This is a genomic window from Niallia sp. FSL W8-0951, from assembly GCF_038006525.1.
GTDB lineage: Bacteria > Bacillota > Bacilli > Bacillales > Cytobacillaceae > Niallia > Niallia circulans.
In genome coordinates, this window is sequence record NZ_JBBOVK010000002.1 from 403,479 (window position 1) to 461,149 (window position 57,671).

Consider the following 57,671-nt stretch of genomic DNA (forward strand, 5'->3'; position numbering starts at 1 on the left):
GATCTAGATAGCCTTCCCTGATAAAACGGGCTAATACTAATTGTTCCAGAGAGGAAGTATGTCTGTCTGAAAACCACTTAAGCTGTTCAAAATCACTTATTAATTCCTCTGGTAAAATTACATATCCTATCCGTAAGCCTGGTGAAAGAATTTTGCTAAAAGTTCCTACATATATAACGTGGTTAGGTGCTATTCCTTGGATAGACGGTACAGGAGCCCCCTCATAGGTAAATTCACTGTCATAATCATCTTCTACAATATAGCAATCCATCTTTTTCGCATACTCGATTAATTGCAGCCTTCTTTGAATAGAAAGAATACCCCCTAAAGGAAATTGATGGGAAGGAATAACAAAGACAAAACTGGGGGATTGTTTTGGTAATCCACTTGGATCAATCCCATTTTCATCTACAGGAACAGGAATGATTTGTCCATTGCTAAAAGTAAAAATATTTCTCATTTCATCTGTCACAGGATCCTCAACTGCTATCGTTTTATTTCCTCTCCCAAGCATTTCTGTGATTAGCTTCAATCCTTGAGTAGCACCCGATGTAATAAAAATTTGCTCTGCCCTGCATTGCACCCCTCTAACTCTTTTTAAATAGTCAACAAGGGCATTCTTTAATTCTTTCATTCCAGAGGCCTCTCCATATCCAAAGACTGCTTCCGAAGAATGCAAACAAATTTCCTTTGTTAATTGTGCCCATTTCTTCCTTGGAAAATAATCGATTGCTGGATTCCCTGCTTTAAAATCAATATACCTCTTTTTATTCGCATCGCTTTTTTTAGGAGTTTCTTTTCTTCTTGTATTTTCTGTAAACGAAAGAGAAGTCCCTCTTGCTACAAAAGTCCCTGACTTTGGTCTTACTTCTAAATAGCCTTCTGCAATTAAACGTTCGTACGCCTCCAGCACAATATTTCGCGAAACTCCAATAGAGCTTGCTAATTCTCTTGAGGAAGCTAGTCTATCTCCCTCTTTTAATTGCTTTTCCAATATTCCATTACGAACTTGATCATAAATTTGCTGTGTTAAAGAAATAGAACTGGATCGGTCAATCGTAATAAAGATCATGCAGAATCCTCCTAAAAAACAAACTGGTACTATAAAAGTATATAATTACTGGCTCTATTCTATACCAGTATACCATGTTATGATGTGAAAAAATGGACATAAAGGAGTATCTAATGAAAACAATTGGACTAATTGGCGGGTTAAGCTGGGAATCAACAGCTGATTATTATCGCTATATAAATACATTCGTAAAAGAACAAATGGGTGGATTACATTCTGCTAAATTGCTTCTATATTCCTTTGACTTTGAAGAAATTGTTGCTCTGCAAAAAGCTGGACATTGGGATGAAGCCACTGTATTAATGATAAATGCCGCTAAAACACTGGAAGCGGGCGGTGCTGATATCGTAATTATCTGTACCAATACTATGCATAAAATGGCAAAAGAAGTACAAGCAGCTATCACTATTCCATTACTTCATATCGCAGATGTCACTGGATATGAAATAAAAAAAGCTACCTTAAAAAAAGTCGGCTTATTAGGAACGATGTTTACAATGGAGCAGTCCTTTTATAAAGAAGCACTTTTACAACAAGAGATTGAAACAATTATTCCTGACAAAGAGGATAGAGAAGCAGTTCATCAAATTATATTCGATGAATTATGCAAAGGGATAATCCTTCCAGAATCAAAGGCTATCTATTTGCGTATTATAGACAAACTTCAAGCACAAGGCGCTGAAGGGATAATTTTAGGATGTACAGAGATTCCCTTACTTATAAAACAAGAAGACAGTTCTATTCCGCTATTTGATACAACATTTTTACATGCTCAAGCAGCCGTTTCCTATGCACTCGATAAAAATTTTGCATTAAAGTAAAAAACTCTTTTTCCTTTTCCATAGGCAAACGACCTCTATCATTACTATCGAACTAGGGTACATTTATCCTAGTTTTTTTTACTTTTTCTCTAAACTACTGTAAAACAAGCTTAACTTTTTTCCATGATAATAAAGCGAGCCTAAATAATGGAGGGGAAAAATTTGAACTTAAAATCATGGAAAAAAAAGGTGCTGCCAATCGCTGTAATCTCTTCTCTAACAGTTGCTGGATTAGCAACTGTATTAACAGGAACAGATGCAGCAGCAAAAAAAAATGGAAACAATAACGGAAAACCGAAAAATGTTATCTTTCTGATAGGAGATGGAATGGGTGTTTCTTACACTTCCGCATATCGCTATTTAAAAGATAATCCGAAAACCAAAACGGCAGAAAGCACATATTTTGATCCTTATTTAGTAGGACAGCAAATGACATATCCAGAAGATCCCGAACAAAATGTCACAGACTCTGCATCAGCCGCAACCGCAATGTCTGCTGGTATTAAAACATACAATAATGCTATTGCTGTAGACAATGATCATTCGGAAGTGAAAACCGTCTTAGAAGCTGCAAAAGAAAAAGGCAAATCCACAGGTCTTGTTGCCACTTCTGAAATTACCCATGCAACCCCAGCATCTTTTGGATCACATGATATTAATCGTAAAAACATGAATGCCATTGCAGATGATTATTTTGATGAGATGATAAATGGTAAGCATAAAGTGGATATTCTCCTAGGTGGTGGGACAGACCTTTTCGTTCGCCAGGATAGAGACTTAACGAAGGAATTTAAGAAGGCTGGCTACAATTATGTAACGAATCGTAAAGATTTACTGAAGAATAAAGATACACAATTGCTTGGTCTATTTGCGGAAGCAGGAATGCCGAAAATGATAGATAGAGATAAAGATACACCTTCGTTAGAGGAAATGACAAAAACTGCTATCAATAGTTTAAACAAAAATAAGAAAGGATTTTTTCTTATGGTGGAAGGTAGTCAAATTGACTGGGCGGGCCATGATAACGACATTGTCGCTGCAATGAGTGAGATGGAGGATTTTGAAAAGGCATATAAAGCAGCAATTGACTTTGCTAAAAAGGATAAAAATACTTTAGTTGTTGCTACAGCAGACCATTCAACTGGCGGATTCTCTATTGCAGCTAATGGGGATTATAATTGGTATGGCGAGCCAATCAAAGCAGCAAAGAAAACACCTGATTTTATGGCAGAATTAATTGTAAATGGTGCGAATGTAAAATCTACCTTAAAAGATCATATTCAGTTATCCTTAACTTCAGAGGAAATTCAGACCGTTCAAAAGGCTGCTGATACAAAGGACCTCACTACTATAGACAATGCTATTGAAGATATCTTCAATAAACGAACCAATACAGGCTGGACAACTGGAGGACACACAGGTGAAGACGTTCCTGTCTATGCCTACGGACCTTCTAGCAACCTTTTTGCAGGACAAAAGGACAATACAGATCATGCAAAAATTATCTTCAATCTACTAAACGCAAAAATAAAAATAACGGATAAATAGAATGGCGGCGGGTACCTGTTTAGGAGCGTCGGGGCTGGCTGGTGCGACATTTCCTGAGATATAGGAAACACGGGGACTGCTTCCATCTATTAACCTGTACTTTCTTTACTTTAATAAAAGAAGTGCTTCCCTCTATTTTCGCGAGGGGAGCTTTTCCATCAGGAGGAACGCCATTGAGACAAAATATTATCTATTTATTAACCTTCCTTTTACTAGCCGGCTGTAGCAGCAAAGAAACTAATACTAATACAAAGAATAACGATTTAAAGAAAAGAGAAACGAGCACGCTAGCTGCAGATAGAAAAACTGTTTCAACGGATATTTATACTCCCAATCCGCAAGTAATTGATGATGCCGCTTTACTAGCTGCTGGTGACTTTTATCGCGATAGAAAAGGAGAAGCAACATTAAAAGCCATTTCTAAAGAAGCCAAGGAAGTTCAGGTTGATTCCGTAAGACTAGCAGTCAAAGACATCAAACTTATCGCTTATCGACCAGCATATAGCTTAATAGACTTTTATCATACTTATACACATGAAGAACAATTCACTTTCATCAAGTTTTCTGTGGAACTTGAAAACCTATCGGACGAAATTAGGAAGTTCTCACCAATTGCTTTCATCCAAACAGATAAGGATGAAATGATTACATGGGAAAAGGATATCTACTTAGAAGAGCTTAATGGAGTATTAAATCCAGGAGAACGAAAAAAAGGAAATATAGGCTTTATCTTAGAAAATTCTGCCGTTAATAAAGTCCAGTTAAGTACAAGCGATGCCTATACAGAACAAGATAACCTGTTAGGAAAAGCAAAAATGATTGACATTAACTTAGAATAATATATACATTCTCTACTAATTCTAAATCGCTGAAAGAGATCAAGTACGTCAGGTAAACCCTTTTACGACGAGCTGGTATTTAATGTGAGCCAGCAAGGTAATCCTGGCGTAAAAATTCTTCTACCAATAAACAAGCCGATAATAATAAGACACATGTTGCTTGTCTCTCTATATGATAACCTGCATACAAGTGGACAAATTTTGGACAACAGAAGTTGGCGGCTCCTTATATACGGTACTCGTCCCTTTCACTGATTCATAATTTACTTACTTTTCAAAGTTGCCATCTTGCTCAATTGCTTTAGAAAGCGTGGAAGCGATTGAAATATCCGCGAAGGGTAATCCTAACTGTATTGCGGTTGTTGCTATTTCTGGGCGAATACCTGATAATGTCGTATTCACTCCAATTAAGCTTAAACCATGAATCAATTGGAATATCTGATGGGCAACCATTGTATCAATAATAATTACACCAGATAAATCAATAAATAATCTGGATACTTTCTTCTCTTCACATTGCTTAATCGTATTTTCTAATATAGAAGCAGCACGCGCTGTATCAATATCTCCAACAAGAGGCAAGAGTGCACTTGATTTACTCAAAGAAATGACTGGTGAACTTAATTCATTAATCATATCCTGTTGTGCTATAAGCTGCCTATTGGAATAATTATGATGTTCCTCAGTATATTTCAAGATAATTTTATCGAGAACCTTTACAACAGAATGGCTCCATTCAATGACGCGTGACTGCTCGACATGATGTTTGGCCGCGTATTCTTCGATCAACTGAAAATATTGCTCCCTCGTTCGAATAAATTCACGAATAATAAAATGAATTGGTGTATCTAAATGCCCCTGATCGGTTGCAATTTTAAAAATCCATTCCTTAATGTCTTCAAGGAACTCTTCCCTATCTTTAATAAAGAGACCTGCAAGACGAAGATGAAAATCATTGTTTTGCTTTTTCATTGTCTCAATCGCATATGAATCAGTTGCTGCGTACACACCTTTTGGATCATTTTTTGTCAAATCATTATACCATTCTTCTGTTAATCTTTCTGAATTGTCGATGAAATATTGATATACACCTTGATTATAGTACAACTAATGCATCACTCCTAATAAATGTTGATTATAGTCCAACTTGGAAATGATGTACTCTAATTTAAAGTTTAATAAGAAAATAGAAATTAAGCAGTGCTTTATATATTCAAAAAACTGTTAAATGAATCATATTTCCAGAGGGATCCCATGTATACCATTTACCCTCTTTTTCGATAATTAATGCCCCTATCTGTACAATTCTATGCTTAATTTCTTCTAGTTTTTCGTGATCAGGTATACTCAAATCAAAATAAGCTAAACCAACATGATTCTTTTCTGGAGCAGGTGCCCCCATTCCATTCCAAATATTTAAGCCGATATGATGGTGATATTGTGCTGTTGAAAGAAAGAACGCTTGTGAACCATATTTTTGAACGACATCAAAGCCTAATCCTTTTACATAAAAATCAACCGTATCTGTTAAATCCGCAACATGTAAATGAATATGACCAAGGATAGTTTGCTCGGGAAGACCTTTCCATTGGCGATTTCCTGCAGATGCAAGCACTCCTTTTGTATCCATATAGGCTGTATCCATTTTCACAAATCCATCTTCCCACTCCCACTCTGTCGCCTTTCTATCTCGATAGATTTCAATCCCATTTCCATCTGGATCTGCTAGATAGATTGCTTCACTAACATAATGATCAGAAGCTCCTTGTAATGGATAACCTGTTTCTAGCAAATGGTTCAATATAATTCCTAGCTCCTCTCTTGATGGCACCAAGATAGCAAAATGATAGAGTCCTGTTGTTCGTACCGTTTTAGGCTCGATTTCTTTTAATTCTTCTATAAATAAAAAAGGTTCCCCTGTTCCTGCACGTAAAGATGCAGTCCTTTTATCTTGACTCGCAACTGAAAAACCAATTATTTTCGTATAGAACAAAAGAGACTTTTCTAGATTAGATACTTTTAAAGTTATTGATTTTGCATAAATAGTTGAATCGTTATGAAATGTCATTCTTTTTCCTCCATTTTTAGTTACTTTATGTAAGTAATTTTATTTTAATAAACAACAGTTGTAAAGTAATCAAGTTATGATTCATAATATTTTTACTTAAAATAATAATTATTGTATAATTATTACGAGGGGGGATGTAAGATGAACCATTCAACAATTTGTCCACGGTTTGAAAAAGCAATGAGTATCTTAAGCCAACGCTGGACTGGTTTAATTATTTATCAGCTGTTAAACGGTCCTCAACGTTTCTGTTCTATAGAATCCTCCATTGGAATAAGCGGAAGACTTTTATCGGAGAGATTAAAGGATTTAGAGCAAGCTGATATTGTGGTACGAGAGGTATACCCTGAAACGCCGGTTAGAATTGAATATTCTCTAACAGAAAAAGGGCGTTCATTAGAACCAATTATGAAAGAAATCGAAAATTGGTCTCATTCATGGCTAGAAGTATAACCATATAAAGTTTTCCGGTCGATGATAACCCGAATAATTATACGGAGATACCATTGATATGCTCCCCTATAGGTAGACAGATTAAAAAATAAAAATCTGGTTACTTATAGGGGAGTATTTTTATGCCTAGAAAATCTTATTCTGTAGAAGAGAAATATCAAATAGTGAAAGCTTTAGGGGAAGTAAATTCGTCACTCCAAGTTTCATCGATTTATAAGGTGCACTTTTCTACCGTTTTGGAATGGAAATATAAATTTGATACATTCGGTTTAGAAGGACTAAAAGAGACTTCTTCCTGGAAAAAGTATTCTAAAGAACTAAAGTTATCCGCTATTCAAGATTATGCCTCTGGAAATTACTCGATTCGTGAAATTACGAGAATGTATGAAATATCAGATCCATCTGTCCTTAGAAGGTGGATTAAGAAGTATAATAGTCATAGTGAAATAAAAGATACGTCACAAGGAAGGACGAGCTCTATGACTAAGGGAAGAAAAACGACTTGGGAAGAACGAATACAAATTGTGCTAGATTGTTTAGGGAACAAAAAAGACTATCAAGAAGCAGCTAATACTCATCAGGTTTCTTATCAACAAATCTATCAATGGGTTAAGAAGTATGAAGATGGCGGAGTAGATGCATTGAAAGATAGGCGTGGTTCTACGAAAGAGGAATCCGAGCTAACTCCAGAGGAGAAAATGACTCTTCAAATGAAGAAGTTAGAAAGAGAAAATGAGCGATTACGTGCAGAAAACTTATTTTTAAAAAAGTTAGAGGAGATCGAAAGGAGGCAAAAATAAGTCAAATCCAATCGGAGGATAAGTATATCGCTATTCAAGAGATCCATCAGGAAGAGAATATAAGCATTCGTTTACTGAGTGAAATAGCGGGAATTGCACGATCCGCCTATTATAAGTGGCTTCATCGCGTTCCTTCTTCTCAAGAGATATTGAATGAGAAAATCATGAAAGAGATGAAAATTCTCCATGAAAAAGTGGAGGGCATCTTCGGTTATCGCCAAATGACCCTTCACATGAATAGACAGTTTAAAGAAAGATTGAATCATAAAAGAATTTATCGACTAATGAAAGTGGTTGGCTTACGCTCGATCATTCGTATCAAGAAAAAACGTTATAAACGCTCCGTTCCCCAACAAGTGGCAGAGAATATCTTAAATCGGGAATTTACCGCAATAAAACCAAATGAAAAGTGGGTGACGGATGTGACAGAATTTAAGTATGGTTCATCAAAGAAGGCATATTTAAGTGCCATTCGGGATCTTTATGATGGATCCATTGTTAGCTATGTTTTAGGACATTCGAATAATAATGAACTTGTATTCCAAACGCTTGATCAAGCAACCGTACTTTTATTGGAGGAAGAACATCCAATTATCCATAGTGATCGAGGGTATCAGTATACTTCAAAAGGTTTTAAGCTTAAAGTAGACAAGGCAGAGATAACACACAGTATGTCACGAGTTGGAAAGTGTATTGATAATGGTCCAATGGAGTCTTTTTGGGGGACACTGAAATGCGAAAAGTATTATTTACACAAATATAAGACCTTTGAGGAACTTTCTCTTGCGATAGATGACTATATCCAATTTTATAATAACAATAGATATCAAAAACGATTAAACGGCCTTAGCCCTATGGAATATAGAGTTAAAGCCGCTTAGATCTTTTTTATTATTTCCACTGTCTACTTGACAGGGGGCAGTTCACATATGATTGTTTGGGTTTTTATTCACTTTAAAAAGATAGTTTTTAGTTATCATCTACAAACTGATTCACTCCGTTTTCCCTGGGCTATAATTATTTTCGAAAAAATTGAAGTGGAGCGGAGATAAGGACACTCCACTCCTACAATAAGAATAGACGCTCTTAAACCTCGACGGCAAGCTCTTACGAATAGATGTCAGCAAGGCATTTATTTAAATTTATTGATTCGTCTTTACCTTCTTATTTAGTTGTTTGTCAGCCTTATTATTAACAAACTAAAAAACACTAATCCTCATCTTTAATGTCTAAATCCTCAGGAATTGGCTCACTTAATACTTCTTCTACAAACGTTTTATATTTTTCCACTTGCTTAAAATGCGTATTAAATTGCTCCTTGTTAATAAGATAATCCGTCCCATCATAAATGGCCCTAATCTGATTTTGTAAAATAAGGTTTTTCACTTTCATTTCTGAAATCGACAGCAATTCTGCGGTTTCTTGCACGGATAAATACATAAAAACACCTCTTTCATCTATTTGCTATTCATCTTTACACTGACTCCATTTAAACTTAACTCTGTCTTTATACTGCCTTCATCAATAAACGGTATAGTTACCATATCAGCACCATCAAAAGGAGGATGAATAAATGAATTTCGTTCTAAACAGCTTATTTTTAGTTATGATCTTTTGTTGTTTCTCTTTCATATTTTATCAGTCTTTCTTTGCTAAAACTAGAAAGGAAAATGCCCCCATTTTACCAACTATTAAATTAGAAAATGATTCTTGTAAATCAAAAAATACAGGAGCCTTCTCTAAAGATATTAAATTATCTGCAGAATAGTCACGCAAATCAACCACCCTATTTCACTTATCATTTCTATTTATCTCAAAGATCCCACGAAAAGAAAAGGATCTTTCTTTTAACTTAAAAGCGGATGATCTTATTTTTCAAACTTCTATCCTGTTTTTTCTTCTTCAAACATATAAAGCCACTCTTCCAAAGCAAGATTATTCATCGGTTTAGCATAATAATATCCTTGGATAATCGGCCATTTATTTATGGTAGATAAATATTCAATTTGCTCTTCTCTTTCTACCCCTTCTATCACAATGCATAAATGCAAAGAACTTGCCAAGGCAATAATAGCTTTAATAATTTCTCCATCTTTTTGCGATTCTGGAACTTCATCAATAAAGGATTTATCTATTTTCAATGTATTGACTGGAATTCTTTTTAAATAGGACAAAGATGATACCCCAGTACCAAAATCGTCAAGAGCAACAGAAAAACCTGCATTTCTATAAGCTTGCACGGATTGAATTGCTCCTTCCATATTACCGACGGCGCTTGTTTCAGTAATCTCTAACTCGATTAATGATGGACTTAGCTTATATTTCTCTACATACGCTTTTAAGTTTCTCATTAGTCGTCGAGAAGTAACATAAGGACCAGGAATATTAAATGCCACAGATAGGCTTCTATCTTGATTTTGCCATCTGGCCATTTGCTTGCAGATCTCTTCCATAATCCAGTCAGTAACTTCCCAAATTTTGTCAGACGCTTCTAAAATAGGAATAAAAACTCCTGGAGAAATCTCCCCATATCTAGGATGCTTCCATCTTAATAAAGCTTCCACTCCTGCTACTTCCTTTGAGTTTAAATTTACTTTAGGCTGATACACTAAGTATAATTGTTTTTTTATGAGGGCATCTTCTATCTCACTCACAAGATGATTAGCAAATGTTCGCTTATGTTTACCTGAATCATACTTTATTATTTCATTTTCATAGCGAAGCGAATAATGAGTTAAAACTGCTACAGCATTTAAATATATTTGTTTGGCAGAAACCTTTTTCTCATTAACAGACAATGCAATAGCTGTCTCTATCTTGATCATTTGATCATCAATTATTACAGGACTAGATATTATGGCTGTTAGACGATTAAGTTCTAAAATTAAATTCTCTAGATCCTCATTTGTCCTACTTAAGAACGCAAAACGATTTCCTTCTATTCGAAACAATTCTATATTATGGCCTACTAGCTTCCTACACACTTCTTCTATATAAATAATGATTTTATCACCAAAATAGTAGCCATACTTACTATTCCATTTATTTATATTATGAATATGAAGAATTGCTATCCCACTTAAATAAGTAGCAGAGCCTATCACTTTTTCAAACTGCCTGCGATTGGGGCGCTTCGTTAATGCATCAAAATGATTTAACCGATAGTCGACATAGCGATCCAGCAAGCTAGATAAAAAAGAAAATAAAAAAAGAATAGCCATACCAATTGATATACCGAGAATGATTGATTTTATACTAAGATGATTTGCGTGGGAATGAATAAGTTCTCTTTCTGAATCCACATAATACCTGACAGCATGCATTCCAGTATAATGCATACTTGATATCGTAATTCCCATCAAAAGAGAGGTAATACATTTCACAATAAAGTTATTCATATATGGCTGTAACTTTAGAAAAATAAATAAGGAAGCAAAAGAAGCAAGCACGGCAATAACAACAGATAAAGTAAAATAGCCAAAATGATAGGCATAATTAGCCTCTATAACCATTGCTCTCATTCCAATATAGTGCATAGCACTAATACCAATCCCCATAAATATCCCCGCGAATACAATTAATCTACTAGAATTTCTAGCTTTGCTTGATAGGCTGAAAGCCAAAAAAGCAGCTAGAATAGCTGGTACTATTGAAAGTATCGTTAATGGAATATTATATTTCATATTTACTGGGAGCATAGAGGCGCTCATCCCAATAAAATGCATAGACCAAATTCCGAACCCCATGGTAATAGATGCTAATCCTAACCAAATATATCGATGAAAAAAACTATTATAAACAATCCGCTCATTCATGGAAAGCGCCGTATAAGATGCTAAACATGCGATTAAGATCGATAATAGAATAATAGGAATAGAATATTCCACTTGTAAATAAGTTACTGAATCAGCATTAGGCAATGTAAAAATAGTAATTTCCCCTCTAAAAATATTCTAATAAGCGATTTCTCTTGATTATCTCTTTTTCGCTTTCGATTAACGCATGTTATTCAAAACTTTTTACCTAAGACTTTCTACTTGTATAAATTGAATATAAAGGAAAAATTCACTTTAGACAATCCTTTCATTAATGGTATTATCTCCCAAAAAAATTAAAATAAATTAAATCCCGTTAAATCTTTAAAGATTTAACGGGCAAGAAACAATGCCTAATAAAGAGATTGATAAATGATAAACGTATCCTTTTCTGTCCTATTCCCGACTTTCACCTCTCCTTTCTTTTTGAATAATGCATGGTTATCCATAAAAAATCGATATTCATCTGAAGGAAAATAGAGAATAATGTTGACCTTGCGACTATTTTGTTCCAGTGAGTACACGATATTACTAATAATTTTTTGAAAGATAGGCAAGGAAAAAGGATTAAAAAAATAGAAATAATTATCTTCTGGCTGTACCAAAAAATCCTCTGCTCTTCCTAAATAAAAATGTATCTTTTCTTTCTTTTTCTTTCTGCTTTTTGCGTATTGTTCTAAATTAAGAAGCGCTTGATAATAAAAGTCTTCATTGATTTCAACTCCCTTTACAGTCGACTGAAATACATAATGAATATAAAAGTTTAAACGCCCTTTTCCACATCCAAAATCAACTACATAATCTGTCTCACGAAGCGGAAATTCGCGAAATAATTGCTCCAAATGCTCATATGGAGTTGGTTCATATCGATGATAATGATAGGACTTATGGAATCCTACTTGTATTTCTTCTGTTTCAATATGTAATAATTTATCGTAGTTCAAAGCATTCACCTTTCATCTAGTTTCTTAATACCGAAAAAATCCCAAATATACATTTTCACTCTATCTTATTTCCATCTCACGGTATTCATTAGGTGAAACACCTATGATTTTTTTAAATACTTTGCGAAAATATTTATCATCTTGGTATCCAATCATATTAGCAATATCATAAACTTTCAAATTACTGCTTTTCAATAATTCTTGAGCTTTTTTCATTCGGATGGTAACTAAATACTCTGAAATATTGACATGATACTCTTGTTTGAATTTTCTTGAAATATATTCTCTACTGATGTAAAAGTGCTCCGATATTTCTTGAAGCTTAATCTCCCGATGAAAATTTGCTTTTATGTACTTTTCAATTTCGTGAATAACATTTTGCGATCTTCGGGCATTTTGTCTTTTTACTCGTCGAAGAAACGATGCTATTTCTTTTTTCTTCCTTGCTTTATATGCTTCCAACTGAAAAATACCCTCTTTGTCCATAAATGAATAAATACGCTCCTCAATATTGGAGGGAATTCTTATCGGGAGATTGAACTCCTTAAACCATCTTGTACTTATCATTAAATATTCATGCTCCAAATGCAAAAGCTGGCTTAATGATAATGGTGGATTATTCATCATATCTTTTTGGATCTGCCCAATAAGTGATTGAAAAGCATGTAATTCTCCCGTTTGAATCGCCATTTTTATCGAGCTTGAATAACCCATTAAGCTTTTTATCTCATATTCCTTTTTCTCTGTCATTATTTTTCCTTGTTGATTCCCCAAAACATCTCGATTCATCATAATAGACTTAGCATACTGATAAGAAAGATTCAACTGGTTAACGGAAGTAACTTCTAATCCCATTGATAAAGTACAAGAGATTCCTAATAACTTTAGGATAGTAGTATGTACTTCTCTCATGATGACAACCGCTTCCTCTTTCCTTCTTAAGAGAAGAAGGACAATTTCTCCTCTTCCGGTTACATAATGAAAGGCAATTCCCTTATTATTGCTGCTAAGCTCCTCATTTATTACATTCAAGAGTGTAAAAAGAGTGAGATCTTTATCCCATTTAAATTCTTCCACGATTCCATTACTTACTTGTAAGAGTCCGATTGTATAGGCCTGTGCTTTGGTTAAAAGAAATTCCTCCAAGACATGTTTATCGAATGGATCATTATTTAACATCTGTGTTAATTGGTGATCACGATACGCTGGCTTCATTTTATTAATAAGTTGTGTTCTATTAAGCTTCCTTTTCCTTTCCTCTTCCTCTTGTTTCCACTCGTTCACTACCCTCCTTAATGTATCATTCAGCATTTCAGGGTTAATAGGCTTCAATAAATAGTCTGAGCTTCCGTAATGCATTGCCTTCCTCATGTAATGATAATCATCATAACCTGTAACTACTATCGTCTTCCCATGAGCGTAATGCTCATCCATCCATTTTAAAAGCTGAGTACCGTCGACCTTTGGCATTTTCATATCAGAAAAAATAATTTCGGGATTTGCCGCTTCTATTATTTGAATAGCATCTTCTCCATTACTTGCTTCGTAAATGTCTGTAATTTCATTTCCTGACCAATCAGCAAGAAGCTTAATTCCTTCACGAACATGCCTTTCATCATCAACGATTAGTGCCTTCATCTTCATTCACTCCTTCATGTGAAATTATTGGGATACGAATCATTACGGTAAACTCTTTCTTTTCGATACTGTCGATTACAAAGCTTGCTTGTCCCTCATAGTAAAGTTGCAAACGATCGTAAATATTATTTAATCCGATTGATTCTCTTTCTTTATCCTCCTTTCTTCGTTCCTCATAATATAATTTTTTATGAATCGTCTGTAGTCTTTCGCTGCTTACTCCTATCCCATTATCCTCGACAATAATTACTAAATCATCATCCTCTGTATAAGCACGGATTGTAATTCTTGCGCCCTCCATTTTATTACTAAAACCATGTTTAAAGCAGTTTTCAATAATTGGCTGTAGCAGCATTTTCGGAACAACAATTTCATGTGTGCTCGGTTCGATTATTAATATTATATTTAGCTCATCCTCAAACCTCTGTTTTTGAAGAGACAGATAGGATTGTGTATGTTTTAATTCTTTCGATAGCGGCACCATAGCTTCTCTCATATCCATACTGTATCGCATCATATCCGAGAGAGAAGTCAATAATGTATAAACAGGAACTGCATTCATTTTTAGAGCAAGTGTGCCTATGGACTGAAAACTATTGTATAGAAAATGGGGATTTATTTGTGATTGCAATACCTTTAATTGAGCTGACTTATTCTCAATTTGCAGTTTATATTCTTTGTCTATTAATCTATTGATTTGTAATACCATCGATTTGAAACGCCTACCAAGCATTCCGATTTCATCATTTCCTCCCGCCTCAAAGTTTGCCACAAAAATCCCCTTCTCTACCTTTTTCATATTTTCCATTAAAACTTTAATTGGAGCAGTAATCTTAAAGGAAATAATCATTGTTATGACTAATACCATAATTAAAGCCACTAAGGCAATCATCGTATTCATAAATGCCGTTGCCCTCGCACCTTGATAAAGACTAGAGTAAGGGATACTTTTTACCATATACCAATTATTATCCTGAACAGCAATATTTTCATAAAAAATAACCCCTGAAAAATCTTTACTTTCCCACTTTATGTTATTTTGTTGGGGATTTGTTTGAACTTTATAAAACCATTTATCCTTTGTTTTTTTGCCGATTACAGCTTTATTGGAAGAGTAAATTACAGTTCCATTTTCATTTATAATGGAAATACCTTCCTTATCTTTATATAGCCTATTCACAATCCCATCTATTTTTGAAAGATTTATATCAATAGACATAAATCCCAAAATATCATTAGATGGCACATTTCTAATCTTATTATGAAGGGATAGAACAGTTGATTTCTCAGAGTTAGGAATAATCGATAAGCCATTATAACTGTATATCGTATGTGGTGGTTCGATAAGCGAATAGTTTGTTTCACTTTCCTCTAATCTCCGATAATATGGATGAAAATAGATATTTTTATTTTCACCTCTCCCACTTATGCGCGAGTGATAATTTGTAACAGAATCTCTCCCTTTATTAATATATAAATGCATTTGCTCTATTTCTGAACGAGAATTGTACACATATGCCAGCACTCGACGTACCTCTTCCATATTCTCCTTGTTATTCTCTCCCACTCCCTGTGTTAGTACATTCATGAAAGGAGTATAACGATATAATACGGTAGACATTAAAGCAATATCCTCTAAGTACGTACCTAACTCTTCCTTTCCCTTCTTCATTAACTCTGTATTGTATGCAACTGATTCCTTGTTAACATGATGAATGGTTTGAAAATAGGTAAGGACGATACTGCTTCCAAAAGGAAGAATAGTAGCAAGAAGCAAGAAAATCATTAATTTTTTTCGAATACCCCATTTCATTTTCGGTCGAGAAGCCTTAAATAAACTCCGTTTTTTTGATATACGCCTAAAGTGGACATTATTCTAATCTCTCTCTCCTCCTCTCCAAACCATTCCTTATAAAAATAATACATAAGGAGTGGTCAATATATTACACCTTCCTTGTCAATGTAAGCGGTTACCCAAAAGGTATAACCATTATATTATAAAAATAGGAGGTGCAGAAAGTGAATAATCCAAATAATATAGAAAAAATAGAAACTCCCCCTGTACACCAGTCAAGTGTAACGAGAAAAAAATCACTCTCTACAAAAAAGAAGAAGAACTGGAAGGAAGCAGGTTTATTTTCTCTATTTGTAGGTCCTGTTTTTATTGCATTTACAATTGTGGTGCTTGTTCCATTTTTTTCTGGCATCTATTATTCCTTTACCGATTGGAATGGCATAACTGGAGAGATTAAGTGGGTTGGATTGGATAATTTTAAGTATATCTTCACAGACGATAAACAGTTTCTCCAATCTTTTAAGCTGACTGCTGTTTACACTGTTGTAGCGATTATTTTGACAAACGCCATTGGTTTTAGCCTAGCACTGCTTGTTACTCAAAAACTAAAATCTAGCAATCTATTACGTACTGTATTTTTTATGCCTAATCTACTCGGCGGCCTCTTACTCGGCTTTATCTGGCAATTTATCTTTATTAGAGGATTCGCTTCTATTGGAGAACTTACAGGGATACCACTATTTGAGTTAGCATGGTTAGGAGATAAAAATACCGCCTTTTGGGGAATTGTAATTGTCAGCGTATGGCAAGGAGCAGGATATATTATGCTCATTTATATAGCTGCATTGCAAAACATTCCAAAAGAACTAATTGAAGCAGCAAAAATGGATGGAGCAAACCGCTTTCAAGTGCTGCGAAATATTAAAGTTCCACTTGTTGCTCCTGCTGTGACAATATGCTTATTCTTAACAACTGCATCTTCCTTTAAAATATTCGACGCCAACCTTTCGTTAACAAATGGAGGTCCTTTTAAATCAACGGAAATGCTGGCTCTTAATATTTATACCGAAGCCTTTGTTAACAATCGCTACGGAATTGGGGAAGCCAAAGCACTTATCTTCTTTATTGTTGTAGCAGCCATCTCCATTTTACAGGTTACAATTACTAAGAGAAAAGAGGTGGAATCTTGATGGAAAACAGGTATACTAGCAAAACTTTCTTAATGGAACTGCTTGGTATTATACTAGGCTTATTATTCTTGATTCCCTTTTATTATGTGATTTCTAATTCACTCAAGCCTTTTTCAGAAATACTAACAAATACCTCTTCCTTACCAAGTACGTTTGAATTTGGAAACTATCTAAATGCTTTTGAAAAGTTAAATTTCCTAAAGGTTTTTAGCAACTCTCTTCTTATAACGATAGCTAGCAATATTGTATTAGTCGTATTCTGTTCGATGGCTGCTTATATGCTGGTCCGGACGAAAAAGAAAATTAGCACGATTATTTTCATGGCCTTTGTTGCTGCCATGATTATCCCTTTCCAATCTATTATGATTCCACTTATTAAAACAGCCTCAAGTTTACACTTACTTAATAGTATTTGGGGTCTAGTATTTATGTATTTAGGCTTTGGGTCTGGGATGACTATCTTTTTATATCATGGTTTTATTAAAGGAATTCCAGTTGAATTAGAAGAAGCTGCTATTATGGATGGCTGCTCTCGTTTTGGGGTGTTCTGGAGAATTGTTTTTCCATTATTAAAACCAATTACCGTAACAATCATCATCTTAAATAGTCTTTGGATATGGAATGACTACTTATTACCATCACTTGTCTTACAAAATCCAGAACTGAGGACAATACCACTTGCTACTTTCTTCTTCTTTGGCCAATACACAAAGCAATGGGATCTCGCTCTAGCAGCACTAATGATAGGAATTGTCCCACTGTTAATCTTCTTCTTTTCGATGCAAAAGCATATTATACAAGGGATTACTAGTGGATCTATTAAATAGGGAGCTAAGAGGCTGTGTTCACAAAGCCACCTCTTCCATATAAATAAGCTATTTCTATAAACAGGAGGAAATCAAATGAAATTTAACAAAATGAAAAGGTATTCCTTATTAACTGGTATCTTATCTGCTTCTCTGCTCTTTGCAAGTGCTTGTTCAAATGAGGGTGCCTCAAGTAACACCTCTTCAAGCAAAGGAGAAAAAGTAGTGGTGGACTTGTTTAACGGAAAAGTAGAAATTGCGGATCAATTAAAAGCATTGACAGATCAATACTCAAAAGAACATCCAGATGTAACCTTTAATATTGAAACAGTCGGTGGAGGAGCAGATGGAACGGCTGCTTTAAAAGCAAAATTCGCCTCCAATACAGCTCCTGATATTTTTGGAAATGGTGGATATCAAGAGGCCTTAACTTGGCTGGATAAATTAGAGGATTTGTCAGATCAACCATGGGTAAAGGACGCATATGAAAGTGCCTTAGTTCCCATGACAGTAGATGGAAAAATTTATGGCCAGCCAGTTAACCTGGAGGGATATGGATTTGCCTATAATAAAGCATTATTTAAAAAGGCAGGTATTACGGAAATACCAACAACATTTTCTGAACTAGAAGCAGCTGCTAAAAAGTTAAAAGCTGCTGGAATTACACCTTTTTCGATTGGTTATGGTGAATGGTGGGTTTTAGCTAACCATGGACTAAATGTTCCTTTCGCTTATCAAGAAGATGCCGACGCCTTTATTAAAGGATTAAATGACGGATCGGCAAAAATCGAAGGGAATGAGCATTTTGACAAATACTTTGATTTACTGGATTTAACCATTGATTATGGTAATAAGAATCCATTAACAACAGACTATAATACCCAAGTAACTCTTTTTGCAACAGGTGAAGCTGCGATGATCCAGCAAGGAAACTGGATTCAGCCGATGATTGATAAAATTTCTCCTAACTTGGAGGTAGGCTTTATCCCAATGCCATTAAGTGATGAGAAGGAAAAATCGGATAAGCTAATGGTGGATGTGCCTACAAACTGGGTTGTTCATAAGGATGCTCCTGAAAAAGATAAAGAAGCAGCATTAGATTTCTTAAACTGGATGGTTACTTCCGATTTCGCAAAAGAATCTATTGTAAAGGACTTCAAATATGTTCCAGCATTTGAAACAATCACTGCCACAGCTGAAGATATCGGTCCCTTAGGCGCAGAGATTCAAAAATACTCACAGGAAGGCAGAACATATACATGGCAATTTACGAAATATCCTGATGGTGCTGGACAGGAGTTTGGTGCTAGTCTTCAAGCATATGTAGGAAGTCAAAAATCACGCGAGGAAACAATGAAAGCATTGGACGATACTTGGGCTAAACTAAAAAAATAGTAGATGCACAATATGAGATACTAGCTAATATTCATACATTTATCTTATCTTAACAATTTATTTAAGATTTATTGATAGTTTTGTCATATATTATTCATAATATATGGGTATGATATAGCTATAGTCATTAAATTTCTTTTTCAAGTCCCCCCTTGAAAATAGATAGTATGAAGGAGTGCCAAATAAAAGGCATTCCTCTTTTTTTCGCAAAAAAAAAAGACTCTTCACACCTGAGAGTCTATATAATAAGAAGAATAGTATTAAATTAATTCAAGATTTTTATTTTGACTGTTTTCCGTCCCCAAGCCTTTGCTTTGCTAGTTGATGGCATTAACACGTCTATTTTATGTCCTTTAATTGCTCCGCCTGTGTCTCCTGCCACAGCTTCTCCATAACCTTCTACCCAAACTTTAGAACCTAATGGAATGACTGCTGGATCTACTGCAATTAATTTCATATTCTTATTCTTTTTAATATTATATCCAAGTGCCGTAAAATCAGATTTTGTATCTTGATGACTATAAGCAGTTGAGGTTACATAAATAACATCTTTACTGCTTGAAGACTTACTAGAAGGTGATTTGCTCGTAGTAGGTTTTGAGTTAGTCGATGCCCTAGCAGCTTTTTTAGCTGGACTATTTACCTTTACGACATTCTTCTTCGCTTCTTCTTGCTCTTTCTTCAATGCGGACTCTGCTGCATTTATTTGATCAAGTACTGCTTTTTTCTGGTTCTCAGCTAATTCTACTTCTTTAGAAACAGAAGCATATTTTTTCTGTACAGCCGTTACTGCCTCTTGTCTTTGAGCAACATTTTGCTGCAGTTCATTTTGAGTAGCCGCTAATTCATCATATTGTCCTGTTAATTCCTCTTCTTGCTGATCAATTGCTGCCTTTTCTTCTTCAATTTTCTGAAGATCAGCTTGCTGCTGCTCTAATATATCTTTATCACCATCAAAAATCATCGAAATAGCTGTTGCTCTACTAATAAAGTCAGCGAAGTCCTTTGAATTAAACAGCACTTCTAAAACAACATTTGTTTGGTCTGTATTCTGCAAGGAAACGAGACGATCTTTCATCACGTCTTTACGTGCCAATACTTTATCTTCTAGAACAACAATTTCTTCTTTCTTTTTCTCTATTTGTTGTTGCGTTTCTTCAATTTTCGCCTGCAGATTTGCTATTTTATCTTTATTTTGCTGCATTACTGTTTCAATAGATTTTAAATCCTCTTGAACAGCTTCCAACTCTTTTAAAGTTTTTTGCTTTTCTGCTTCTTTTTCATTAATCAATTGCTGATTTTGATCCAACTGATTTTTCGCCTTGTTCAGTGTTTCTTGACTCGTTTCTGCTTGTACCATAATCGCTGATGTCAAAAAGATGACACTACTTAACGAAATGGCCATTAGTTTTTTTAAGGAACGCATCTAAAAACCCCTTTCTCTATTGTTATAACACATGAAAGAGGCTTCTAAATTACAATTCTATTAAAATAATAAGTCAATCCTTTTAAAATTAGTTTACAAGCCAGCTATTAAATATCGCATATTTTCTAGCATTCTGTAAGTCTAGAAGGGAAAATGACCCTTTGTTACCTTTGTAATAATTCTGTTAATTATTAATATTTACCCTTTTCGAAATTGAATTATATATCCTGTTTGAGCTTTATCATATCCATACACTGAATTCCATTTTCATAGATTTCCTCTTCATAGTGCTGGAGAAAAAAATCTTTCTCAATTCGATCGATTCGAAACCCGCATTTTTGATAGAGAGCAAGTTGTGAAATACTGCTATTCCCAGTCCCTACTTCTATTTTGTTATATCCTAATTTTCTCGCCTCTTCAATCGCGTGCATAACTAACCTTTTCCCTAAGCCTATTCCTTGATAGCTTTCGCCCACAGCAAGATTGATTAATTCTATTGTTTCTTCTTCCATTGGTAATAAAACATAGACACCGATAGTTTGATCCCTATCTTCCGCAATATAGCAAATGCCCTTTTTAAGATATTCTCTGATTAAATGTTCAGATGGGTCTGCTAATAATAATAAATCAAAAGGGGGAGTTTCTCCTTCTCTAAGCTTGCGAATCTTCATCAATCGTTCATCCTTTCTATAGACAATGCATCATTTTTTCCGCTTCTTGCCAAGGAACCGTATATCCTGCGCCTTTCGCACAGAAAATAGACGAGGATGTATATGCTGGATCAGCATTTTTATCATAGTCTAGTCCAGCAATCACTTCTTGTTCATTATGACAAGGGTAATAACCCGCAAAGGTAAAGGAAAGCTGACCTTTTCCTTGTGTAAAAGAGGCTAAGATTGTGCTGTATTCCATAAATGTGGCAACGGGAGCCTTGCCGGTAATAATTGCTTTATTATCTATTGTTTCGGGCGTATCAAATGCTCCATGGGCCATTTGAATATCAGCCAGCACTCTGCCCATTTGTTCGATAGCTACTTTTATTTTGAAAGCATAATAAGGCTCTAATAACCGGTTCTGTACTTTTTCTAGTCCTTGGCGCAATGCTCGAAAAGTAGCTTCCCGAAAATCACCGCCGTGTGTATGTTTATTATGGGCTCTCCCTGTTAATAATGTCACTTTTATATCTGTTAAGGGGGAACCAGTCAAAATCCCATGATGATCTCGCTCAAAAAGATGCTGGCAGATGAGATGTTGATTTGCTATAGATAAGTCATCTGTATGGCATCTACTCTCAAATGTAATACCTGTATTTCTTTTTCCTGGCTCTATACGGAGATGTACCTCTGCATAATGACGTAATGGTTCAAAGTGTCCATATCCGACAGTAGCTGTTTCGATTGTTTCTTTATACAAAATTTCCGGTTGACCAAAGTGCACATTTAAAGAAAATCTTTCTAATACTAGCTCCTGAAGAACCTCTAATTGTATTTTCCCCATCACATGCAAGTGAATATCTTGCTGTTTCTCCTCCCATGTTATCTGAAGAGATGGATCCTCTGCTTCTAATATCCGAAAAAGCTTTAGTACCTCTTTTTTATTTACTCCGTCTTCAACTACCACTTTTGAACGAAGCGTTGGTACCAATTCATATACTGCTTTTTCAAGCATTGCTCCGACTCCATCTCCCACAATTGCCTCTGTAAGACCTGTTACAGCAAAAATTTCTCCGGCACCGACTTCATTTACTTGTTGAAATTGTTTTCCATTATATTTACGAATTTGCGTAATTTTCTCTACCATTCCATCTCCATATGGAAGTTCATCTCTGACATGCAGAGTACCACTTATTGCTTTTAGAAAAGTAATTCTTGTTCCACCTTGCTCGTAACGAATTTTAAATACTCTTCCTGCAAAAGGTTGATCCTTCCTATATATTGTTTTTGTTAATTGATGAAACTGATCGAAAAATTCCTTTATCCCAATATCCTGAAGTGCTGAACCATATCCACAAGGAAAGAGCCGCGACGAAATAATCATTTCTTGGATTTTTTCCATCCACAATATTGGTTGATAGCCATTATCCATATAGTAATCCAAGAGCTCTTCATCCCGCTCTGCAATAAATTCTATTTGCGCTTCCGACATACTGCTATTATCTAAAGAGGAAATATCATATACATCTGTCGTAAATTGGGAACGAATTTCTTCCAGAACACGCGCTGCATCCGCTCCTGTCCGATCTGTTTTATTAATAAAGAAAAATGTAGGAATCTGATGCTTGCTTAATAGATTCCACACCGTTTCGGTATGCCCTTCAATCCCTTCTACCGCACTAATAATCACAATAGCAAAGTCCATTACTTGAATCGCTCTTTCCATTTCTGGAGAAAAATCAATATGTCCAGGAGTATCAATTAAATAATAAGTAGAATCTCCATGTTCAATGATTCCTTGGTCTGCAAAAACCGTAATCCCTCGTTGCTTTTCAATTATATGACTATCTAAAAAGGAATTTTTATGATCTACACGGCCTCGTTTAGTTATACTATTTGTATGATATAGAAGCTGCTCTGAAAAAGTAGTTTTTCCCGCATCAACATGTGCTAATATTCCAATTGTCTTGTTCATTTTGAAAGCGACTCCTGCTTTTTTAGTTTATACCTATCATTATAGCTGAAATGGCCATAAGGATGGTATAACTACCAGAAAAATCAATTGTAGATCAGCCTCTTTTACTTCTCCAAACAAAGAATGTATCTACTATACAAGCCAGTAAAATTCCTGCTGAATAGCGTATTAAATCCATTAATAGGAAGCCCTTTCCTAGAATTAACGCTCCAATTGTTGTATCCCGAAGCTGATTAAGCCAATCCGCTTGATATAATTGACTGCCTTCGATTCCAAAACTGAATAGTATGCTCAGTATTCCTGCAACTAGGAGGCTATTTCTGATAAAAAGAAACCGAAACCCAAAGTAAACCATCATCGCCCAAATCATATCTCCTGCATGAACGCTTATAAAATCAGGAAGATGATTACTAAACTTTCTAGAAGATAGTCCTAATAACAGCATAAGTATGGCTGAAACAAAATAGAATAATCGATACATTTTTTTCACTCACAATTATATTTTATTTAATATAGCTTGATAATCTCTCCCCCTCCTTTCCTATCTGCCCCTAAAATAAAGAGACCCGATTTACTGATATGGTCTCTAGAATTCAACTAATTTTCTATTTGTTTAACATTTTGTGCCACTTATCCTAAAAATAAATCTAAAATATTAGAACCTTTCGATGCTTGTTTATTATAAAACTCTGAGTACCCGCATTTCTTGCAAAAGACAACCGTAAATGTATTATGCTGGATATCCATTAACTTGGATAAACCCGTTCCTGTCATGGCCACATCTTTTGTTCCTATATCTGTTCCTCCGCATTTTACACAGCCTTTGCTTTCCATGTTATTACGCTCCTTTTTTGTTATATCTTTGCTTCTGTTTTAACATCTCCTTTATTATTACGAAGTAATACGATATTTAGTTTCATTTCTCTCAATACAAATAATGATGAATTATTTGTAAAAGTTTATCTAAATTTTCTTCCGAGACATTTTCACTTAATCGTGCCGCTGCCACAATTGGAATCCATTGAAGGATGTCTTCTTTCGTTAAGCCTGTCTTGCTGCAATATATATGCAAGTATAAATCTGCTAGATCCTGATGATTTTCCGCATAGAGAAGATAAGTTCTGCATACATCTGCCCGAGAATCTCCTGCTCCTGCATCCACCCAATCGATTATCCAAACACTGCCCTCAGCTTTTACAAGATTGAATAAATGCAAATCCCCATGACAAAGCCTTGTTTCCTGCGGCATTGTTTTCAGTTTGTTTAAAAGAAGGGATTTACTTTCTTCGTCTAGAATCTGAGAGTCCGCTATTTGTCTTCCCCATTTGTAAGATATCGGCTCAAGTGCTATTCCATCATGCTGGTGAATCTGTTGTTGGATATCAATAGACAAGCTCATATAATATTCAGCTTTCTTTTCGTTTTTAAAGAGAAGCTCCCCCAATGTATTTCCTTTTATATATTCCATTATCAAAACTTGTTTGTTCTCTACCATTGTCACATCTAATACTTTTGGAACAGGTAACCCACAAGCGTGAGCAAACCTTTGTTTCCTTGCTTCCATTTCCGCTTCGGCAGGTGGAAGATAATCTTTATACACTTTCATAATCGTTTTATCATTTACATAAATAGTTGCCGTATTTCCGGTCGCAATGGCTTTCCCAAACTTCAACTTACCCACTCCTTTTTAAGATTCTTCCTCTCGCAAAGATATTATTTTGTTGTCATTTCAAGAGGCTTTTCACACAAAAAACGAACGTTATTTTATTACAAAGTAGGAGTATTAGGAAATAACAGATATTTATCTTAATCCCCAGTGATTTCGGTTCCATAGATAGGAGCTTCCTTTTGAAAAAAACACCTAAAATATTCCATGCATTTGAGCTAGTTCAAACTTCCGGATGAAATTCATACTAATTTATAAAATATTTGCTTCCTATAAAATCGCAAGAAATTATTAATAAAATTCACTAAATTTGTTGCAGAATAATACGCTTAGAAAAAATAAGGAAAATAAATAGCTACTGTTAAAATAAGGGATAGAATAATGAAAATAATCTGTCCTAGAATCACAGAATTCACTTTTAAGGTGAATATCTTAACACTTCCTGTTTCCATTCCCGTCCATCCTTTATTGCCTGCGTTTAATAGATTATTTGTTTGATTTATATTTAGACCAAATAACCAGTACACACCAAAGATAAGTACACTCCCTACTAACACTAAATCTGAAAACCTCCATCCTATTAACTTGGACACAACATAAATAAGTGTTGCCTCTATTAATATGGTTATGATGATAACTATTAGCTTTTTCATACAATTCCCCCCTATTTTTTATCTATTCAACTCTCTTAAAGACTTGAGTTATCATAAACAGCTGGAAAATAAATATATGTATACTATTCAAAATTATCACATTAAATATTCATTTTCAATTTTTTTGAAAATTAACCTATTTTTACATAATGAAAACCCACTCTCGTGCTAGAAATGCAAAAAATTGGCTGGCAAGAGTTCGGTTATTACCGATTTATGCCAACCAATTCACTATTTAAAATATATATTGTTTAAGTTATATTAGCCTACTATCCCTGTCTCATCAGCATTCTTCGATTCGAAATCATCAAGCATAGCACGGACATCATCAGACGATTGCGTACTCATCAATTGATTTCTCAATTCACTTGCCCCTCTAAATCCTTTCACATAAATCTTGAAAAAACGGTGAAGGGCTTTAAAAGATCGTGTTTCTAATTCCTGTGAATATTTGTCATGAAGATCCAGATGTAATCGTAATAGATCAAGCAGTTCTTTACTGCTATGCTCTTTCGGTTCTTTTTCAAAGGCAAATGGATTTTTAAAAATACCGCGCCCTATCATAACACCATCCACTCCATATTTCTCAGCCAGCTCCAACCCAGTTTGACGATCAGGAATATCACCGTTAATCGTTAAGAGTGTATTTGGTGCCACACGATCACGAAGTTTTTTGATTTCTGGAATCAATTCCCAATGTGCATCCACTTGACTCATTTCTTTTCTTGTACGCAGATGTATCGAAAGATTCGCGATATCTTGTTCCAAGATATGTGTTAACCAGTCCTGCCATTCCTCTATCTCCGTATAACCAAGTCTTGTCTTAATACTGACAGGCAGCCCGCCTGCTTTTGCTGCTTGCACAATTTCCGCAGCAACCTCTGGACGGAGGATAAGTCCGCTTCCCTTCCCTTTTGCTGCGACATTAGGAACAGGACAGCCCATATTGATATCGATTCCCTTGAAACCAAGCTTGGCCATGCCTATACTCATTTGTCGAAAATATTCAGGCTTGTCTCCCCAAATATGTGCAACCATTGGCTGTTCATCTTCTGTAAAAGTCAAACGTCCACGTACACTCTGTGTTCCCTCGGGATGACAATAACTCTCCGTGTTAGTGAACTCCGTAAAAAACACATCAGGTCTAGCCGCCTCACTGACTACATGACGAAAAACAACATCCGTCACATCTTCCATCGGGGCTAATACAAAAAATGGCCGTGGTAATTCACGCCAAAAATTATCTATCATATAAAACTCAGTTCCTTTCATATAGATCCAAGATTAAACTTCTCGTCTCATAATTAAAACGAAAAATATCCCTTCCTACTTGATCCTTTCGTTTCAACAAGTTATATCATCCGATCACTTAAATCGAAAATTTATCATTTATTAGTAAAATCTTTTAAAATTATACCGTCTTCTATATTAAAAGGCTTTAATTCCTCTGTCAAATCAGTATATCTCTTGCCTGTTATAAGTCCCCTCAGTACTGGAAAAAGACTAAAAATATCTTCTTATAAAGGTCTAAAATTTACATCCTTTTCATATTTAAAATAAGAAGGGTTTTTCCAATGCAGTAATTTTTTGAAGCATACATCCATTTCCAAGAAATTCTTTTACCCCTTTCTTAAGATTCTTGATTGGCCCCTCCAGCTAATCTGGTTCATCCGCTTGTAAACAATCATCCTCCCATTTACAAACAACACATATTTCCCAATCATTACGTTCACCTAACATTTTATACTCACAACAAGGACAAACAACTATTCTTTTTCTTTTGTTTATCAATATATCCATTTCTTACTCCCATAATAATCTACGGTGGATAAGTTTTATTCTTGATAATCAAAACATTTTCTTCTATTCGCTTTCTTTATATAATAAAATATATCAATACGCCTCTGTAGCTATAGAAGGGAAGAGCGCCGGAAAACATTGTTGGTACCGGGTCGCAAGGCAAGGGTTTCAGAAGCACCGAAAAGCAAAAAAGCTGAGGCAGGTGAAATTCCTAGCCGGTGAAAGTCCGTAGGGAAGCGTGTTCCCCCTAGCCTATGCTTACGAAAGGAGTGCGGGTTCGAATCCCGTCAGAGGCATCTTATTTTCTTCCAATGAAACTTTCTACCATCAACCGTGTTACTGGTAAATAATCCAAAGGATGAGGATGTCTGTGAAGCTGAATTAACTAACTTAATTACCAATCTAGTATGCTTTCCCTTTTGCACTCCACAACTCTAGGTACTTGGTTTAAGGTGGTCACCATACTCGGATTTTCCCTTAGAGCAGCGTATGACATCACTAAGTACCGTAAAAATAAATCTCATGATTCTTAACGGCATTCTTGATGAAAAATCCACTAAAATATACCTATTACCACAATTAATTAAGGCATTAATACCTGATTTTCCACCACTTCTTTTTCCCTGTTTTTAACAATTTCTCCATTATTGATTTACTTTATGAAGACTTAATTTTAAACTTAATAAAAAGTCTGATTGAGGTGGTTTCCTTGAAGTTTAAATCTATAATCTGTTTCCTTAGACGAAATCATAAATTTAGTTATTACTCAAATAGCTGTATTAGGTGCGGGAAAAAAAAATCTCATTAGGGATTCTTCTGTCCTCACTCTCCCAACTGATAGAAGGAGAGTGAAAATCTAATCTATGATGATACTATCATGTAACCCCCACCCCTATTTCTACGTTCATCAGGATCCAAAACATTCTAAATAAAATGCTATTTGTTGAGTTTTAATCTCCATAAAGCACCTTTTTTTGAAATGAATAATAATAAAATGTGGCTAAATAAGCTTTATTAATCTTTTTCCCTCCATAACAGCTGTACTTTATAAACCGTAAATTGAAAATAGACAATTTCATTACTCAGTTAGATGAAAGTAATTTTTTGTGGAAAACTTCTAATCATTTTTATTGTTTATTAATGGTTTATCCACAAATTAATCAAGTCAAAGTGGTAGAAAATACTAAATATGAATGAGCAATAGAACTTAAAAGATCGAGGAAATTAACATAAACGGGATGAAAAGCATAGCAAAACAAAATGAAAAATAGTCCTTCGTTCAGCTACGAGGACCCAAGAATTTAATAAAGTAATAATAATGTTGGCAAAATTCATTTTTATAATCCTAAGTATCCCCAACTCTGCAAGCTAGTGCGACCTGGAAAGTACCATCAAGAGTGTTTCATAGGATATGAAGCTTCTCACTTCAACCACTTGGGAAATTCACAATGTTGAAAGTGAAAAATATTACCTAAAATTATGAAAAAAAACAATATAAATAAGAAAGAGAAGCTGAGACTTTGGTCAGCTTCTTTTTCTTATTTATAGTTAAAAGTATAAAAATATAGAATAGCGTTAAAAGCATTTACAAATATTAACTATATTAAATAGATGTTATAAGAAAGAGGTATCAGCATGGTTAATAATAAAGTTTTAACTTCTGTTGAATATGGAGCTTTATGGACGACTTATCAAAAGAAAACCATGATTTTGTGTTTTCTACAATATTTTATTGAAAAGTCAGAAGAACCAGAAGCGAAGGATTTAATGAAAGGGCTTCATGATAAATTGAATACTAAAGTTAACGAAATTAGAAATATATTAGAGGGTGCTGGTGCTATAATACCAAATGGTTTACCAATGAAGATGTATATTTAGATGCTCCGGTATTGTTTGAGCAGGGTTTTGATATTATGTTTTCTAGAATCCTAAAAGAAATTAGCATGGGAATGTATGTTTTACACACAACCATCTCTTATCGACCTGACATTATTAATTTATATAGATCTTTAACAGAGTTAACACAGAAATATTATTATTATTTTACGGAATATTTATTAGATCATAAATTAATGTTGAATCCACCTGTAATAAATATGCCACATTCAAAAAGTTATATTGAAGATCCAAGCTATATGAAAGGAACAAATATTTTTGGGAATAAAAGAAACTTCAATGTCGTCGAGTATGGATTACTTTATCATTCACTAGAATCAAACGTATTGGGGATGCAATTAATGAAAGGATTTGCTCAAACTTCTGCCAATTCAGATGTAAAAGAGTATTTTCAAAAGGGATATGAACTAGCAAAGAAAATTTATTTGGAAACAGAGGAAATGTTGCTAAACAGTGATATTCTAACACCATCTATTGTGAGTAGAAAAGTAACATCTTCTACTACTGCTCCATTTTCAGATAAGTTAATGATGTTCTGCACATATTTGTTGAATGGATTTAGTATAGGTGGACAAGGATTTGGAGCAGTGTTTTGTCTGAGGAACGATGCTATACTTCAGTCAGGAGTTTTTGCGAAAGATGTTCTCTCATTTGGTTTAAAGGGAGCGCGAATAATGATGGAAAGAGGTTGGTTAGAAGAACCTCCTAGTATGAATAACTAAATAAGAAAGAAAAGGAACATCAAATGACTTGGTGTTCCTGTTTGTATTTTATATACCTTCATACTATAACCCTATTTCAGCATAATGTAATACAAGGAGGGTGGGGTTGCGGGCAAATGATTATTTTTATAGTAAATTTTCTACGGCAAATAATAGGAATACAATAAATCATAATATGAGGAAAATATTTGGTGATTGGCTGACTCCTTGAAATGGAGAGCGTATTTATTTATTATTTCGGATTATTTATTTTATCACAAATCGTACAACAGTTACGAGGCCCTTAACTTGATTTTTGCTACACAAACAGGAAAACCCATTTATCCTAGATCGTTAACAACTGAATTTAATAAAGCAATAAAAATTGCTAATGTTCCCAAAATTCGCTTTCATGACGTGATACTAGACATACTCACGCAACTATTTGTCTGGTAGCTGGTATGACATTAAAAGAAGTACAGGAACGCTTAGGACAACATGTCACTGAATTAATGAAAGAAAAAACAGTTGATTTACTTGAGAAATTCATCTCAAAATAAGTTTTTTTGCAAGGTATGTGGTCAAAATGTGGTCAATGTGTACATACCTTGCATAAAAAACCTTGTTATTCTAACGTTAACCTCGCCACTGCCTCCACATGCATCGTTTGAGGAAACATATCCACAGGCTGCACTTCTTCTGTCTTGTAGCCACCATCCTCTAATATGCGCAGATCACGAGCTAAAGTCGCTGGATTACATGACACATAGACAACTTTCTTTGGCTTCATATCAAGAATTGTTTGCAGCAATGCTTCGTCACAGCCTTTTCTTGGTGGATCTACTACTAAAACATCTGCTTTATTTCCTTCTTTATACCAGTTGGGGATAACTACTTCTGCTTTCCCTACTGCAAAATCGACATTGTGGATATCATTTAAAACAGCGTTATTTCTTGCATCTTCAATTGCTTGTGGCACAATTTCGACTCCAAATACTTTACTTGCTTTTTTTGCCAAAAATAAAGAAATGGTGCCAATTCCACAATAGGCATCAATTACTTTCTCTTCTCCACTTAAAGCAGCATACTCCAATGCTTTCTCATAAAGCACCTTTGTTTGTTCCGGGTTTACTTGATAAAAAGAACGAGCTGAAATAGCAAATTTTACATCGCCAATATAATCCGTAATCGTCTCTTCTCCCCAAAGTACGCGAGTAGCATCTCCCATTATCACATTTGTTTTTTTGTTATTCACATTGTGGATAATCGATTTAATATTTGGTACTTTTTGAACAATTTCATCAACAATTGCTTTGCGATTGGGGATATCCTGTGTACGGCTAATTAAGACAATCATGATTTCCTTCGTAACCAGCCCTCTTCTTACCATAATATGGCGTAAATCTCCCTTATGATGAGCTTCGTCATATGCGCGGACTCCATATTTTGAACAAATATCTTTTACTGTATTTACGACATAATCATTTTCTTCTTGTTGGATGAGGCATTGTTCCATGTTAATAATTTGATGAGAGCGTTGTTGATAAAATCCACCAATGAGGCCACCTTCTTGTTCTCCAATTGGCACTTGGGATTTATTACGGTAACGCCAAGGGTTTTCCATCCCCAATGTTGGATGTACAATCGTTTTGATTTTTCCAATTCGTTCTAACACATCCTTCACATGTTTATGCTTTGTTTTCAATTGTCCTTCATAGCTTAAATGCTGTAATTGACAACCGCCGCATTCCTTGTAAATAAGGCATGGGGCTTCCACACGATAGGGACTTCTTTCTTTAATCTCTAGGAGGCGGCCAAAACCGTAATTCTTATTTGTTTTAATTACTTTAACAGTTGCTTTTTCACCTGGAAGTCCATTGGGGATAAAGAGGGGATAACCATCTATCTTTGCCACACCTGAACCTTCATGGGTTAAATCTTCAAAAACTATATCTATTATATCGTTCTTTTGAACGGGTAATGTTTTACTCATTATCGTCTTCCTTTACGTCAAAATTTCCGAAAAAAACAAGCGTGGTAATTGTATCATATTATGAGGATAGCGTCATTGGTCTATGCATAATCTTTAATTATTATCCAAAACAAAAAGTGAGAGGATTCTTCCTCTCACTCCTTGTTATTGTCTGTTTGTAACTTCTCTTTATAATCCTTGATATCTGGTCGGTCTTCATCACGAATCGCTTCAAGCGGCACAAATAACTCAAAGTGACGATATAAATTAATAAATTCAGCTGGCAGTAATCCGCCAAATTCTCCATCAAGATTTACTTGTACTTTCTCATCTGAGCTGACCTTTATATGGTTCGCATTCGTATAAATGACATTAGGATCATTTATATGTTCACCTCGTAAAGCAAGGGACGCAATTCGAATAAATTCTGCAAGGTTTGCCTTTTTTAAGATCAATAGAGAGAATAACCCATCATTAATGGATGCGCCAGGGGCTAACTTTTCAAAACCGCCAACAGAATTAGTCAGGCCTACAAGAAACAACATCGCTTCTCCATCAAATAACTTGCCGTCATACTCGATTCTGACATGCGAAGCTTTAATGAAAGGCAGCATTTCGATTCCTTTTAAATAGTATGCTAACTGTCCAAGCATGGTTTTCAATTTACTAGGAACTTCATAAGAAATTTCTGTTAAATGCCCGCCGCCGCTAATATTAATGAAGTATTTGTCATTCATTCTTCCAATATCAATCGGAATGGTATCGCCTTTTGCGATAACATCTACTGCACCTATGACATCTCTGGGAATATGCAATGCTCTTGCGAAGTCATTTGTCGTTCCTACTGGAATAATTCCAAGCTTTGGACGATATTCCTGTTCTGCCATTCCGTTAACAACTTCATTAATCGTTCCATCACCGCCTGCAGCAATGACGAGATCAAATCGTCTTTCTACGGCTACTCTCGCTGCATATGTTGCGTCCTCTGGTCCAGTCGTTGCATGACAGGAAGTTTCATACCCTGCCTCTTCTAATCTTTTTAGCACCTCTGGTAAATGTCTTTTAAAAGCTTCCCGACCTGAAGTAGGATTATATATTATTCTTGCCCTTTTCATGTTCATCATCCTATAATCAAGATTCATTTTTTTCCATAACCAATAACATCATCATATACGATACTACTTGCTTAGGCAATGTTTAACTCTAGTTATTACCATGATATGTAACTTTTTCATGCTAAGTGTCCATGTTTCAAGCATCTTCCCACATTATAACCCAATCTATTAGTTCATCATACTTTTCTCATTCTTATTCCTGTTTTTTTCTATTAATCAAACGTTTGATTAACTTTTTTTCGCCCTTCCTTGCAGCTATTCATCCTTTCTAGAGGAATTCTGACAAAATAGAAAGACAGAAATCGCTAGACAATGCCTTATTCAAAAAGAAAGATCTTCCTCAAATTAATCATCTGATTCCAATCTTTCCTCCTTATATTAATGATTTGTTATATCTAACGTACCACTATCAAAAATGTAAATGGATGAGCCACCCTTCCCTTTTTGCAAAAATGCAGTAGTTATTTCTTCTACATGCTTCTCTTCTTTATTTGGAAATTCCCAATCCTCCTGTTCCCGATTGTTAATGAGTGTATCATCTACGGAGACTTTCACATTTTTTGTTTCATCTAATATTAAATCAATTTGCGGAACATTATTAATTGTCCAATTGTTTTTTAAATCACGCGGATTTACTGTAATGTCATTTTGCAAATCAACAATATCTAACTTTTTACTCGTTGGAACAAGAATAGTAGTATTCATAGAAGCATAGTCCTTGTAAAATTCAGAAACACGATATGGCAATTGCTTTAAACGGATAAACAACGTATCACCCTTTTGCGAAACGAGCAGATAATCTTCCGGCTTTAAAACATCCTTCTTCTTCGATTGAACAGCTCGATAGGTTCCAAATAGAGAAAGGACATCATCGTTTGTTCCTTCAATCGTAATTGGATTTTGCTGATTGTCAGATTCAATGACAATTCTTTTAATATCATCCTTCATTGCATAATTAAATTCAGGTAAATCACTTGTTACTTCCTCTCTTTTTAACCCTTGTTCCACTATATCCATAACCCCTGATGATTGGAGAAATACCATTGCAATCCCAGCTGACCCAATTATTCCAACTATAATTATACTGAAAAGATCAAAGCTTAAATATGGTTTCTCTTGTTTAGAAGAAAACAAGTACAATAAAATTTCTATTCCAAGAATAACCAAAATAATTGGCCACCAAACTTTTAAAACAGTCACTATTTTCCAATCAAAAAACTGCGTAAATAATAGAAATACACCAAGAAATACTAATGATAAGCCCATCGAAAAAGTGCCCACTCGCCATGTTCGCATTCTCTTCTCTCCTTATGTAAGGCCTTAGCTATTTGAAACAGCTTCAAAAAAACCGAGGCCGTAATCTCTCTTTCCATAAACCACTTAGACTTTTTTCTTCTTCGTTCCTTTTAATAGATGAATACCACCGATAATAAGAACTAGACATACGATTCCTGTCTGGAAATATTGATAAAAGAAAAAGCGTAAATCCACATTGATTACATTTTGGATAATAGGTGAAAAGATCGGTAAAATAATATTAATCATTAAATAATATAAACCAATTACTAATAGACCAATTCCAAACCATTTTTGGTAGTTAATCAAATAAGCAATTACAGGGATATCCTCTAACTCCTCTTCTCCAACTCTCGATGCCTTTTGTAATCCATCAAAAAAGCTGTAGAACCAAATAATCGGAATAACGAATAAAAATAGTCCTAACCTTAATTCATTAAGAATAAAAATAGAGAACAAGAATGCAGCCATTAGCTGAATCCCTCTTTGCTGTAATCCTAAATATAAATGCCCTGCTCCAGGAAACACAGATAAGAAGGTCGCAATAAATTTGCTTTTCTTTCCTTCTTCTCTGTTCTTTTCAAAGTCTTGGAAAATCGTAATATCTTCTAACTTTTCTCCATTCAGTTTTTTATTAAACTGCTGGGAAACGTCATAAAAACCGTAAATCCAAATAACTGGCAATATAGCTAAAAACAGAAGGAACTCGTTTGTATAGGTCAGAAACGCGATAAATATAATCATAATTCCTAAGCCTAAAAATGTCGTTAAAAGGGTTATTCCTCGGTAAACTAATCCTAGCTGGATATGCCCCAATCCAGGGACAAACGATAAAACAATCGTATAAAACCGCTCAGACTCCGTTGTTTTTGCTAGTATAGGCGCAGTCTCCCCAGTTTCAGAATCCGCAGCAAAACTGACTCGTTTCTTTAAATAGCTGCTGGTCGTAATTAATGTGTCGATAAAACTAATGCAGTAGATAATAAAACCAATAAAAACTACTATAAATGTTAACTCATTGAAGTATCCTGAACTAAATATCACAATAGACATAAACGCTAGTCCAAATACTGCTAGCCCGTAAAAAAAGCCTCGCAGTTTTTTTCCAATATAGAACAGGCCGCCACCTGGAAAAAATGCTAAGATTGTCGCAACAATCGGGTTTTTCATTTTTTAACTTCCTCCTTCTTACTACCATCAAATGAATCCATCCAGGCAAATGTCTTATCCACTAAGCCACCTGATTTCGGCTCATTTTTTAAAGATACTTCCGTTTTTTGAATTGTTTCTGTATGTTTTACAATGGACTGAAAAAATCCTGCCGACATGAGAATCAAAGTAAGACTCGCGGCAATTGCATAATGGAATATGGATGACTGATAAAAAGGCCGTTTCTTTTCTTCTATTGTTTTTATCTCCATATTTTCATAGGATATTTTTTGCATAATATCATTCATAAAAGCTGCTTCATCTGAAATTGAAGGAAGGGTCTCCTCTTGCTTGTCTACTGCATCTATATATAATTCTAAGCATTGATCGCATGTATACAAATGATCTTCAAGCAGTGATCTTTCCTTCTCACTTAGTTCATCTTTTACATACTTCATCCAATAATCTTTAGAATAATGTGCGGTCATAAAAATTCTTCCTCCTTCCAATGCGTTTTGATCCAGAGTCTTGCGCGATACAACTTCGTTTCAATTGTTTTCACTTGAACATTTTGTTCTGCTGCCATTTCTTGATAACTTTTTTCTTGAATGTAAAAACCATAAATGACGTCCCTGTAATTAGCGGGGACTTCCTCCAGTCTTTTCTGCACAAGTCTTTGTCGTTCCCGCCTCAACACTTCTAATTCTACATCATCGGTCTGAGAGCCTCCTATATGGGATTCCAGTTCTTCTGTCATCTCTTCTTTTCTTCTTTGTTTTTTTCTTCTCATATCAATAGCATGATTGATAGCAATTCTTGTTATCCATGTTTTAAATCCTTGATTCTCATATTTGGGGAGAGAGGTATAGATTTTAATAAACACTTCTTGTGTAGCATCTTCCGCTTCTTTTTGGTCCTTTAAAACGCTGTATATCGAACGAAACAAGTAATCTCGATGCTTTTCCACTAACAAACGAAATGCGTGATCATTTCCTGCTTTTATCTTTTCAATTAATACTTGATCACTAATGGCCTCTCCCCCCTTTCCTGCCATTCTATATAATAGACGGTACTGGATTGTCATACCCCTACAGTTTTTTATTTTTTTCATAATTATGGACTCTCTTTTGTAATAGTATCATTATTACATGAAACTTTTTAGCCTTACTTTCGTATTTCATCTATAGCAAATTATCAAAAGGAGAATGTGCATGCATTATTTATTTGCATTACTAGCTTTAACACTGAATCCATTTATATGGAAAAGTCATTTTAATAAAAAAAGATTTCTTGTCTTTCAAATTACTCGCTTGTTCGCTGGGATTCTTATCATATTTTGTCTTGATTATTTTCAACTAATTGATCATTCTTTACAGGCTCTCTTTAAATTCGGCTCTATTTTCCTTGCCTTTTTCTTACTCTTAGACTTACTATTTGGAAAGGTAAAGGGATACAGAATAACTGGAGTTTTATTCTTGTATTTTGTTTTATTTAGCCTGTATGTCCAATTTATTTATCCTTTAACGATAACTGGAGATAAATATCAGTTTGTTCAGGAAAAAACAACCGTTATTGATAAAGAAGCTGTTTCCACAAATGAAAAGCATATTGTCGTTGTTCCTGAAAGCTACGCACGCTATCGAAGTGAGAAAAAACTTGGAGAGGTTTCTCATCCTTCCTATTACGATTTAGGAACCTCTACCTTGCAAAAAATTGATGATCATCTGTATTGGGTAACACCGATTGAATATACCGGCTTCTTCAAATGGATCAAAGGGGAGGATGTACCTGGTTTTATTAAAATGAGCGCAGAGGATGAAAATGAGGATGCCATTTTGGTTAAATCATCCATGAAATATGTGCCCTCTGCATTCTTCCAAGAAGACTTAAAAAGATTAGTAAGAAGTAAGCATAAAGATACAATTTTACTTGAAGCCAGCTTTGAGCCAGACGATAATGATAAACCATATTATGTCGTGCCGTATGGTCAGTACAATAAATTCCGTGAGATAGTAGATATTAAAGGAATATATATTATTGACCCTGCCACTGGGGAAATAAAGGATTATGGAATGGACAATATACCTGATTTTATTGATCATGTCATTCCTACAAGTGTGGCGGAAGATTGGAATGAATGGTATGGTAAATATATTCATGGCTTCTGGAATACACTATTCGCAAAAGAAGATATGAAACTACCAACTGCTTGGGAAGATATGAATGAAGTAAATGGTGTTTTTAATGAAGACTTACAATTGCATTGGTTTACCGACTTCACACGTCCAAAATCAGATAGTGGAAGCATGGTCGGCTATTCGATGCTTAATGCTCGTACTGGTGCTCTTACCTTCTACACAGAGGCAAATGGATCTTTAAATGGAAAATCCGCCATAAATGTTGCAGAGAAAACCTTCCGTGCTCAAAAATATGAGGCTGGCACTCCGCTGCTCTATACGATTTATGGTCAGTTCACATGGGTTGTTCCGCTCATGGACAGCAATCATGTACTAAGAGAAATTATGTTAATCAACGCCAAGGATGAAAAAGTTTATAGTTATCATACAGAAAAAACAAAGCTGTTTAATGATTATAAATATGCGCTTGTCACCTTATTAAAGAATGATAAAACAGTTCCTAACAATATCGCGGACAAAAAAACAATCACTGGCACCCTCGACTATGTATATAAGGCAGAAGTAGAAAATAGCACGATTGTTAAATTTATGTTAGAAGGAAATAAAACCATTTTCCAAGTTTCATCAAATGATTTCCCATATAGTATTTTCCTAGAAAAGGGTATGCAGCTAACCGTAGATTATGTGGATACAGAAGAAATGATTGTTACGGTTGAAAAATTAAAAATTAGCAATCAAGAATTAAATTAATTAAAAGTTTTTCCGATGCAAGAACCTAAAAAGACTGGAACTTAACAAAAAAATAGTATCTATTGTTTATAATATAGGGAGAAGGGAACAAACTTCTCCCTCTTTCTGCATAGAATAAAAGAGGAGAACAAAGATAGTGTTTTAAACTAGTAAACTTCATTTATAGGAAAGGAGTAATGTATTTGCTTATTCTACTACTAGCTTCCTACTTAATTGGTTCTTTTCCGACCGCCTTAATTATCGGTAAAGTTTTTTATGGCATTGATATTCGGAAACACGGAAGCAATAATCCAGGAGCGACTAATTCTATTCGCGTATTAGGCAAAAAAGCCGGAATTGCTGTTCTTCTGCTCGATGTTGGAAAAGGAGCACTCGCTGCAAGTCTGCCCTACTTATTAATGGTAGATATTAATCCCTTGTATACTGGATTAATAGCTGTTATTGGTCATTGTTTTCCAATCTTTGCAGGTTTTCGCGGCGGAAAGGCGATCGCTACAACTGCCGGCACCTTACTCATTGCTAATCCTGCTCTATTTTTGATTTCCTATTTTGCTTTCTTTGCTGTTATATTTATTACAAAATATGTGTTTCTTGGTAGTATTTCTGTTGGAATAACCATTTTCTTATATGCACTATTTTCACCCGATATCCAGCATGACTGGCTCTTTTTCTTGTATTTATTACTATTAATCTTTTTACATCGCTCTAATATTATAAATTTTATTCATCACAAAGAACCTAAAGTAAATGATAAAAACATAAAAAAGGATCGAATTAACCCGAAGAAGATTGTCTAATCCCCTTCTGCGGACAAGCTTTTTTAAAAAATTGTTGATTATGAACTTTTCCTGGGAAATACTGTCGAATGATTGGCAATCAAATAAGGGAGTTGCTCTTTGGAGAGCAGCTCCTTTATTTTGTAGTTTTTTGGTGGTGGGGAGTGCTTGCTGGGATGAGGTGGTTTGGCTGATTTCCTCCTCACTTTGGCTGATTTCCCACTCGCTTTGGCTGATTCCCCACTCACTTTGGCTGATTTCCTCCTCGCTTTGGCTGATTCTCCACTCGCTTTGGCTGATTCCCCACTCACTTTGGCTGATTCCCTCCTCGCTTTGGCTGATTCCCTCCTCACTCAGCTGCCATTTAACATCAGCTATTATAGAAATCTACTTAATCCCACCTTTATAATACGATTTTTGTCATACTATCCTCCTTTCTCCATAAAAAAAGCTGCCAACAAAGAACATTTGCTGACAGCTAGAAAGATAAATCTAATTATTATCTTTTATTCATTTCCTGAACTAATAACTTGTTGACCATTTGTGGATTTGCTTGCCCTTTTGTTGCTTTCATTAATTGCCCAACAAGGAAACCTATTGCTTTTTGTTTTCCGTTTTTAAAGTCTTCAATGGATTGAGGATTATTATCTAACACTTCACCAATAATTTTCAGCAATGCACCTTCGTCGGAGATTTGCACTAGCCCCTTCTCTTTCACAATGGCCTCTGCATCGCCGCCGTTTTCAATCAGCTCTTTAAAAACTTGTTTCGCAATCTTACTGGAGATTGTCCCATTTCCAATCAGCTTAATCATGCCGGCAAGGTTTTCTGGAGTAAGCTTTACTTCAGCCAGCTCCTTTTGTTCGGCATTTAAATAAGCAGAGACATCGCCCATTACCCAGTTAGAAGCTAACTTTGGCTCGGCTCCATTTGCCACAGTACCTTCAAAGAAGTCAGCCATTTCCTTCGTAACAGTTAATACTTTTGCATCGTACTCAGGTAAGCCCCATTCTTCCATATAGCGCTTCTGTCTTGCATCTGGCAACTCTGGAATTTCCGCACGGATTCTTGCCTTCCAGTCTTCATCAATATATAAACCTGGTAAATCCGGCTCAGGGAAGTAGCGATAATCATCGGAACCTTCTTTTACACGCATTAACAATGTCGTACTTGTTGCTTCATCAAAGCGGCGTGTTTCCTGATTAATAACACCACCGGAAGAAACAACTTCTCTTTGACGTTGCTCTTCGTATTCTAATCCTTTGCGGACAAAGTTAAAGGAGTTTAAGTTTTTCAGCTCTGTCTTTGTTCCAAATTCCGCTTGTCCTACTGGACGAATGGAAATGTTGGCATCACAGCGCAAAGAACCTTCTTCCATTTTACAGTCAGATACACCAGTGTATTGAATGATGGATTTCAATTTTTCTAAATATGCGTATGCTTCATTTGGTGTACGAATATCTGGCTCAGAAACGATTTCAATTAATGGCGTTCCTTGACGGTTGAAGTCCACTAACGAATATCCTTTCTCATGATTCAATTTTCCAGCATCCTCTTCTAAATGAACCCGAGTAATGCCAATTCTTTTTTTATAGCCATCGACTTCAATTTCAATCCATCCATGTTCACCAATAGGCTTATCAAATTGAGAGATTTGGTAAGCTTTCGGATTGTCGGGATAAAAATAGTTTTTACGGTCAAATTTCGTTTCTGTAGCTATTTCACAATTTAATGCCATAGAAGCTTTCATGCCATATTCTACAGCCTTTTTATTTAAAACAGGCAGTACACCCGGATATCCTAAATCTACTACTGTTGTGTTTGTATTTGGTGCAGCGCCAAAATGGTTAGGACTTGCGGAAAATATTTTTGATTGTGTTTTTAACTCTACATGGACCTCTAGCCCAATGACTGTTTCAAATTCCATTTTTTTCACCCCTTACAGCGTTGGTTTTTGTTTATGATAGTCTGTAGCCTGTTCAAACGCATACGCTACTTTATAAACAGATGCTTCATCAAAGTGTTTTCCGATAATTTGTAAACCAAGCGGTAAACCGTTAGAGAATCCACAAGGAACAGAAATACCTGGAACTCCAGCAAGGTTCACTGGAATCGTTAAAATATCATTTGCATACATTGTTAAAGGATCATCTACCTTTTCTCCCAATTTAAAGGCAGGAGTCGGTGTAGTTGGACCAACAATTACATCATATTTTTCAAAAACATCTTCAAAGTCTTTTTTAATAAGCGTACGTACCTTTTGTGCTTTTTTGTAATAAGCGTCATAGTAGCCAGAGCTTAAAGCAAAAGTACCAAGCATAATTCTACGCTTCACTTCATCTCCAAACCCTTCAGCACGAGAACGCTTATATAGATCGATTAATGTTTCCGCATTATCTGTACGATATCCATAGCGAACTCCATCAAAACGAGATAGGTTTGCTGATGCTTCTGAAGAAGATAGTAAATAGTAAGTTGCCAAGGCATATTTACTATGTGGCAGGGATACTTCTTCCCATGTTGCCCCTAATTTTTCCAATACTTTCAAAGCATCTAGAACTGATTGGCGCACAACTTCGCTGACACCCTCTGCCAGGTACTCTTTCGGCACAGCTATTTTCATGCCCTTAATATCACCAGTAAGCCCCTTTGTAAAATCAGGAACCTCTACATTTGCCGACGTAGAATCCATTGAATCTACTCCAGAAATAGCATTAAGTAAGAAAGCATTATCTTCTACCGTACGTGTAATTGGGCCGATTTGATCCAATGAGGAGGCAAATGCTACTAAGCCAAAACGAGAAATTCTTCCATATGTAGGTTTTAAGCCGACCACTCCGCAAAATGCTGCTGGTTGACGAATAGAACCACCAGTATCTGATCCAAGAGAAAATAATACCTCACCAGCTGCTACAGATGCTGCCGATCCACCTGATGATCCACCAGGAACAGTCTCAAGATTCCAAGGGTTTTTCGTCTTTTGATAATAGGAATTCTCGGTTGAAGAACCCATAGCAAATTCATCCATATTAAGCTTTCCAATTGTTATTGCTCCTGCTGCTTGCAGCTTGTCGATCACAGTAGCATTATAAATCGGCTGGAAATTTTCTAAGATTCTGCTTGAACAGGTTGTTCTTAAATTCTTCGTAACAATATTATCTTTGATACCAATTGGCATTCCAAATAAGCTGCCCGAATATTCCCCGTTCACTAATTTACTATCTAATTCACTAGCTTTGGATAAAGCATTTTCTTCATCTAATGTTAAAAATGCTTGTACTTTCTCATCTACATCTTTTATGCGACTATACGATTCCTTCACTAAATCTGATACAGATATCTCTTTTTTATGTAATAGTTCTTGTAAATCTGTCATTTTTTGATCAAAAAGACTCATGTAGTTTCCCCTCCTTACTCCATAATAGATGGAACTTTAATTTGCCCATCTTGATGATCTGGTGCGTTACGTAAAACTTCCTCCACAGGCAGACCTTTTGTTGGTACATCTTCACGCAACACATTTTTCATATCTAAAACGTGGGAAGTTGGCTCGATTCCCTCTGTGTCTAGCTCATTTAGTTCTTCTGCAAAAGAAATAATAGCATCTAATTGCTTTTGAAAAAGCTCTGCTTCCTCTTCTGTTATTTCAAGTCTAGCAAGATTGGCAACATGTTTTACTTCTTCCTTTGTTATTCTTGACATTATGTATGTCACCTCCATCATTATACGTACAACACAATAATCTGATAATAGCAAACAAATCAATAGGAAAGCAACCGAAAGAAGGAATATATCTTGTCAGAAGGCGATTTCTACAAAAAATAATGTCTTTCCACTACCATAATTGAATTTCCATTAGCTATTCCATCTTTACATTTAAACAGTACCATTTCTCTTATTATACCATCTTGTCTAAGATGATTGTCCCTTCCTTTAGATACAAAAAAAGAAGAGTGGTTTTCTCTTCTTTTTTATGAAGTATTTTCCTCATCAGAGGTAAGGAGTGGCTCATACATCATTAATGCATGGTTTTCTGTAATATACTCTTCTTCCAATAATACTCCTCTCCTGTTATACTTTTTTCGGAAAATTTGGTTATGGCGGATATAACCTCCGAAATAAGCGGGGGTAATCTGATGTGCCTTTTCAAATACATCATAATTGTATAAACTAGGCGATGCTCCTCTCCATTCTCCTATCAAATGAGAGTCCGTCACTTTCAGGCATAGTTGAAAAGGGGTATCTGTTTCATTCTTGATTTGCAGGTCTAAATAATTGTAGGAACAGGTTGCACCACTTCCGAACGGCTGCGTCCTGTTAGAATCTGGAAAAACATCATAACTATGCCGATGTCTTTCCACTACGGTTAACGGCGTATGCAAGGTCATCCAATAAATAAGATTAGACAACTGACATAGTCCCCCGCCAACGCCCGTCCGATAACTTCCTGCAAAAAGAACCATACCATCAACGTAACCTTTTTTATATGTCGGCCGTCCAATTGTTCTCCAATAGGAAAAGGTTTCTCCTGGTTCAAGTACAATCTGATTTATTTTGGAAACAGCGATTTTTAAATTAACAATTTTATTATATTGCAGCTTCATATCTACATCTTTTAGTTCTCTTAAAAGCATTGTTTTATGGGTAAAATAAGAATGGGGTAATAAAGCGGTCTGTTTTTTCTTCGCATATCGTTTTCTTGCTAGTATCCATTGAACATATCTTTTGGTTGTATAATATTTCTTTCCGACATAAAGACGAAAGGCTGATCTTTTTTTTGGTCTTAACGCTGTGATATCCATGTACACTCTCCATTTTTTCCCTTTTTCTGTTTTATTTCGCTAATTACTTATAAACTCCTTCTTTTTCAGGCTATTCTCTGCAAATAGATAGGAAAAGGAAGCAAAATCCGCTACAATAGTTTATATTTAGAAGAAGACTAAAAAGCTAGGTGACCAAAAATGAATGAATTAGATGCATTAAAATTAGAAAATCAACTTTGTTTTCTTTTATATGCAAGTTCTCGTGAATTGACGAAAAAATATAAACCATTGTTGGAAGAACTCGATGTAACGTATCCACAGTACTTAGTACTTTTACTACTTTGGGAGCATAAAAGCCTTAGTGTAAAGGAAATGGGACATCATTTATATCTTGATTCGGGTACATTAACACCGATGCTAAAAAGAATGGAACAGCAACAGCTGCTAGAACGCAAACGTTCCCTTGAAGATGAACGCTCAGTACTAATTACATTAACGGAAAAAGGTGCTTCTTTACAACAAAAAGCTGAGTGTATTCCAACAGAGATCCTAAAACTTTTCGGAAAATCGAGCAAGGAAATCAATGATTTAAAGCAATCCCTTCAATTGCTTTTGGAAAATTTAACGAAACAACATAAGGAAATATAAAAAGAGAGAAGGAGGAATTTCAACTTCCTTCTTCTCTCTTTTACAAAAACATTAAGCTGTAACAACTTCTAATTGTACCTCGATATTACCTCTTGTTGCTTTTGAGTACGGGCAGAAATTATGAGCTTTGTGTACTAAATTCTCTAATACTGTCTTTTCAATTCCAGTTCCTTTTACAGATAACTTAACACTTAGTTTAAATCCTTGATCTGTTTCATCCTTTAATAAGCTGACACTAGCTGTTGTTTCAGATTCAAAATTAACTTTTTCTCTCTGTGCCATTAATTGTAGCGCACCATCAAAACATGCTGCATATCCTGCTGCAAATAATTGCTCTGGATTTGTTGCGTCTTCCAATTCCTTCGCTCTTTGTGTACCTGGCATAGCTGTATCAAATTGAATAACATAATCTTCAGATTCTACTCTTCCTTCTCTTCCTCCAGTTGCTGTAACAGACGTTGTAAGAATTGTATCGCTCATGATTCATTCCTCCAATAATATATTTTCATTACAATTATATTGTACACAATATAATTGTACAAAACAAACATTTTTTACTTTCTTTCTTTTTTATTTACCTATTTCAAGAGAAGTAAACATGCCTGTAATGTTCATCCATAATAAAAAGCCCAAAAAGATTTTCTTTTTGGGCCATTCCCTTATTTGCTAAACCATTTTCCAATCGTCGTAAGCAATCCCTTTTTCTGATCTGCTTTTGAAGATTTCCCTGTAACTAAATCCGTTTTTTGCTCCCCGATATATATATCTTCTTTATTAATCGCATGATCATAAGCAATTAATAAACCAATATCACTGTCTGCCTCTTTGTTGGTTACAATCGTGTATTCCATATGTGCTTCGTTAGCTTCCTTGATATACTTCGATAAGTACGAATAGTCTAGATGACCATTTAAATATAGCTTCGCACCGGGATTCTGTTTCATTGCATCTAATATTTCCTTATAGGGGGCTGGTTCCATTACTTGTGATTGCTTTAATGCAATCACCACTCTTTCTCTTAGGGTACTGAGAAATTTTCTTCGTTCTTCTGGCTTTGTTTCCTTCGCCCCATACATCCCCTTTTGCATATATTCATCTAAGTTAGGGTTTGATGACATACTCACAACTCCTTTAAATAGATTCCTCTTTCCATACTATACTCTAATCTGCTAGTAAAAAACCTTGTACCTTTTTGAACTTTTTTTGTCATCATACAAAAAAGGAGAGACAAGCATCATTCATTCCACTTTTTTAAGGGAAGCATGATGCTTAACACTCTCCATCATTATTGATAAATATGAATATACGGCTCTTCTGCATCTACATCACGAACAATTAATGCTTCTGGGCCATAAACAGATGTAATGCTAACCTGTACAGAAGAAGAATTATTTGGAGGGAAATGCTCCATCACCTTTCCTGCGACAAATTGTGTGAAGCCAAGCGCTTCTGCTTCTCCATAAAATTGAATCGGAATCTCGATACTTAAATTCTGCATTTTATCATTCACATAGAAAGCTCTTCCGACCACACCATTAAAGTTAGGAAAATATTTCTCGATATCTTGCTTGAAATAAGAAAATGCATCTACTTCTGATTTATATTTTGTATCAGAGCTTGGGAATAATACATATTTTTCATTAATACTTTCCCAATCACCAATACTATTACTATTTCCTGCTATCTTTGCGTAAGCGAAGAAGTTTCCAGGTACAACTGAAGAGCTTTCCTTTTGTTCAAAAAGAGAGATAATAATCGGAACCTGCCCAAGGCCTTCTACTCCTCTTATTCTTTTGACTACTTCTGCTGCAATTTTCTTTCCTTCTTTTTCAAGCTTTGTTCGATCAATTTTAAGCTCTTTGGCCGCTCCATTTTCTTCATAGGTGTATACAGAATTCATTGCTAAACCAATGGAAATCCCACCAAGCTTTAAGCTCTTATCATCCGTTTTCACCAAATAATCATGCTCCAGTATATGAGCTAAATAAACAGGTACTTTACCCTTATCCTTGCCAGATGGGTTTAGCCCATCAGGATTCTTTTCTGATTCTCTCCCTAGCCAGTTGGAAATTGTATCTTTATCTAAATACTGACCTTCTTGAAAAAAATATTCTTCAGGATCATAGGCATTTTGTGCGATTCTCATTAGGCCTGTTTCAAATTCAGCAATGTCATAACGTGTATTTAAATTATTTACAACTAATCCTCTTGCTTCTGAAGGCTTAAATGGGACCACTACCTTATAATAATCATCAGAGATTTTATAGTTCGGCAGAATAGCCGTTTCCGTCGTATTACTATCTACATCCTCTGTCTTTACTTTTTCTTCTTTATTAAAGTTTGGTGCACAAGCTGATAGAACCAATACTAGTACCAACACCATCATTACGTGTTTCTTCATTCGTTAAACACACCTTTATTCTTCAATTCTTCCATAAGTCTTTCCTCATCCCAAACTTCAATGCCTAGCTGTTCCGCTTTTGTTAGTTTGCTTCCTGCATCTTCCCCTGCAATTACTAAATCTGTTTTCTTTGAAACACTTCCTGTTATTTTACCACCTAATAATTCAATTTGTTCTTTTGCTTCATTACGAGAAAGCTGCTCTAGCTTTCCTGTTAATACAATTGTTTTACCAGCAAAAGCTGAATCAGTCTCTTCCACTGCTACTGGTAATGGACCGGTATATTCCATATTAACGCCATACGTTTTAAGCTCGGTAATTAATTCGATTACTTCTTCTTGTTCGAAAAAAGTAACAATCGAATCAGCCATTTTTTCACCAATTTCGTTAATAGCTGTTAAATCCTCTTTAGCAGCTTCCATAAGCTGGTCCATTGTTTTAAATTCCATCGCAATTGTTTTGGCTGCCTTGGCTCCTACATGTCGAATTCCTAAACCAAATAATAGCCTTTCAAGGGAGTTTTGCTTTGATGCTTCAATTGCTTCTAATAAATTATGAACAGATTTTTCGCCCATTCTTTCTAATTGTATTAATTGGTCGAATTGTAAAGTGTATAAATCAGCCACATCTTCGATTAGTTTTTCGGAAAATAATTGGCTGATTACTCGCTCACCAAGTCCGTCTATATTCATTGCATTCCGAGAAACAAAATGAATCAAGCCTTCCCTAATTTGTGCTGGGCATTTTGGATTAATACATCGTAATGCCACTTCCCCTTCGATACGAACAAGTTCACTCTCGCATTCAGGACAATGAGTTGGCATCAGAAATTCTGCTTCTTCACCAGTTCTTTTTTCTACTAAAACATTTACTACTTCTGGAATAATGTCTCCAGCCTTTTTTATTACAACCATATCGCCAAGCTTAATATCTTTTTCTCTTATTAAGTCCTCATTATGCAAGGAAGCTCTTTTAACTGTTGTACCCGCAACCTTCACTGGTTCAAGTACTGCAGTAGGTGTAATCACACCTGTTCTCCCAACATTTAGTTCGATGCTTAGAAGCTTTGTCATTACTTCTTCAGCTGGAAACTTATACGCTATCGCCCATCTCGGACTTTTTACGGTTGTTCCAAGCTGTTCTTGATGTGCTAAATTGTCTACCTTTATCACAATACCATCTATTTCGTATGGCAAGTGAGGACGTTTTTCCTGCCAGCCTTCAATATATTGTAAAACATCCTCGATAGTTGCACATCTTTTTCTTTCTTTATTCGTCTTAAAGCCAAGCCTGTCTAATAAATCAAGACCATCGCTATGGGATTGAATACCAGTCTGTCCAGCATCTCCAATCGCATAGAGAAAAATATCCAAGTTTCGAGAAGCCGCAATGCGAGGATCTAATTGGCGTAAGGAGCCTGCTGCTGCATTCCGTGGATTCGCAAATGGCTCTTCTCCATTTTCATCCTTCGCTTTATTCAGTGCCTCAAACGACTTTTTCGGCATAAATGCTTCACCGCGAACTTCTAAACTCACCGCCTGATTTAATCGGAGCGGAATAGAGCGAATTGTTTTGAGATTCGCTGTAATATCCTCTCCAGTGGTCCCATCTCCTCGTGTGGCTCCTTGCTCAAATAAACCATTCTCATATCGAAGAGAAACAGCAAGCCCATCTATCTTTAATTCACAAACATATGAAAAGTCATCACCGATAACTGCACGAACCTTCCGATCAAAATCACGTAAATCAGCTTCATTAAATGCGTTCCCTAAGCTCAGCATCGGCTTTTGATGCTGAACCTTTGAGAACATATCCAATACTTCTCCTCCGATTCTCTGGGATGGAGAATCATTAGTTTTTAAGCTGGGGAATTTTTCCTCCAACTGGATTAATTCATTTAATAATGCGTCATATTCCGAATCAGGAACAGAAGGATTATCCAGAACATAATATTCATATCCATATTGATTTAATAAATTATGCAGCTCTTTTACTCGCTTCTCTGCAAGGTTTTGTTCCATATATCCTTTTCCTTTCCTTATCCTTTTTGAATCGGTGCAAATTTAGCCAATAATCGTTTAATTCCTACTGGGCTCGGAAAAGCAATATCTAATTCTTTCGAATCGCCTTCGCCTTTTACACTTACAACTGTACCAGTGCCCCATTTTCCATGGACCGCTTTATCGCCTATGCTCCATCCGATTCCTTCACCACCTGTTGCAACTGCCGCAGGACGAATAACAGCCTTTCTCGTTGGCTGTTGTTGTGTATAAGAGCTTCGACTACTATTGTGAGGAGAAGCCATTCTTTGCCTATTTGAAACTGGATTTAATCCTTCTAGTAAATCTTCTGGAATTTCTTTTACAAAACGAGAAGGTGGATTCATATTGGTACGTCCAAATAATGTTCTCATCTGTGCATTTGTTAAATATAATTGCTTTTCAGCTCGCGTAATGCCTACATATGCAAGGCGACGCTCTTCCTCCATTTCCGTTTCTTCCATTAATGAACGGGAATGAGGGAATACACCTTCTTCCAGACCAATTAAGAAAACAATCGGGAATTCCAAACCTTTTGCAGAATGCAAGGTCATTAAGACAACCGAATCCGCTTGATTTCCGTCATCATCTAACTTATCAATATCAGCAACCAATGCTAAATCTGTTAAAAAGGCAATTAACGATTTATCATCATTAGCTTCCTCAAAGTTCTTCGATACGGACATAAATTCTTCAATGTTTTCTAATCTACTTTGAGCCTCAATCGACTTTTCTGCCTTTAGCATATCTACATAACCAGATTTATCAATAACTTCTTCGACAAGTTCTGTTACAGATAAATATTCCTGCATTCTTGTATAATTTTGAATCAAATCGCGGAATTCACTGGCAGCTTTTGTAATCTTTGGACTTAAACCAATTAATTCAACAGCTTCTAATGCTTGATACATAGACATATCATGCATTGCTGCGAAATTGGCAATCTTATCAACAGAACTAGAGCCAATTCCACGTTTTGGAACATTAATCACCCGTTGGAAACTAATATCATCATCCGGATTAGCGATTAAGCGAAGATAAGCAAGCGTATCCTTAATTTCCTTTCGATCATAGAACTTTATACCTCCAACAATCGAATATTCAATATTGGCTTTAAGAAGCATTTCCTCCATGACACGAGATTGTGCATTTGTTCGATACAGAATAGCTATATCTGATAAATTTAGAGAGCTTTCTCTTCTTAATTCTTGAATCTTTCCAATAACAAATTGTGCTTCCCCTTGTTCGCTATCCGCTCGGTAATAGTAAATTTTGCTTCCATCTTCATTTTCTGTCCATAAGTTTTTATCTTTACGACTAGAGTTATTAGCAATGACCTGGTTTGCAGCCTGTAGAATTCTTTTGGTGGAACGATAGTTTTGTTCCAGCATTACTACTTTTGCATTTGGATAATCCTTTTCAAAAGAAAGGATATTTGAAATATCTGCACCACGCCATGCATAAATAGACTGATCAGAATCACCAACTACACATAAATTGCGGAATCGACTTGCTAGAAGCTTGACTAGCATGTATTGCGATCTATTCGTATCCTGGTACTCATCCACATGAATATACTGAAATTTACGTTGATAGTATTCCAAAACTTCCGGTACTCTTTGAAATAAATTAATGGTCTGCATAATTAGATCATCGAAATCTAATGCTTGGTTCTTTCGTAAACGTCTTTGATATTCTGTATATACATCACTAACTATTTGTGAGAAGTAGTCGCCAGCAGTCTTCGCAAATTCCTCTGGAGTTACAAGTTCATTTTTGGAAGAACTAATACTTGCTAGAATAGCACGGGGATCATATTTCTTCGGATCGATATTACGGTCTTTTAAAATACCTTTAATAACGGATTGTTGATCAGTTGTATCCAAGATTGTAAAATTACGGTTGTATCCAATTCGATCAATATCTTTTCTTAAAATTCGTACACACATAGAGTGAAAAGTTGATATCCATATTTCTTCGCTTGCTCCGCCTAAAACAGCTGCTATCCTCTGACGCATTTCCTTCGCTGCTTTATTGGTAAACGTAATTGCTAAGATATTGTATGGATTGACTCCCTTTTCCACCATAAGATAAGCAATTCTTTGTGTTAAAACTCGGGTTTTACCACTTCCTGCCCCGGCCATTATTAAAAGAGGACCATCTGTTGCTTTTACTGCTTCCTTTTGCTCAGGATTTAATCCATTTAAAATTTTATCTGTTAAAAATTGCATCTTTTCACCACCATAAGAACATATATTCTATTTTAACCTAGCTTTATTGTTTATTCAATGCTTGCTCTTTTTCATTTCAACTGTGTTTAATGCGGCTGATAGGTCTTTATAAATAACGTTTCCGACTACAATGACATCAGCATATCTTCCCATTTCCTCTGCCTGTTCTACTGTCTCAATTCCTCCACCGTAAAACAGGACCGTCTCGTTCAATTGACTTTTAGCCGCTTTTACAAACGAAGGGTCTCCATAACTCCCGCTGTATTCCATATAAAAAATAGGCAAATGAAACATCTTCTCTGCCATTAAAGCATAGGCTGCAATATCTTCTTCTGATAAATTTGTTTTTGCACTCGTTAATTTCGCAGCTTTACAATCTTCGTTTAAAACACAATAGCCTTGAATGAGAAATTCATCCCAATCCATTAGTTCTCCGTATTCCTTCACTGCTTCATGATGAAGACCAGTTATCCATTTTGTATCACTGCTATTTAAAACAGTAGGAATAAAATATAAATCAAATCCGGGTGAAACCGAATCTATTGTTGACACTTCTAATATACAAGGAACTGTATAGCGACGGACACGAGCCATGAGATTCAATACATTATCTAACGTAATCCCATCTGTTCCACCAATGATGATTGCATCTGTACCAGATTCGCATAAACTTTCTAATGCTTCATCTGAAATTTCCTTATTTGGGTCTAATTTAAATACATGACGCCATTCGCGCACATCATACATGCAAACTTCCTCCATTCTAACCATTACATCATTTCATTATAGCATTAGATATTCCATCAAAAAAGAAATCCTACCGTATAATTTCTTGTAAATTTTTCTTAGTGACAAGAAAAGCGCAGGGCACCCGGTTAGGAGCGTGTGGAATGGAGTGACCTTTCCTGAGATATAGGAAACACGGTGAACGTCAGTGAACCGATGTTGACTTATCGTAGGGAAAGGGCGCGAAGCCCAGCAGCTCCTGGGTGCCCGAAGCTAGACAATTAGAAAAGCGCAGGCGCCTTGCTTACCGCCGTACAAACTGGAGGGGCATCGACTGAGATATAGGAAACACGGCGAACGTCAGTGAACCGATGTTGACTTATCGTAGGGAGGTGTCCTGAAGTTTGCTAGGCGGTAGGCGCCGGAGCTAGACAATTAGAAAAGCGCAGGGCACCCGGTTAGAATTTATAGTACTTTTACTATTGGACGAAATCGGCAAAGCAATTGTTTCATGATTCACAAAGCAAGTAAGAAAGTTTATTCTTTCAAAATAAAAAAGGGGTTGTCCGAAAAGAGAAAATCGTTAGACTTCATCTTTTTTGGGACACCCCTTTATCCTATTCTTCCGTTTCGGTCTGTTCGTCTTTCTTAATTCGTGATAATGCTAATTCATACGCGTCGTTACCATAATTTAAGCATCGTTTTACACGAGATATAGTTGCGGTACTTGCACCTGTTTCTTTTTCAATTGTATGATAAGTATTGCCCTCTCGAAGCATCCTTGCAACTTCTAACCGCTGCGACAGTGATTGAATTTCATTCACTGTGCATAAATCATCAAAAAACTGATAGCATTCTTCTAAACTCTCTAGGGAGAGAATGGACTCAAATAATTGATCCAACTCTCTTCCTCTTAATTTATCTATTTGCATAGGAACCTCCATTTTTTCCTTAATGAATTACTCCATGGATTAAAAAACTATTTAATCATTTTTTCAACGTAACAGCACTCTTTAGGCCTGGGGTAGAAGGAATAATATTTATCCATGTCTTTCCTGGTACGAGTCCAACTTGTTTATCTTCTTTAAATGGGAGAATTCGCCCGTTTATATTTTTCCAATTTACTTCCTGCCATCTTCCATGCTGTAACAAATATGCATTGCCGCCAGATAGTAAATCAATGTCTTTCCTTCCTTTATTATCAACAACCTTATGACTGGTTTCAATAATAAAAACATTATCTACCGCAACAGATGCCTTAGTCTCATTATCTATTGTTTGTTCTCCATCTGAAAAACGAATATATTTCTGGACATCCTGATCATATAAAAACTGTGAATTATAGTTTGGATTTTCCCCATAATTAATGCTAATCGAACTTGACTCTTCTCCCTCGATTTCCTCTAACCCCTTTGTATTTAAAAATAACAAAGGTTCTGGTGCCCCCTTAAGTGAATAATTCTTTGCATTTGCCCCCTTCTCAATATTAGCAAAGCTTATGTAAGAATTATGAGGTGCAACTCGGTCAGGGGACCTTTTAAAGAGGGTGCCATCATACTCCATCCCATTTAAATTATCAATATAACCGTTTGTAAGTAGTTTTTTTGCTTCTGGACTATATCCATGAGCAATATATAAACTATTATAACCCTTTGCTAGCTCGATATAATAGTCTCGGGAACTACGGACAGGGCCAATAAGCTTAGGGTTTGAACTTTGAAAAATCGCTAGAAATCGGGTAACTTCTCCTTCTGCTAATACTTCATACACAATATCTGCTTCTGTCAGTCCTGTTTGAGGTCTCGCTTTAGGATGATTATTAATCATAACAGAAACTGCACGATTCGTACTTTCTGTGTTACTTGGCAGCCCAGATAGTGGATACAAAGTGGAAAGATCTGTTATCCCCTCTTCATCCTTCGCTCCATTGCTGGTCTGATTACCATTATGTTTTCCTACATCTTTCGGTTCACTATTGCAGGCTGTTAAGATAAAAAGCAGAATTAGAGAAACAATCCACCTTTTTTTCATAGTCCCCTCCTATTTTGTTATCGGTGCAATGGGAATGTTTGTGACTATATAACTACTCTGCTTATAAGAGAATAGAACTTTATCTACTAAATATATCAGAATATTCTAATTAAACAATAGGACTCTTTTATATTTTAACGCATTATCGCTGGAAAGAGTACAGTTTTATTCATTACATCATATAAACCTTTTTGGGTTATTCGAATATATGGTAAATGAGTGGAGGTAAAAAATACAATTGTATAAATTGGGTCCTCATAACGATAACCTCTGTCCTTTATATATTCGAATAGTTCTTTTTCTTTTTCAATTAATTCTTCCATCGGCATGGAAGCCATCATCCCTCTTAATGGCAAAGGAATTTCTATATCAATCTTGCCGTCTTTCACTAAGACAATCCCTCCGCCTATTTCTTTTAATCGTTCAAATGCGGTTATCATATCTTTTTGACTTTTTCCTAATAACACAATATCTCCATCACCTGTATAAGAACTAGCCATTCCTCCAATTCTATTGGAGAAGCCCTTTAATAAAGTATTGATTCGCCATTCTCCTTCTCGGTCAATCAACATGAAATAACATTCATCATGTTCCTCTGTCAGAATAGTATCAGAAACATTAATGGAAATGGAATATGGCTTTGTAATGACGGCATTTTCCAAGCTTATTCCAAACGGCATCGAAAATTGCATATCAAGACTATTTACATTCCACTTTATATCTAATGGACTTAAATCAAACTGTTTCCAGTCAACAGGAGGATACGCCTCTTTCATTTCTTTGCCATCTTTTTTCACCCAAATTCCTTTGGCTAATACAGAAACAGGAGTTGGATTTTTTTTATCCTTCAGAAAGTTGATATTTGCGACTCTTCCAGTTGCAATATTCCCATGCAAATGTTCCATTCCATGATATTTAGCGATATTAATGGTTGCCATATTATAGGCATCTATTACTGGTACGCCATGATTCATCGCAATCCGAATAAGCTGATCAATATGACCATTTTCATAAAAGGAAGAAGGAGATCCATCTGTTGTTAACATAAAATAATCATAATGTTCAATTCCCAATTCTTTTATTTCCTTTAATAATTTCGGTAAATCTGGGCGAATAGACGAATAACGAAGACTAACTTTGTATCCTTGGAGCAAACGATTTAACACTTCTTTCCCTGTCATTGCTTCATGATCACTATCCACTCCGAGCAACATCAATTTGGCCAGTGTTTTCTCCGATGCTCCTGGAAAATGTCCCTCAATTCTTTTTCTTAATCGCTTCGTCTCCTGCATCCAATGAAGCATCATATCGTCACCATCGAGAAGCCTCGGCCATCCCGTTAGCTCTCCACCTTGAATAACTGCCTCATGCTCCAGCCAACTTTTTACATTCCCATGAGAAAATACCAGTTCTTCCTCTTGTAACTCTGTTTGAGCATCATACCTGCCCCACCATAATATGGTGGAAGGAATTTCATTCATAAAGTTCAAAAAAGTAAACGCTTTCTTTTTTTCTAACTGCATAGCCAATACTAAGTTATCATTTATATGTGTCGTTGTTCCAAATTGTGATGTATATCGGGCTAATGTTAGGGGATTATAAATTTGAAAAGGATGCGCATGTGGTTCAATGTACCCTGGAACTAAAAAAAGATTAGTGCAATCAACAATTTCTGCTCGATCTATTTGTTTGGGCATATCGTTGCCCACATAAATAATTCTATCTTGATATATCCATATATTAGCAAGAAACCACTTTCGTAAGACCTGATTTAAATAAGTTGCATTCTTTAAAACGATTGAAGGGGATTTTTCACCATTCAAAATGGATACATGGTCACGCAAAACTTTGTTTTTCCATCGATATCGTTGAGCTAACACTACGCTTCCTCCCTTTTCATATCTGTAACCTGTATATAAAAAAATGTAACAATTTTTCTTTATTTATTTGATGAAGAAATTGTATGGAATTTCCTAAGATTAACATTATTTTACCATATAAAGTAACAATTCATATTACCGTTTTGTTAAATTTATGTAGGAGGAACGAAACTTATGAATCCAAAACAAAATATAAGTTTGATTAACGCGCTTATTCGAATTACTTGCGGCTTTACATTTCTCGCATGGAGCACAGCAAAAATGGCCAAGAAGCCTTATAAACAATCTTATTTACTTATTGCTCTACTTGCTGGAATGAAAATTGCAGAAGGGATTGTTCGTTATTGTCCAATTGTTGCTCTTTATGAGAAAAAGGATGCAATTATGCCAAAATCCGAGCACAGCCATTCTAAAAGTCAAGGTTCCAATATACCTTCATCTGGTAATAGTAAAACCACTAAATCTGCTTCGTCATCTAAGGAAGTTGCTGAGATGATGGAACAATTTAGTCCAGAGAAAATATTTTCCCCAGATGATATGAAAAAATAATCACTACATGGGCTATCCAAGAGATTGGATAGCCTTTATCTCTTACTGATTATAGGTTTAGGATTACTTGGATGTGGTAAATGCATTAACAGAAATGAACGAAGGAGCTGATCAAATGACAAATCCGAAAAATCCACTGGATCTATACTATAACGATAACTTTCCAAAACAATATCAGGAGCCTCCTGGTGTCCAAGCTAAAATGGACCCCCAACCTGACTGTGGAGAAACTAGCTATCAAGGATCTGGTAAATTAAAGAATCGAAAAATATTAGTTACCGGTGGCGATTCTGGAATTGGGCGTGCAGCTGCCATCGCTTATGCTCGTGAAGGTGCAGATGTAGCGATTAACTACCTTCCAGAAGAACAAGAAGATGCTGATGAAGTACAAAAGCTAGTCGAAGCAGCAGGGCAAAAAGCCGTTCTTATACCTGGAGATTTAAGTGATGAAAGTTTCTGTAAAGACTTAGTGGACAAAGCCTATAATGAGCTTGGTGGACTCGATGTATTAGCTTTAGTTGCAGGTAAACAACAAGCAGTTGATGATATTATGGAACTTTCTACAGAGCAGCTACGAAAAACTTTCGAAGTAAATGTATTCTCTCTCTATTGGGTAGTGAAAGCAGCACTTCCATACTTACCAAAGGGAGCTTCTATTATCACAACTACATCTGTTCAAGGCTATAACCCTAGCCCAAATTTACTAGATTATGCTCCATCTAAATTTGCTATCAATGGCTTCACTCGAGGACTTGCCAAGCAATTAGCATCTAAAGGAATCCGGGTAAACTCCGTTGCTCCAGGCCCAATTTGGACTGCCTTACAAATTACAGGCGGACAGCCAAGTGAAGCCATCCCAACGTTCGGTCAGCAAGCTCCATTAAAACGAGCAGGACAACCAGTCGAACTATCTAGTATTTATGTTTTCTTAGCATCCGATGAATCTAGCTATGTTACCGCACAAATATACGGTATAACAGGCGGAATTGAATTAGCATAAATTTTAAAGTGGAAGTTCTTTCATTGCCTATGTTAATGGACTAAGAGGAGCTTCCTCTTTTCCTTTTAGCCTTCTTTTTCTGCTTCCGGGCACAGAGAGCCTTTCTCTATTGCCTTTCACTATATATACGTATGTTATCCAATTAACATACTAAAATAACAAAAAATCCCCATATGCAATCAACAAAGTTCGCATACAGGGTTTTCTTCTTATTTTATTGCTTTAAAGCCAATGTCTTTTCGATAAAAAATAC

The 57,671-nt window shown here is 35.6% G+C and carries 53 protein-coding genes and 1 pseudogene (2 of these 54 cut by a window edge); 16 read left to right on the forward strand and 38 right to left on the reverse strand.

What is annotated here, in order from left to right:
• Positions 1 to 1,072 carry the 5' portion of a MocR-like pyridoxine biosynthesis transcription factor PdxR gene (gene pdxR / locus NSS71_RS21920; protein WP_341152039.1) on the reverse strand. The gene continues 323 nt to the left of window position 1, outside the view, so the window shows 1,072 of its 1,395 coding nt (coding positions 1-1,072); it begins with the start codon at positions 1,070 to 1,072; the stop codon falls past the left edge of the window.
• Between the two features lie 113 nt (positions 1,073 to 1,185).
• Between pdxR and NSS71_RS21925 the strand changes: the two genes are divergently transcribed.
• The 3 genes from NSS71_RS21925 to NSS71_RS21935 all read left to right on the forward strand — a co-directional run bounded on the left by NSS71_RS21925 (position 1,186) and on the right by NSS71_RS21935 (position 4,280).
• Positions 1,186 to 1,893 carry an aspartate/glutamate racemase family protein gene (locus NSS71_RS21925; protein ID WP_251687922.1) on the forward strand — a complete coding sequence of 236 codons (708 nt, stop codon included), beginning with the start codon at positions 1,186 to 1,188 and terminating at the stop codon, positions 1,891 to 1,893.
• 162 nt (positions 1,894 to 2,055) lie between these two features.
• On the forward strand, positions 2,056 to 3,441 hold the full coding sequence (locus NSS71_RS21930; RefSeq protein WP_445668946.1) for an alkaline phosphatase: 1,386 nt from the start codon (positions 2,056 to 2,058) through the stop codon (positions 3,439 to 3,441).
• Between the two features lie 173 nt (positions 3,442 to 3,614).
• Positions 3,615 to 4,280 carry a DUF4352 domain-containing protein gene (locus NSS71_RS21935; protein ID WP_095322592.1) on the forward strand — a complete coding sequence of 222 codons (666 nt, stop codon included), beginning with the start codon at positions 3,615 to 3,617 and terminating at the stop codon, positions 4,278 to 4,280.
• Between the two features lie 267 nt (positions 4,281 to 4,547).
• On the opposite strand, the gene NSS71_RS21940 is transcribed toward NSS71_RS21935, so the two are convergent.
• The gene (locus tag NSS71_RS21940; RefSeq protein ID WP_341152041.1) at positions 4,548 to 5,387 is read right to left on the reverse strand and encodes an STAS domain-containing protein; all 840 of its coding nucleotides are present in this window, start codon (positions 5,385 to 5,387) and stop codon (positions 4,548 to 4,550) included.
• Positions 5,388 to 5,493: 106 nt separating this feature from the next.
• Complete coding sequence (locus NSS71_RS21945; protein WP_341152042.1) at positions 5,494 to 6,348, reverse strand: VOC family protein; 855 nt, start codon at positions 6,346 to 6,348, stop codon at positions 5,494 to 5,496.
• Positions 6,349 to 6,489: 141 nt separating this feature from the next.
• Here NSS71_RS21945 and NSS71_RS21950 point away from each other — a divergent pair, with 141 nt between their 5' ends.
• Together NSS71_RS21950 and NSS71_RS21955 are read left to right on the forward strand one after the other, a co-directional pair.
• Positions 6,490 to 6,801 (forward strand): winged helix-turn-helix transcriptional regulator, encoded by a 312-nt coding sequence (locus NSS71_RS21950; protein ID WP_047941794.1) that lies wholly within the window; start codon positions 6,490 to 6,492, stop codon positions 6,799 to 6,801.
• Between the two features lie 122 nt (positions 6,802 to 6,923).
• Positions 6,924 to 8,482, forward strand: a protein-coding gene (locus NSS71_RS21955) for an IS3 family transposase (protein WP_251689717.1) whose coding sequence is annotated in 2 segments (ribosomal slippage) — positions 6,924 to 7,563 and positions 7,563 to 8,482 — 1,560 coding nt in all. Because the reading frame shifts where the segments join, the coding sequence is not laid out codon by codon here.
• Between the two features lie 328 nt (positions 8,483 to 8,810).
• Here NSS71_RS21955 and NSS71_RS21960 read toward each other — a convergent pair.
• Entirely contained in the window at positions 8,811 to 9,041 is a 231-nt protein-coding gene (locus tag NSS71_RS21960) for an excisionase family DNA-binding protein (protein ID WP_047941795.1), read from the reverse strand.
• A gap of 133 nt (positions 9,042 to 9,174) precedes the next feature.
• Between NSS71_RS21960 and NSS71_RS21965 the strand changes: the two genes are divergently transcribed.
• A complete protein-coding gene (locus tag NSS71_RS21965) occupies positions 9,175 to 9,369 on the forward strand; it encodes a hypothetical protein (RefSeq protein ID WP_047941796.1) in 195 nt (64 codons plus the stop codon).
• Between the two features lie 115 nt (positions 9,370 to 9,484).
• On the opposite strand, the gene NSS71_RS21970 is transcribed toward NSS71_RS21965, so the two are convergent.
• The 4 genes from NSS71_RS21970 to NSS71_RS21985 form a co-directional block, all read right to left on the reverse strand.
• On the reverse strand, positions 9,485 to 11,521 hold the full coding sequence (locus NSS71_RS21970) for a bifunctional diguanylate cyclase/phosphodiesterase (RefSeq protein ID WP_341152043.1): 2,037 nt from the start codon (positions 11,519 to 11,521) through the stop codon (positions 9,485 to 9,487).
• A gap of 248 nt (positions 11,522 to 11,769) precedes the next feature.
• Positions 11,770 to 12,369 (reverse strand): class I SAM-dependent methyltransferase, encoded by a 600-nt coding sequence (locus NSS71_RS21975; RefSeq protein ID WP_047941798.1) that lies wholly within the window; start codon positions 12,367 to 12,369, stop codon positions 11,770 to 11,772.
• Between the two features lie 51 nt (positions 12,370 to 12,420).
• A complete protein-coding gene (locus tag NSS71_RS21980) occupies positions 12,421 to 13,998 on the reverse strand; it encodes a response regulator (protein ID WP_341152044.1) in 1,578 nt (525 codons plus the stop codon).
• Positions 13,979 to 15,784, reverse strand: coding sequence for a sensor histidine kinase (locus NSS71_RS21985; protein WP_336045371.1), 1,806 nt, complete (start codon positions 15,782 to 15,784; stop codon positions 13,979 to 13,981). Before NSS71_RS21985 ends, NSS71_RS21980 begins: the two co-directional genes overlap by 20 nt.
• A 260-nt stretch (positions 15,785 to 16,044) precedes the next feature.
• Between NSS71_RS21985 and NSS71_RS21990 the strand changes: the two genes are divergently transcribed.
• From NSS71_RS21990 to NSS71_RS22000, 3 genes are all read left to right on the forward strand, one after another.
• A complete protein-coding gene (locus NSS71_RS21990; RefSeq protein ID WP_369989046.1) occupies positions 16,045 to 16,983 on the forward strand; it encodes a carbohydrate ABC transporter permease in 939 nt (312 codons plus the stop codon).
• Positions 16,983 to 17,810: a carbohydrate ABC transporter permease gene (locus tag NSS71_RS21995; RefSeq protein ID WP_047941802.1), complete on the forward strand. Its 828-nt coding sequence runs from the start codon at positions 16,983 to 16,985 to the stop codon at positions 17,808 to 17,810. Before NSS71_RS21990 ends, NSS71_RS21995 begins: the two co-directional genes overlap by 1 nt.
• Before the next feature lie 75 nt (positions 17,811 to 17,885).
• A complete protein-coding gene (locus NSS71_RS22000) occupies positions 17,886 to 19,184 on the forward strand; it encodes an ABC transporter substrate-binding protein (RefSeq protein ID WP_047941803.1) in 1,299 nt (432 codons plus the stop codon).
• A gap of 265 nt (positions 19,185 to 19,449) precedes the next feature.
• Here the strand turns inward: NSS71_RS22000 and NSS71_RS22005 are convergent, their stop codons facing one another.
• From NSS71_RS22005 to NSS71_RS22045, 9 genes are all read right to left on the reverse strand, one after another.
• Complete coding sequence (locus tag NSS71_RS22005) at positions 19,450 to 20,610, reverse strand: 3D domain-containing protein (protein WP_047941804.1); 1,161 nt, start codon at positions 20,608 to 20,610, stop codon at positions 19,450 to 19,452.
• Between the two features lie 218 nt (positions 20,611 to 20,828).
• Entirely contained in the window at positions 20,829 to 21,281 is a 453-nt protein-coding gene (locus NSS71_RS22010) for a GNAT family N-acetyltransferase (protein ID WP_047941805.1), read from the reverse strand.
• A gap of 16 nt (positions 21,282 to 21,297) precedes the next feature.
• A complete protein-coding gene (locus tag NSS71_RS22015; RefSeq protein WP_341152045.1) occupies positions 21,298 to 23,238 on the reverse strand; it encodes a translation factor GTPase family protein in 1,941 nt (646 codons plus the stop codon).
• Positions 23,239 to 23,332: 94 nt separating this feature from the next.
• A complete protein-coding gene (locus NSS71_RS22020; RefSeq protein WP_047941807.1) occupies positions 23,333 to 23,719 on the reverse strand; it encodes a ribosomal maturation YjgA family protein in 387 nt (128 codons plus the stop codon).
• Between the two features lie 149 nt (positions 23,720 to 23,868).
• On the reverse strand, positions 23,869 to 24,072 hold the full coding sequence (locus tag NSS71_RS22025; protein WP_047941808.1) for a zinc ribbon domain-containing protein: 204 nt from the start codon (positions 24,070 to 24,072) through the stop codon (positions 23,869 to 23,871).
• A gap of 91 nt (positions 24,073 to 24,163) precedes the next feature.
• Positions 24,164 to 24,910 carry a phosphotransferase family protein gene (locus NSS71_RS22030; RefSeq protein WP_047941809.1) on the reverse strand — a complete coding sequence of 249 codons (747 nt, stop codon included), beginning with the start codon at positions 24,908 to 24,910 and terminating at the stop codon, positions 24,164 to 24,166.
• A 323-nt stretch (positions 24,911 to 25,233) separates the two neighbouring features.
• On the reverse strand, positions 25,234 to 25,557 hold the full coding sequence (locus tag NSS71_RS22035; protein ID WP_047941810.1) for a hypothetical protein: 324 nt from the start codon (positions 25,555 to 25,557) through the stop codon (positions 25,234 to 25,236).
• Between the two features lie 261 nt (positions 25,558 to 25,818).
• Positions 25,819 to 26,829 (reverse strand): tRNA dihydrouridine synthase, encoded by a 1,011-nt coding sequence (locus tag NSS71_RS22040; RefSeq protein WP_336045375.1) that lies wholly within the window; start codon positions 26,827 to 26,829, stop codon positions 25,819 to 25,821.
• 384 nt (positions 26,830 to 27,213) lie between these two features.
• Entirely contained in the window at positions 27,214 to 27,357 is a 144-nt protein-coding gene (locus NSS71_RS22045; protein ID WP_341132059.1) for a CPCC family cysteine-rich protein, read from the reverse strand.
• 1,635 nt (positions 27,358 to 28,992) lie between these two features.
• Here NSS71_RS22045 and NSS71_RS22050 point away from each other — a divergent pair.
• Together NSS71_RS22050 and NSS71_RS22055 are read left to right on the forward strand one after the other, a co-directional pair.
• A pseudogene (locus tag NSS71_RS22050) lies at positions 28,993 to 29,396 on the forward strand (DUF3231 family protein); the annotation flags it as partial.
• Between the two features lie 96 nt (positions 29,397 to 29,492).
• Positions 29,493 to 29,975, forward strand: coding sequence for a DUF3231 family protein (locus NSS71_RS22055; protein ID WP_341152055.1), 483 nt, complete (start codon positions 29,493 to 29,495; stop codon positions 29,973 to 29,975).
• 604 nt (positions 29,976 to 30,579) lie between these two features.
• Here the strand turns inward: NSS71_RS22055 and rlmD are convergent.
• The 6 genes from rlmD to NSS71_RS22085 form a co-directional block, all read right to left on the reverse strand.
• Positions 30,580 to 31,947: a 23S rRNA (uracil(1939)-C(5))-methyltransferase RlmD gene (gene rlmD / locus NSS71_RS22060; protein WP_047944988.1), complete on the reverse strand. Its 1,368-nt coding sequence runs from the start codon at positions 31,945 to 31,947 to the stop codon at positions 30,580 to 30,582.
• A 134-nt stretch (positions 31,948 to 32,081) separates the two neighbouring features.
• The gene (locus tag NSS71_RS22065; RefSeq protein WP_061800894.1) at positions 32,082 to 33,041 is read right to left on the reverse strand and encodes a diacylglycerol kinase; all 960 of its coding nucleotides are present in this window, start codon (positions 33,039 to 33,041) and stop codon (positions 32,082 to 32,084) included.
• A gap of 378 nt (positions 33,042 to 33,419) precedes the next feature.
• On the reverse strand, positions 33,420 to 34,337 hold the full coding sequence (locus NSS71_RS22070; RefSeq protein ID WP_341152046.1) for a hypothetical protein: 918 nt from the start codon (positions 34,335 to 34,337) through the stop codon (positions 33,420 to 33,422).
• Between the two features lie 84 nt (positions 34,338 to 34,421).
• A complete protein-coding gene (locus tag NSS71_RS22075; RefSeq protein ID WP_095323115.1) occupies positions 34,422 to 35,507 on the reverse strand; it encodes a hypothetical protein in 1,086 nt (361 codons plus the stop codon).
• Positions 35,504 to 35,974 (reverse strand): anti-sigma factor family protein, encoded by a 471-nt coding sequence (locus tag NSS71_RS22080; RefSeq protein WP_047944991.1) that lies wholly within the window; start codon positions 35,972 to 35,974, stop codon positions 35,504 to 35,506. The genes NSS71_RS22075 and NSS71_RS22080 overlap by 4 nt, the downstream gene beginning before the upstream one ends.
• Entirely contained in the window at positions 35,971 to 36,597 is a 627-nt protein-coding gene (locus tag NSS71_RS22085) for an RNA polymerase sigma factor (RefSeq protein WP_341152047.1), read from the reverse strand. The genes NSS71_RS22080 and NSS71_RS22085 overlap by 4 nt, the downstream gene beginning before the upstream one ends.
• Before the next feature lie 100 nt (positions 36,598 to 36,697).
• Here NSS71_RS22085 and NSS71_RS22090 point away from each other — a divergent pair, with 100 nt between their 5' ends.
• On the forward strand, positions 36,698 to 38,374 hold the full coding sequence (locus NSS71_RS22090; protein ID WP_341152048.1) for a hypothetical protein: 1,677 nt from the start codon (positions 36,698 to 36,700) through the stop codon (positions 38,372 to 38,374).
• Positions 38,375 to 38,550: 176 nt separating this feature from the next.
• The gene (plsY, locus tag NSS71_RS22095; protein ID WP_341152049.1) at positions 38,551 to 39,171 is read left to right on the forward strand and encodes a glycerol-3-phosphate 1-O-acyltransferase PlsY; all 621 of its coding nucleotides are present in this window, start codon (positions 38,551 to 38,553) and stop codon (positions 39,169 to 39,171) included.
• Between the two features lie 38 nt (positions 39,172 to 39,209).
• Here plsY and NSS71_RS22100 read toward each other — a convergent pair whose 3' ends face one another.
• From NSS71_RS22100 to NSS71_RS22120, 5 genes are all read right to left on the reverse strand, one after another.
• Positions 39,210 to 39,461 carry a hypothetical protein gene (locus NSS71_RS22100; protein WP_341152050.1) on the reverse strand — a complete coding sequence of 84 codons (252 nt, stop codon included), beginning with the start codon at positions 39,459 to 39,461 and terminating at the stop codon, positions 39,210 to 39,212.
• Between the two features lie 188 nt (positions 39,462 to 39,649).
• On the reverse strand, positions 39,650 to 41,077 hold the full coding sequence (gene gatB / locus NSS71_RS22105; RefSeq protein WP_047944996.1) for an Asp-tRNA(Asn)/Glu-tRNA(Gln) amidotransferase subunit GatB: 1,428 nt from the start codon (positions 41,075 to 41,077) through the stop codon (positions 39,650 to 39,652).
• A gap of 12 nt (positions 41,078 to 41,089) precedes the next feature.
• On the reverse strand, positions 41,090 to 42,547 hold the full coding sequence (gatA, locus tag NSS71_RS22110) for an Asp-tRNA(Asn)/Glu-tRNA(Gln) amidotransferase subunit GatA (RefSeq protein WP_047944997.1): 1,458 nt from the start codon (positions 42,545 to 42,547) through the stop codon (positions 41,090 to 41,092).
• 14 nt (positions 42,548 to 42,561) lie between these two features.
• Complete coding sequence (gatC, locus tag NSS71_RS22115; protein WP_047944998.1) at positions 42,562 to 42,852, reverse strand: Asp-tRNA(Asn)/Glu-tRNA(Gln) amidotransferase subunit GatC; 291 nt, start codon at positions 42,850 to 42,852, stop codon at positions 42,562 to 42,564.
• A 269-nt stretch (positions 42,853 to 43,121) separates the two neighbouring features.
• The gene (locus NSS71_RS22120; RefSeq protein WP_341152051.1) at positions 43,122 to 43,952 is read right to left on the reverse strand and encodes a VanW family protein; all 831 of its coding nucleotides are present in this window, start codon (positions 43,950 to 43,952) and stop codon (positions 43,122 to 43,124) included.
• Between the two features lie 159 nt (positions 43,953 to 44,111).
• On the opposite strand from NSS71_RS22120, the gene NSS71_RS22125 reads away from it, so the two are divergent.
• The gene (locus tag NSS71_RS22125; protein WP_095259386.1) at positions 44,112 to 44,561 is read left to right on the forward strand and encodes a MarR family winged helix-turn-helix transcriptional regulator; all 450 of its coding nucleotides are present in this window, start codon (positions 44,112 to 44,114) and stop codon (positions 44,559 to 44,561) included.
• 51 nt (positions 44,562 to 44,612) lie between these two features.
• Here the strand turns inward: NSS71_RS22125 and NSS71_RS22130 are convergent, their stop codons facing one another.
• The 9 genes from NSS71_RS22130 to NSS71_RS22170 form a co-directional block, all read right to left on the reverse strand.
• Entirely contained in the window at positions 44,613 to 45,041 is a 429-nt protein-coding gene (locus tag NSS71_RS22130; RefSeq protein WP_047945001.1) for an organic hydroperoxide resistance protein, read from the reverse strand.
• A gap of 179 nt (positions 45,042 to 45,220) precedes the next feature.
• Complete coding sequence (locus tag NSS71_RS22135) at positions 45,221 to 45,679, reverse strand: YueI family protein (protein WP_047945002.1); 459 nt, start codon at positions 45,677 to 45,679, stop codon at positions 45,221 to 45,223.
• Between the two features lie 167 nt (positions 45,680 to 45,846).
• Positions 45,847 to 46,962, reverse strand: a complete 1,116-nt coding sequence (locus NSS71_RS22140; RefSeq protein WP_047944696.1) for a CamS family sex pheromone protein — start codon at positions 46,960 to 46,962, stop codon at positions 45,847 to 45,849.
• Positions 46,959 to 48,983 (reverse strand): NAD-dependent DNA ligase LigA, encoded by a 2,025-nt coding sequence (ligA, locus tag NSS71_RS22145; protein WP_047944697.1) that lies wholly within the window; start codon positions 48,981 to 48,983, stop codon positions 46,959 to 46,961. The genes NSS71_RS22140 and ligA overlap by 4 nt, the downstream gene beginning before the upstream one ends.
• A 17-nt stretch (positions 48,984 to 49,000) precedes the next feature.
• Entirely contained in the window at positions 49,001 to 51,232 is a 2,232-nt protein-coding gene (pcrA, locus tag NSS71_RS22150; protein WP_061801320.1) for a DNA helicase PcrA, read from the reverse strand.
• Between the two features lie 54 nt (positions 51,233 to 51,286).
• Positions 51,287 to 51,979 (reverse strand): heptaprenylglyceryl phosphate synthase, encoded by a 693-nt coding sequence (locus NSS71_RS22155; protein WP_047944699.1) that lies wholly within the window; start codon positions 51,977 to 51,979, stop codon positions 51,287 to 51,289.
• 596 nt (positions 51,980 to 52,575) lie between these two features.
• Positions 52,576 to 52,890: a YerC/YecD family TrpR-related protein gene (locus tag NSS71_RS22160; protein WP_047944701.1), complete on the reverse strand. Its 315-nt coding sequence runs from the start codon at positions 52,888 to 52,890 to the stop codon at positions 52,576 to 52,578.
• A 55-nt stretch (positions 52,891 to 52,945) separates the two neighbouring features.
• Positions 52,946 to 53,989, reverse strand: coding sequence for a DUF3048 domain-containing protein (locus NSS71_RS22165; protein ID WP_061801299.1), 1,044 nt, complete (start codon positions 53,987 to 53,989; stop codon positions 52,946 to 52,948).
• A 134-nt stretch (positions 53,990 to 54,123) separates the two neighbouring features.
• Positions 54,124 to 55,869: an adenine deaminase C-terminal domain-containing protein gene (locus tag NSS71_RS22170; RefSeq protein ID WP_095259387.1), complete on the reverse strand. Its 1,746-nt coding sequence runs from the start codon at positions 55,867 to 55,869 to the stop codon at positions 54,124 to 54,126.
• 174 nt (positions 55,870 to 56,043) lie between these two features.
• Here NSS71_RS22170 and NSS71_RS25750 point away from each other — a divergent pair, with 174 nt between their 5' ends.
• Positions 56,044 to 56,418: a YgaP-like transmembrane domain gene (locus NSS71_RS25750; protein WP_095259388.1), complete on the forward strand. Its 375-nt coding sequence runs from the start codon at positions 56,044 to 56,046 to the stop codon at positions 56,416 to 56,418.
• A 115-nt stretch (positions 56,419 to 56,533) separates the two neighbouring features.
• Positions 56,534 to 57,418, forward strand: coding sequence for an SDR family oxidoreductase (locus tag NSS71_RS22180; RefSeq protein WP_047944706.1), 885 nt, complete (start codon positions 56,534 to 56,536; stop codon positions 57,416 to 57,418).
• A 209-nt stretch (positions 57,419 to 57,627) separates the two neighbouring features.
• Here the strand turns inward: NSS71_RS22180 and purD are convergent, their stop codons facing one another.
• A protein-coding gene (purD, locus tag NSS71_RS22185; RefSeq protein WP_047944708.1) for a phosphoribosylamine--glycine ligase crosses the window boundary here: on the reverse strand, positions 57,628 to 57,671 show its 3' end. It continues 1,213 nt past the right edge of the window; 44 of the gene's 1,257 nt are visible here — the last part of the coding sequence; its start codon lies beyond the right edge, outside the window; it ends in the stop codon at positions 57,628 to 57,630.

What these genes read in the sequence shown, in the direction of transcription:
- NSS71_RS21925 (WP_251687922.1), top strand. Translation starts at nt 1,186, where the DNA reads ATGAAAACAATTGGACTAATTGGCGGGTTAAGCTGGGAATCAACAGCT.
- NSS71_RS21945 (WP_341152042.1), bottom strand. Translation starts at nt 6,348, where the DNA reads ATGACATTTCATAACGATTCAACTATTTATGCAAAATCAATAACTTTA.
- NSS71_RS21950 (WP_047941794.1), top strand. Translation starts at nt 6,490, where the DNA reads ATGAACCATTCAACAATTTGTCCACGGTTTGAAAAAGCAATGAGTATC.
- NSS71_RS21960 (WP_047941795.1), bottom strand. Translation starts at nt 9,041, where the DNA reads ATGTATTTATCCGTGCAAGAAACCGCAGAATTGCTGTCGATTTCAGAA.
- NSS71_RS21965 (WP_047941796.1), top strand. Translation starts at nt 9,175, where the DNA reads ATGAATTTCGTTCTAAACAGCTTATTTTTAGTTATGATCTTTTGTTGT.
- NSS71_RS21980 (WP_341152044.1), bottom strand. Translation starts at nt 13,998, where the DNA reads ATGAAGGCACTAATCGTTGATGATGAAAGGCATGTTCGTGAAGGAATT.
- NSS71_RS21985 (WP_336045371.1), bottom strand. Translation starts at nt 15,784, where the DNA reads ATGATTTTCTTGCTTCTTGCTACTATTCTTCCTTTTGGAAGCAGTATC.
- NSS71_RS21995 (WP_047941802.1), top strand. Translation starts at nt 16,983, where the DNA reads ATGGAAAACAGGTATACTAGCAAAACTTTCTTAATGGAACTGCTTGGT.
- NSS71_RS22000 (WP_047941803.1), top strand. Translation starts at nt 17,886, where the DNA reads ATGAAATTTAACAAAATGAAAAGGTATTCCTTATTAACTGGTATCTTA.
- NSS71_RS22005 (WP_047941804.1), bottom strand. Translation starts at nt 20,610, where the DNA reads ATGCGTTCCTTAAAAAAACTAATGGCCATTTCGTTAAGTAGTGTCATC.
- NSS71_RS22010 (WP_047941805.1), bottom strand. Translation starts at nt 21,281, where the DNA reads ATGAAGATTCGCAAGCTTAGAGAAGGAGAAACTCCCCCTTTTGATTTA.
- NSS71_RS22015 (WP_341152045.1), bottom strand. Translation starts at nt 23,238, where the DNA reads ATGAACAAGACAATTGGAATATTAGCACATGTTGATGCGGGAAAAACT.
- NSS71_RS22020 (WP_047941807.1), bottom strand. Translation starts at nt 23,719, where the DNA reads ATGTATCGATTATTCTATTTTGTTTCAGCCATACTTATGCTGTTATTA.
- NSS71_RS22025 (WP_047941808.1), bottom strand. Translation starts at nt 24,072, where the DNA reads ATGGAAAGCAAAGGCTGTGTAAAATGCGGAGGAACAGATATAGGAACA.
- NSS71_RS22035 (WP_047941810.1), bottom strand. Translation starts at nt 25,557, where the DNA reads ATGAAAAAGCTAATAGTTATCATCATAACCATATTAATAGAGGCAACA.
- NSS71_RS22040 (WP_336045375.1), bottom strand. Translation starts at nt 26,829, where the DNA reads ATGAAAGGAACTGAGTTTTATATGATAGATAATTTTTGGCGTGAATTA.
- NSS71_RS22045 (WP_341132059.1), bottom strand. Translation starts at nt 27,357, where the DNA reads ATGGATATATTGATAAACAAAAGAAAAAGAATAGTTGTTTGTCCTTGT.
- NSS71_RS22055 (WP_341152055.1), top strand. Translation starts at nt 29,493, where the DNA reads ATGAAAGGAACAAATATTTTTGGGAATAAAAGAAACTTCAATGTCGTC.
- rlmD (WP_047944988.1), bottom strand. Translation starts at nt 31,947, where the DNA reads ATGAGTAAAACATTACCCGTTCAAAAGAACGATATAATAGATATAGTT.
- NSS71_RS22065 (WP_061800894.1), bottom strand. Translation starts at nt 33,041, where the DNA reads ATGAAAAGGGCAAGAATAATATATAATCCTACTTCAGGTCGGGAAGCT.
- NSS71_RS22070 (WP_341152046.1), bottom strand. Translation starts at nt 34,337, where the DNA reads ATGCGAACATGGCGAGTGGGCACTTTTTCGATGGGCTTATCATTAGTA.
- NSS71_RS22075 (WP_095323115.1), bottom strand. Translation starts at nt 35,507, where the DNA reads ATGAAAAACCCGATTGTTGCGACAATCTTAGCATTTTTTCCAGGTGGC.
- NSS71_RS22080 (WP_047944991.1), bottom strand. Translation starts at nt 35,974, where the DNA reads ATGACCGCACATTATTCTAAAGATTATTGGATGAAGTATGTAAAAGAT.
- NSS71_RS22085 (WP_341152047.1), bottom strand. Translation starts at nt 36,597, where the DNA reads ATGAAAAAAATAAAAAACTGTAGGGGTATGACAATCCAGTACCGTCTA.
- NSS71_RS22090 (WP_341152048.1), top strand. Translation starts at nt 36,698, where the DNA reads ATGCATTATTTATTTGCATTACTAGCTTTAACACTGAATCCATTTATA.
- plsY (WP_341152049.1), top strand. Translation starts at nt 38,551, where the DNA reads ATGTATTTGCTTATTCTACTACTAGCTTCCTACTTAATTGGTTCTTTT.
- gatB (WP_047944996.1), bottom strand. Translation starts at nt 41,077, where the DNA reads ATGGAATTTGAAACAGTCATTGGGCTAGAGGTCCATGTAGAGTTAAAA.
- gatA (WP_047944997.1), bottom strand. Translation starts at nt 42,547, where the DNA reads ATGAGTCTTTTTGATCAAAAAATGACAGATTTACAAGAACTATTACAT.
- gatC (WP_047944998.1), bottom strand. Translation starts at nt 42,852, where the DNA reads ATGTCAAGAATAACAAAGGAAGAAGTAAAACATGTTGCCAATCTTGCT.
- NSS71_RS22120 (WP_341152051.1), bottom strand. Translation starts at nt 43,952, where the DNA reads ATGGATATCACAGCGTTAAGACCAAAAAAAAGATCAGCCTTTCGTCTT.
- NSS71_RS22125 (WP_095259386.1), top strand. Translation starts at nt 44,112, where the DNA reads ATGAATGAATTAGATGCATTAAAATTAGAAAATCAACTTTGTTTTCTT.
- NSS71_RS22130 (WP_047945001.1), bottom strand. Translation starts at nt 45,041, where the DNA reads ATGAGCGATACAATTCTTACAACGTCTGTTACAGCAACTGGAGGAAGA.
- NSS71_RS22135 (WP_047945002.1), bottom strand. Translation starts at nt 45,679, where the DNA reads ATGTCATCAAACCCTAACTTAGATGAATATATGCAAAAGGGGATGTAT.
- NSS71_RS22140 (WP_047944696.1), bottom strand. Translation starts at nt 46,962, where the DNA reads ATGAAGAAACACGTAATGATGGTGTTGGTACTAGTATTGGTTCTATCA.
- ligA (WP_047944697.1), bottom strand. Translation starts at nt 48,983, where the DNA reads ATGGAACAAAACCTTGCAGAGAAGCGAGTAAAAGAGCTGCATAATTTA.
- pcrA (WP_061801320.1), bottom strand. Translation starts at nt 51,232, where the DNA reads ATGCAATTTTTAACAGATAAAATTTTAAATGGATTAAATCCTGAGCAA.
- NSS71_RS22155 (WP_047944699.1), bottom strand. Translation starts at nt 51,979, where the DNA reads ATGTATGATGTGCGCGAATGGCGTCATGTATTTAAATTAGACCCAAAT.
- NSS71_RS22160 (WP_047944701.1), bottom strand. Translation starts at nt 52,890, where the DNA reads ATGCAAATAGATAAATTAAGAGGAAGAGAGTTGGATCAATTATTTGAG.
- NSS71_RS22165 (WP_061801299.1), bottom strand. Translation starts at nt 53,989, where the DNA reads ATGAAAAAAAGGTGGATTGTTTCTCTAATTCTGCTTTTTATCTTAACA.
- NSS71_RS25750 (WP_095259388.1), top strand. Translation starts at nt 56,044, where the DNA reads ATGAATCCAAAACAAAATATAAGTTTGATTAACGCGCTTATTCGAATT.
- NSS71_RS22180 (WP_047944706.1), top strand. Translation starts at nt 56,534, where the DNA reads ATGACAAATCCGAAAAATCCACTGGATCTATACTATAACGATAACTTT.